Source organism: Kitasatospora sp. NPDC051853, assembly GCF_044452665.1.
Lineage (GTDB): Bacteria > Actinomycetota > Actinomycetes > Streptomycetales > Streptomycetaceae > Kitasatospora.
Window position 1 is genome coordinate 51253 of sequence record NZ_JBITBY010000003.1, and the last position, 57671, is coordinate 108923.

41 protein-coding genes (1 of these 41 running past the window's edge) are annotated in these 57671 nt (G+C 73.1%); 20 read left to right on the forward strand and 21 right to left on the reverse strand.

Annotation, left to right across the window (positions count from 1 at the left end; all coding sequences use genetic code 11):
• The first annotated feature begins 238 nt into the window (after positions 1 to 238).
• The gene (locus ACIA8O_RS09290; protein WP_396293010.1) at positions 239 to 1510 is read left to right on the forward strand and encodes an MFS transporter; all 1272 of its coding nucleotides are present in this window, start codon (positions 239 to 241) and stop codon (positions 1508 to 1510) included.
• Between the two features lie 76 nt (positions 1511 to 1586).
• Here ACIA8O_RS09290 and asnB read toward each other — a convergent pair whose 3' ends face one another.
• The 4 genes from asnB to ACIA8O_RS09310 form a co-directional block, all read right to left on the reverse strand.
• Positions 1587 to 3446 (reverse strand): asparagine synthase (glutamine-hydrolyzing), encoded by a 1860-nt coding sequence (gene asnB, locus ACIA8O_RS09295; protein WP_396293011.1) that lies wholly within the window; start codon positions 3444 to 3446, stop codon positions 1587 to 1589.
• 50 nt (positions 3447 to 3496) lie between these two features.
• The gene (locus ACIA8O_RS09300) at positions 3497 to 3754 is read right to left on the reverse strand and encodes a response regulator transcription factor (protein WP_396293012.1); all 258 of its coding nucleotides are present in this window, start codon (positions 3752 to 3754) and stop codon (positions 3497 to 3499) included.
• 204 nt (positions 3755 to 3958) lie between these two features.
• Positions 3959 to 4720: an SDR family NAD(P)-dependent oxidoreductase gene (locus ACIA8O_RS09305; RefSeq protein WP_396293013.1), complete on the reverse strand. Its 762-nt coding sequence runs from the start codon at positions 4718 to 4720 to the stop codon at positions 3959 to 3961.
• Positions 4721 to 4844: 124 nt separating this feature from the next.
• A complete protein-coding gene (locus ACIA8O_RS09310) occupies positions 4845 to 6263 on the reverse strand; it encodes an MFS transporter (RefSeq protein WP_396293015.1) in 1419 nt (472 codons plus the stop codon).
• Between the two features lie 220 nt (positions 6264 to 6483).
• Here ACIA8O_RS09310 and ACIA8O_RS09315 point away from each other — a divergent pair, with 220 nt between their 5' ends.
• The 4 genes from ACIA8O_RS09315 to ACIA8O_RS09330 are packed head-to-tail and all read left to right on the forward strand — an operon-like array spanning position 6484 to position 10863.
• Complete coding sequence (locus ACIA8O_RS09315; protein WP_396293016.1) at positions 6484 to 6924, forward strand: AtaL-like protein; 441 nt, start codon at positions 6484 to 6486, stop codon at positions 6922 to 6924.
• 38 nt (positions 6925 to 6962) lie between these two features.
• A complete protein-coding gene (locus ACIA8O_RS09320) occupies positions 6963 to 8579 on the forward strand; it encodes an FAD-binding oxidoreductase (RefSeq protein ID WP_396293017.1) in 1617 nt (538 codons plus the stop codon).
• A 3-nt stretch (positions 8580 to 8582) separates the two neighbouring features.
• Positions 8583 to 10235 (forward strand): FAD-binding protein, encoded by a 1653-nt coding sequence (locus tag ACIA8O_RS09325; RefSeq protein WP_396293018.1) that lies wholly within the window; start codon positions 8583 to 8585, stop codon positions 10233 to 10235.
• Between the two features lie 49 nt (positions 10236 to 10284).
• Positions 10285 to 10863, forward strand: a complete 579-nt coding sequence (locus ACIA8O_RS09330; RefSeq protein WP_396293019.1) for a TetR/AcrR family transcriptional regulator — start codon at positions 10285 to 10287, stop codon at positions 10861 to 10863.
• Positions 10864 to 10870: 7 nt separating this feature from the next.
• Here ACIA8O_RS09330 and ACIA8O_RS09335 read toward each other — a convergent pair whose 3' ends face one another.
• A complete protein-coding gene (locus ACIA8O_RS09335; protein WP_396293020.1) occupies positions 10871 to 12340 on the reverse strand; it encodes an FAD-dependent monooxygenase in 1470 nt (489 codons plus the stop codon).
• Positions 12341 to 12575: 235 nt separating this feature from the next.
• On the opposite strand from ACIA8O_RS09335, the gene ACIA8O_RS09340 reads away from it, so the two are divergent.
• A complete protein-coding gene (locus tag ACIA8O_RS09340) occupies positions 12576 to 13787 on the forward strand; it encodes a transaldolase family protein (protein WP_396293021.1) in 1212 nt (403 codons plus the stop codon).
• A gap of 5 nt (positions 13788 to 13792) precedes the next feature.
• Here ACIA8O_RS09340 and pabB read toward each other — a convergent pair whose 3' ends face one another.
• Positions 13793 to 15952 (reverse strand): aminodeoxychorismate synthase component I, encoded by a 2160-nt coding sequence (gene pabB / locus ACIA8O_RS09345; protein ID WP_396293022.1) that lies wholly within the window; start codon positions 15950 to 15952, stop codon positions 13793 to 13795.
• 7 nt (positions 15953 to 15959) lie between these two features.
• Entirely contained in the window at positions 15960 to 16658 is a 699-nt protein-coding gene (locus tag ACIA8O_RS09350; protein ID WP_396293023.1) for a methyltransferase domain-containing protein, read from the reverse strand.
• A 258-nt stretch (positions 16659 to 16916) separates the two neighbouring features.
• On the opposite strand from ACIA8O_RS09350, the gene ACIA8O_RS09355 reads away from it, so the two are divergent.
• Positions 16917 to 18851: a helix-turn-helix domain-containing protein gene (locus ACIA8O_RS09355; protein WP_396293024.1), complete on the forward strand. Its 1935-nt coding sequence runs from the start codon at positions 16917 to 16919 to the stop codon at positions 18849 to 18851.
• A 169-nt stretch (positions 18852 to 19020) separates the two neighbouring features.
• Here ACIA8O_RS09355 and ACIA8O_RS09360 read toward each other — a convergent pair whose 3' ends face one another.
• The 4 genes from ACIA8O_RS09360 to tsaD form a co-directional block, all read right to left on the reverse strand.
• Positions 19021 to 20226 (reverse strand): IS701 family transposase, encoded by a 1206-nt coding sequence (locus ACIA8O_RS09360; RefSeq protein ID WP_396293025.1) that lies wholly within the window; start codon positions 20224 to 20226, stop codon positions 19021 to 19023.
• Between the two features lie 153 nt (positions 20227 to 20379).
• Positions 20380 to 21264, reverse strand: a complete 885-nt coding sequence (locus tag ACIA8O_RS09365) for an arginase family protein (RefSeq protein ID WP_396293026.1) — start codon at positions 21262 to 21264, stop codon at positions 20380 to 20382.
• A gap of 114 nt (positions 21265 to 21378) precedes the next feature.
• Positions 21379 to 22479, reverse strand: a complete 1101-nt coding sequence (locus ACIA8O_RS09370) for a winged helix DNA-binding domain-containing protein (protein ID WP_396293027.1) — start codon at positions 22477 to 22479, stop codon at positions 21379 to 21381.
• Between the two features lie 38 nt (positions 22480 to 22517).
• Positions 22518 to 23579 (reverse strand): tRNA (adenosine(37)-N6)-threonylcarbamoyltransferase complex transferase subunit TsaD, encoded by a 1062-nt coding sequence (gene tsaD, locus ACIA8O_RS09375; protein ID WP_396293028.1) that lies wholly within the window; start codon positions 23577 to 23579, stop codon positions 22518 to 22520.
• Positions 23580 to 23760: 181 nt separating this feature from the next.
• Here tsaD and ACIA8O_RS09380 point away from each other — a divergent pair, with 181 nt between their 5' ends.
• The 11 genes from ACIA8O_RS09380 (at position 23761) to ACIA8O_RS09430 (ending at position 37691) form a co-directional block, all read left to right on the forward strand.
• Positions 23761 to 24363 (forward strand): superoxide dismutase, encoded by a 603-nt coding sequence (locus tag ACIA8O_RS09380; RefSeq protein WP_396293029.1) that lies wholly within the window; start codon positions 23761 to 23763, stop codon positions 24361 to 24363.
• 74 nt (positions 24364 to 24437) lie between these two features.
• Positions 24438 to 24962 (forward strand): PadR family transcriptional regulator, encoded by a 525-nt coding sequence (locus ACIA8O_RS09385; RefSeq protein ID WP_396293030.1) that lies wholly within the window; start codon positions 24438 to 24440, stop codon positions 24960 to 24962.
• Positions 24959 to 25657 (forward strand): ABC transporter ATP-binding protein, encoded by a 699-nt coding sequence (locus ACIA8O_RS09390; protein ID WP_396293032.1) that lies wholly within the window; start codon positions 24959 to 24961, stop codon positions 25655 to 25657. The genes ACIA8O_RS09385 and ACIA8O_RS09390 overlap by 4 nt, the downstream gene beginning before the upstream one ends.
• A 147-nt stretch (positions 25658 to 25804) precedes the next feature.
• Positions 25805 to 27640 (forward strand): APC family permease, encoded by a 1836-nt coding sequence (locus ACIA8O_RS09395; protein ID WP_396293033.1) that lies wholly within the window; start codon positions 25805 to 25807, stop codon positions 27638 to 27640.
• A 220-nt stretch (positions 27641 to 27860) separates the two neighbouring features.
• Positions 27861 to 29846, forward strand: a complete 1986-nt coding sequence (locus ACIA8O_RS09400) for an APC family permease (RefSeq protein ID WP_396293588.1) — start codon at positions 27861 to 27863, stop codon at positions 29844 to 29846.
• Between the two features lie 219 nt (positions 29847 to 30065).
• Entirely contained in the window at positions 30066 to 30155 is a 90-nt protein-coding gene (kdpF, locus tag ACIA8O_RS09405) for a K(+)-transporting ATPase subunit F (RefSeq protein ID WP_141633550.1), read from the forward strand.
• A 1-nt stretch (position 30156) separates the two neighbouring features.
• Positions 30157 to 31806: a potassium-transporting ATPase subunit KdpA gene (gene kdpA / locus ACIA8O_RS09410; RefSeq protein ID WP_396293034.1), complete on the forward strand. Its 1650-nt coding sequence runs from the start codon at positions 30157 to 30159 to the stop codon at positions 31804 to 31806.
• A complete protein-coding gene (gene kdpB, locus ACIA8O_RS09415; RefSeq protein ID WP_396293035.1) occupies positions 31806 to 33890 on the forward strand; it encodes a potassium-transporting ATPase subunit KdpB in 2085 nt (694 codons plus the stop codon). The genes kdpA and kdpB overlap by 1 nt, the downstream gene beginning before the upstream one ends.
• Before the next feature lie 14 nt (positions 33891 to 33904).
• Positions 33905 to 34528 carry a K(+)-transporting ATPase subunit C gene (gene kdpC, locus ACIA8O_RS09420; protein WP_396293036.1) on the forward strand — a complete coding sequence of 208 codons (624 nt, stop codon included), beginning with the start codon at positions 33905 to 33907 and terminating at the stop codon, positions 34526 to 34528.
• A 2-nt stretch (positions 34529 to 34530) separates the two neighbouring features.
• Positions 34531 to 37020, forward strand: a complete 2490-nt coding sequence (locus tag ACIA8O_RS09425; protein ID WP_396293589.1) for an ATP-binding protein — start codon at positions 34531 to 34533, stop codon at positions 37018 to 37020.
• Positions 37017 to 37691 (forward strand): response regulator, encoded by a 675-nt coding sequence (locus ACIA8O_RS09430; protein WP_396293037.1) that lies wholly within the window; start codon positions 37017 to 37019, stop codon positions 37689 to 37691. Before ACIA8O_RS09425 ends, ACIA8O_RS09430 begins: the two co-directional genes overlap by 4 nt.
• Positions 37692 to 37751: 60 nt before the next feature.
• On the opposite strand, the gene nagB is transcribed toward ACIA8O_RS09430, so the two are convergent.
• The 4 genes from nagB to ACIA8O_RS09450 all read right to left on the reverse strand — a co-directional run bounded on the left by nagB (position 37752) and on the right by ACIA8O_RS09450 (position 45518).
• Complete coding sequence (gene nagB / locus ACIA8O_RS09435; protein ID WP_396293038.1) at positions 37752 to 38534, reverse strand: glucosamine-6-phosphate deaminase; 783 nt, start codon at positions 38532 to 38534, stop codon at positions 37752 to 37754.
• An 82-nt stretch (positions 38535 to 38616) separates the two neighbouring features.
• Complete coding sequence (locus ACIA8O_RS09440) at positions 38617 to 39594, reverse strand: glycosyltransferase family 2 protein (protein ID WP_396293039.1); 978 nt, start codon at positions 39592 to 39594, stop codon at positions 38617 to 38619.
• Between the two features lie 101 nt (positions 39595 to 39695).
• Positions 39696 to 42533, reverse strand: a complete 2838-nt coding sequence (locus tag ACIA8O_RS09445) for a PQQ-binding-like beta-propeller repeat protein (protein WP_396293040.1) — start codon at positions 42531 to 42533, stop codon at positions 39696 to 39698.
• 186 nt (positions 42534 to 42719) lie between these two features.
• On the reverse strand, positions 42720 to 45518 hold the full coding sequence (locus tag ACIA8O_RS09450; protein ID WP_396293041.1) for a hypothetical protein: 2799 nt from the start codon (positions 45516 to 45518) through the stop codon (positions 42720 to 42722).
• A 183-nt stretch (positions 45519 to 45701) separates the two neighbouring features.
• On the opposite strand from ACIA8O_RS09450, the gene ACIA8O_RS09455 reads away from it, so the two are divergent.
• Positions 45702 to 46067, forward strand: coding sequence for a PH domain-containing protein (locus ACIA8O_RS09455; RefSeq protein WP_396293042.1), 366 nt, complete (start codon positions 45702 to 45704; stop codon positions 46065 to 46067).
• A 79-nt stretch (positions 46068 to 46146) separates the two neighbouring features.
• On the opposite strand, the gene ACIA8O_RS09460 is transcribed toward ACIA8O_RS09455, so the two are convergent.
• The 6 genes from ACIA8O_RS09460 to ACIA8O_RS09485 all read right to left on the reverse strand — a co-directional run bounded on the left by ACIA8O_RS09460 (position 46147) and on the right by ACIA8O_RS09485 (position 56796).
• The gene (locus ACIA8O_RS09460) at positions 46147 to 48960 is read right to left on the reverse strand and encodes a hypothetical protein (protein ID WP_396293043.1); all 2814 of its coding nucleotides are present in this window, start codon (positions 48958 to 48960) and stop codon (positions 46147 to 46149) included.
• Positions 48961 to 49144: 184 nt separating this feature from the next.
• A complete protein-coding gene (locus tag ACIA8O_RS09465) occupies positions 49145 to 51868 on the reverse strand; it encodes a ricin-type beta-trefoil lectin domain protein (protein ID WP_396293044.1) in 2724 nt (907 codons plus the stop codon).
• A 92-nt stretch (positions 51869 to 51960) separates the two neighbouring features.
• Positions 51961 to 52920 carry a hypothetical protein gene (locus ACIA8O_RS09470; RefSeq protein ID WP_396293045.1) on the reverse strand — a complete coding sequence of 320 codons (960 nt, stop codon included), beginning with the start codon at positions 52918 to 52920 and terminating at the stop codon, positions 51961 to 51963.
• A gap of 155 nt (positions 52921 to 53075) precedes the next feature.
• A complete protein-coding gene (locus ACIA8O_RS09475) occupies positions 53076 to 54341 on the reverse strand; it encodes an MFS transporter (protein WP_396293047.1) in 1266 nt (421 codons plus the stop codon).
• The gene (locus tag ACIA8O_RS09480; protein WP_396293048.1) at positions 54313 to 55545 is read right to left on the reverse strand and encodes an ATP-grasp domain-containing protein; all 1233 of its coding nucleotides are present in this window, start codon (positions 55543 to 55545) and stop codon (positions 54313 to 54315) included. Before ACIA8O_RS09480 ends, ACIA8O_RS09475 begins: the two co-directional genes overlap by 29 nt.
• Positions 55546 to 55584: 39 nt before the next feature.
• Positions 55585 to 56796, reverse strand: a complete 1212-nt coding sequence (locus ACIA8O_RS09485; protein ID WP_396293049.1) for an ATP-grasp domain-containing protein — start codon at positions 56794 to 56796, stop codon at positions 55585 to 55587.
• A 439-nt stretch (positions 56797 to 57235) separates the two neighbouring features.
• Here ACIA8O_RS09485 and ACIA8O_RS09490 point away from each other — a divergent pair, with 439 nt between their 5' ends.
• A protein-coding gene (locus ACIA8O_RS09490) for an aspartate aminotransferase family protein (protein ID WP_396293050.1) crosses the window boundary here: on the forward strand, positions 57236 to 57671 show its start. 902 nt of this gene lie beyond the right edge of the window; the window shows 436 of its 1338 coding nt (coding positions 1-436); it begins with the start codon at positions 57236 to 57238; its stop codon lies beyond the right edge, outside the window.

A 57671-nucleotide genomic window follows, 5' to 3' on the forward strand; every position in this document is an offset into this window, starting at 1 on the left:
AGGAGGTAACCCCCATGGCCGAGATCCTCAAGCTCCAGAACCTGTCCGTCGCCGACGTCGAGGACGTCCGCGATGACTGGAGCACCATCTCCAACTACTGCGCCGTCCCGCAGGGCGAGTCCGAGACCGTCTGATCCTGGGTCCCCAGGGACCAGACCGTTGAAGCGGCCGGCACTCCCCTGTGCCGGCCGCTTCGGCCTTTCCCCGCCCGTCCGCCAGAGAGGACCCCCGGGCCGCCATGGACACCCCACCGCCACCGCCACTCCACCGCAACCGGGACTACCAACGCCTGTGGCTGGCCCACGCGTTCTCCTCCTTCGGCTCGCAGGCCACCCACGTCGCGCTGCCGCTGGTGCTGCTGGCCGCCACCCACTCGGTGACCGCCTTCGGCATCGTCACCTTCGTCGAGATCGCCACCCCGCTGGTGGCCGGACTGCCCGCCGGGGTCCTGGTGGACCGGCTCTCCCGGCGGGCGGTGATGCTGGTCTGCGACCTGGGCCGGGCGGTGGTCTTCACGCTCTTCGCGCTGGCCGTGCTGACCGACCGGGTCAGCCTCCCGCTGGCCGTCGTGGTGGCGGTGGTGAACAGTGTGCTGAGCTCCCCGTTCGGCCCGGCCGCCGCCGCCTCGATGCGGCACGTGGTTCCCAAGTCCCAGCTCACCACGGCCGTTTCGCTCTCCCAGGCGCGCTCGGCCTCGGTCATGCTGGCCGGTCCGATGGTCGGCGCCGCGCTCTACACCGTCACCCCCGTGCTGCCCTTCGTGGTGGACGCCCTCTCCTACCTGGCCTCGGCCTGCTGCGTCGCGCTGGTCCGGCTGCCCCGCCGGGCCCCGGAGGCCAAGACCCGGACGGCCTTCCTGCCGGACCTGACCACCGGTCTGCGCGAGGTACGGCGCAGCCCGTTCCTGCGCTACACCCTGGTCAACGCCGCGCTGGTGAACTTCGCCTTCGCCGGGATCGTGCTGGTGCTGATCTCCCGGGGTGCCGGGCAGCCCGGCGGCGGCTTCCACAACGGCCTGGTGATCGCCGCCTCCGGCGCGGGGAACCTGCTGGGCTCGCTGGTCAGCGGCTGGGCCGGGCGCACCTTCTCCCCGCGCTCCCTGGTACTCACCATCTGCTGGTCCACCGCCCTGGTCACCCCGCTGCTCGCGGTCTTCGCCGACCCGGCCGGCACCGCCGTGCTGATCTTCCTCTGCAGCCTGGCCACCCCCGCCGCCAACGCGGTGATCTCCGCCGCCCGCCTGCACACCGTCCCCGACCACCTGCTCGGCCGGGTCCAGACCGCCTGCGGCCTGGTCCCCTCCCTGGTCATCCCGTTCGGGCCGCTGCTCGCTGCCGCCCTCCTGGAGCGCCTCTCCTCGTCCGCCGTGCTGCTGCTCTGCTCCGCCGTGCTGGCCGCGCTGGCCGTCTACTCCAGTGCCACCGGGGGCCTGCGGCAGATCCCGGACCTCCGCGAGCCCCGCACCCCCGCCCCGGTCCTGCCGCGCCAGGAGGCACCGGCGCGGCCGTGACGTCCGTCGCGAACGGGTCCGGGCCACCACCCACGGGGGTGGTGGCCCGGACCCGTTGCCGCTCTCCGACGGAGCGTCAGAGCTCGACGGTCACCCCGTAGTCGGTGACCCAGGTGTTGAACTCGATCAGCCGCTCCAGCACCGCGCGGGCGCTCCACGGCCCGCCCATCGCGTACGAGCCGACCGGCCGGTCCAGCAGCTTGCGGACGTCCTGCTCGTCGACGATCCGGAAGACCGGGGCGCCCGGCACCAGGATCTCCGACACCCTTGCACGCAGGGCGAGTTCGTAGCCCTGGTCCTGGGTGGACGGGTAGGGGTTCTTCTTCCGGTCCAGCACCTCGTCGGGGAGCAGGCCGCGCATGGCGGCGCGCAGCAGGCTCTTCTCCCGGCCGTCGAAGCTCTTGAAGGCCCACGGGGTGTTGTAGACGTACTCGACCAGCCGGTGGTCGGTGAACGGCACCCGCACCTCCAGGCTGACCGCCATGCTCATCCGGTCCTTCCGGTCGAGCAGGAAGTTCTCCCAGCGGGTGAGGTTGAGGTAGGTCAACTCCCGCATCCGGGCCTCGAGTCCGGTCTCCCCGGGGAGTCGCGGCACCTCGTCGAGGGCGTCCTGGTAGCGCTGCTTGACGTAGTCGGTCAGGCCCAGCCGGTCCCAGAGGCCGACCTCGCGCAGGGCGCCGATGCCGCCGGCCTGCTCGAAGGGGTGGTGCCAGGGGAAGGTGTCGCCCTGGACGGCGCCGGTGTCGTGGAACCAGGTGTAGCCGCCGAAGAGTTCGTCCGCCGCCTCGCCGGAGAGGGCGACCGTCATCCGCTCCTTGAGGGCGCGGCAGAGCAGCAGCAGCGAGTACTCCATGTCGCCGGTGGAGACCGGCAGGTCCTGGGCGCGGAGCACCTCGGCGCGGACGCCCTGGTCCAGCACGTCCGCGCTGTCCAGCTCGACGACGATGTGCTCGGCACCGACGTGCTCGGCCACCTGGACCGCGAACGGGGTGTCCGGGTCGGCCCACTGGACGTTCTTGGTGAAGCGCTGCTCGTGGCCGGTGAAGTCCACCGAGAAGGCCCGGATCGGCTCGGTGACGCCCTGCTTGGCCAGCGCCCTGGCCGCGAGGGCGGTGACGGCACTGGAGTCCAGGCCGCCGGAGAGCAGGGTGCCGACGGTGACGTCGGCGACCAACTGCCGCTCCACGATGTCCTCCAGGAGACCGCGCACGGTGGCGACGGTGGTCTCCAGGTCGTCGGTGTGCGGGGTGGCCGTCAGCTCCCAGTAGGCTGACTCGGTGCGGCCGGTGCGGGAGAACTTCAGCACGGTGGCGGGCAGCACCTCGTACATGCCCTTGAAGACCGCGTGGCCGGGCGTCTTGACGATGGAGAAGACCTCCCGCAGGCCGTCCGCGTCCACTACGGCCGCGGCCTCGGGGTGGGCCAGGATCGCCTTGGGCTCGGAGCCGAACAGCACGCCGTCGGGGGTCGGGTAGTAGTAGAGCGGCTTGACGCCCATCCGGTCCCGGACCAGCAGCAGCTCCTCGGTGCGGGCGTCCCAGATGACGAAGGCGTAGATCCCGTTCAGCCGCTCGGCGAAGGCCTCGCCCCACTCCAGGTACGCGTGCAGCACCACCTCGGTGTCGCTGGTGGTGCGGAACTCGTGCCCCAGGCCGGCCAGTTCGTCCCGCAGCTCGCGGAAGTTGTAGACCTCGCCGGTGTAGCTCAGCACCACCTGCTCGCCGGGCGCCGCGGCCTCCCCGACCGTCATCGGCTGACGGCCGCCCTCCAGGTCGATGATGGCCAGCCGGCGGTGGCCGATCTGGGCGTGCGGCGCGCTCCACAGCCCGCCCGCGTCCGGCCCCCGGCACACCATGGTCTCGGTCATCGCCTCCGCGATTCCCGTCTCGGCGGAAATGTCACGACCGAAGCACACCCAACCGGCCAGACCGCACATGGGCAGTCCTCCTCATTCTCGGAATTGGTCCCGCGTCAGCAATTTCCATTTCAGGGGACGGACACCGCGTCATTGAGCAACACGTGGCGGGTGAGCTGCACCCGGGAAGCCACGCCGAGTTTCGCGAACGCGTGCCGCAGGTGTGAATCGACCGTGTGCGGCGAGACCACCAACTCCCGGGCCACGGCCCGGTTGGACAGGCCCAGGGCCACCAGCCTGGCCACCCTGAGCTCGGCCGGGGTCAGGGACGGCCAGCCGTGCCGCGCGCGGGCCGGGCGGGCCCGGCGTCCGTTGTCCTTGGTCTTCACGATCGCTCTTCCCCCGTTTTCCCGGCGGTATCCGACTCCTGAATCCTGCCGGTCGGGGGAATTCCGGACAAGGCGCCCCGGGTCATACCGTTAGGTGCTCGGAATATGGTCAGGTGGGGACGAACTACGTCAAGTCTGGGAGGAAATACGAATGCGGAGGGAGCACGGGCTCCCTCCGCATTCGCGCATGCGCGTGACGTGGCGTCAGGCGGTGGCACCGCCGTCGATCACGTGGTCGTGGCCGACCACGAAGCTGGACTCGTCGGAGGCCAGCCAGAGGACCGCCTTGGCGATCTCCGACGGGTCGGCGACCCGGCCCAGCGGGACGGTCGGGCCGAGGCGGGCGTCACGCTGCTCGCGGGTCTCGCCCGGCAGGTAGGACATCGGGGTGTCGATCGGGCCGGGGCTGATCGAGTTGATCCGGACGCCGTGCTGGATCGCCTCCAGCGCGGCGGTCTTGGTCAGGAAGGAGACGCCGGCCTTGGAGGTGGAGTACGCCGCCATGTTGGCCAGCCGCCAGTGGGCGCCCAGGTTGGAGGCGGTGTTGACGATGGCGCCGCCGCCGTTGGCGCTCATGTGGGCGATCTGGTGCTTGAGGGCGAAGAACACGCCGGTCAGGTTGACCGCGATGGAGTCATGCCAGGCCTGCTCGTCGTGCTCGGCGATGGGGGTGCCGCCGCGGAGGATGCCGGCGTTGTTGAAGGCCACGTGCAGGCCGCCGTGGGTCTCGACGGCGTGCCGCACCGCGTTGGCCAGCGAGGCGGAGTCGGCGACGTCGACCAGCACGCCGCTGGCCTTGCCGCCCTCCTCCTCGATCAGCCTCACGGTCTCGTTGACGCCGTCCTCGTTGCGGTCGGCGACCACCACGGTGGCGCCCTCCTTGGCGAAGGCCAGGGCGGCGGTGCGGCCGACGACTCCGGCGGCGCCGGTGACCATGACGACCTTGTCGGTGAAACGAGCGGACATGACGACTCCTTTTGGTGAACGGGTGAGCCCAGGGGGCGTGAGGGACGTATGTGGTGATGCCGGGGGCGCGGGGAACTGCGCGCGGGGGAACGGCAGCACGTGCAACTGGCTGACGTGCCCCGATCTAGCGGTGGGCCGCCTTCCGGACTCGCGCAGTTCCTCGCGCCCCCAGAGAACCCGGCTTGGTGCGCATCAGCAGGGCGAGGACGGAGGCCACCGCGAGGGCGGCTGCGGCGAGGAGGAAGGCGAAGGCGTAGCCGGAGGAGACCGCGGCCGGGGAGGGGGCGGTGCCGGCGTGGGCGGCGGCGAGGGGGACCAGGACGGCGAGGCCGACCGGGGGGCCGATCTCCATCGCGGTGTTCATCACGCCGCCGGCCAGGCCGGCCTGGTGGGCCGGGGCGTCGCTGACCGCCCAGACGGTGGCGCCGGAGAAGGTGAAGCCTGCGCCGACCGGGAAGAGGACCACCCCGATCAGCAGCGGGCCGAAGTAGGAACTGTCGGCGGAGATCCCGCCGAGCACCGCGAGGCCGACGGCGGAGACCGCGAGCCCGGCGGAGGTGACCGCGGCGGGGGCGTACCGGGCGAGTGCCCGGCCGGCCAGCGCACCGGCCAGCATGACCGCGAGGGCCGGCGGGACGAAGGCCGCCGAGGTGGCCAGGGTCGAGTAGCCGAGCACCTGTTGGAAGTACAGGGCGAGGACGAAGAAGTAGGTGGCCATGCAGGCGGCGGTCAGCGCGATCGCCACCAGGGCGGCCAGCCTCCGGGGGGAGGCGAGGAAGGAGGGCGGCACCAGCGGGCTGGAGCCGCGGAGCTGGGTGAGCCCGAAGGCGGCCAGCAGGACGATCCCCAGCACGATCCACAGGCTGTGGACTTCGGTCAGGCCGAAGATCAGGGCGGCCAGGCCGGCCGTGGCGAGCACCGCGCCGGGGAGGTCGAGGCGCTCGCGGCGGGGGTCCGGCCCGGGTGGCAGCACCTTGGGGGCGGCGAGCACCACCACGGCGGCCACCAGGGCGGGGGCCACGAAGGTCCACCGCCAGGAGACCCAGTGCAGCACCACGCCGGAGACGATGTTCCCCGCGCTGGCCCCGATGGAGGCCAGTACCCCCCAGACCGCGAGGGCCCGTCCGCGCCGCTCGGCGGCCGGGAAGACCGAGCCGAGCAGGGCCATCGCGGCCGGTGCGGCGGCGGCGGCGCCGACGCCCTGGCCGAAGCGGGCCGCCACCAGCAGCGCCAGGTTCGGCGCGGCGGCGGCCAGGGCCGAGGCCAGTCCGAAGACCAGGACCCCGGCGGTGAAGACCCGGCGGTGGCCGAGCAGGTCGGCGAGCCGTCCGCCGAGGAGCAGCAGCCCGCCGAAGGAGAGGCTGTACGCCGAGATGGCGAGCACCAAGTCCGTTTCGGTGAGCCTGAGTTCGGTCTGGATCGCGGGCAGTGCGACCGTGATCACGGTGATGGTGGCGATCAGCACCACCTGCACCGTGCCCAGCAGCGCGAACGCGGCCCGCTGCCGTAAGACCGGTGGCCCGACGGCCAGATCCGCAGCCATGACACTCCTTCAGTCCTTCTAGACCGATCGTTCCAGATAGAGTCCAGTTACCTGGATCCCGGCTGTTCCTGAACCGTAGCAGTTCCAGAACGCTTGGTCCAGATAGAACAATTATCGCCCCTCGGAGGGGCTTAAGGGATCACGTGAACGGGTGATGACCTCGCCCCGCCCGGCGCCGCAGACTCGGCAACGCAGAGCCGGACGAGAGAGGCGGAACGCCGTGAACCAGTTCAGCTGGACCCTCCAAGTCGACCTCACCGACCAGCAGTTGTGGGACGGCCTGGTGCACAAGGCCGAGCACCCGAGCCCCTACGTCCCGGCCGTCACCGGCTGCCGGGTGCTGGAGCGGTTCGAGGGCGGCTTCCTGCGCGAGATCACCGTCCGGGACGAGGTGACGGTGCGGGAGCGGGTCACGTTCCACCCCGGCGAGCGGGTGGTCTTCCGCCCGGTGGACGACCCGGCGATCGAGGAGATCGTCAACGAGCAGGGCCACGGCCCGGACGGGAAGCCCACCCTGACGCTCCGGGTGACGCTCTCGCCCGAGGGCGTCGCCAAGGCCGAGACCACCCGCTACTTCCGGCACGAGACCGAGCGGTACTTCTCCGACACCCTGGCCTTCATGGTCGAGGGCCTGGAGAGCCGCTACCGAGTCGACTCCTGACTCCCCCAGACCATTTCGGAACAAGAGGTGTGACAGCAATGGCCGGCTACTCCCGCCGCAGATTCATCAGAGACACCGCGCTGGTCACCGGCGCCGCGGCAACCCTGCCCGCGCTCCTGCCCGAGGTGGCCGCCGCCACCGAGGAGGGCGAGACCGGGCTCGGCTCGGTGGTGACGGTCCGTCCGGGCGACCGGCGGTACGCCGACCTCAGCTGGGGCGCCAACCGCCGCTGGGTGGGCACCCCCGACTACGTCCACCTGGTCAGCTCGGACGCCCAGGTGGTGGCCGCCGTGCAGAGCGCGGTGGACACCAACCGCGGCATCGCGGTGCGCAGCGGCGGCCACTGCTACGAGGACTTCGTCACCAACGCGAACGTCCGCGTGGTGATCGACATGTCCAACCTCACCAAGGTCTCCTACGACGCCGTCCGCCGGGTCTTCGCGGTCGAGGCGGGCGCCCGGCTGGGCGAGGTCTACCGGGGCCTGTACAAGGGCTGGGGCGTCACCCTGCCCGGCGGCAGCTGCCCGGGCGTCGGGGCCGGCGGCCACATAGCCGGCGGCGGCTACGGCCCGCTCTCCCGGCTGCACGGCCTGACGGTCGATCACCTCTGGGGCGTGGAGGTCGTGGTGGTGGACGCCACCGGCACCGCCCGCAAGGTGGTGGCCACCCGGGAGCCGAACGACCCCAACCGGGAGCTCTGGTGGGCCCACACCGGCGGAGGCGGGGGTTCCTTCGGCGTGGTGCTGCGCTACCTGCTGCGCTCTCCCGACCCGGTCTCCACGCTGCCGGCCGACCAGCTGCCCAAGCCGCCGTCCGAGGTGATCGTGGCGGACGTCAGCTGGAGCTGGGCCACCATGACCCAGGCCGGCTTCACCCGCATCCTGCGCAACTTCGGGCTCTGGCACGAGCAGAACAGCTCGGCCACCTCGCCGTACGCCTCGCTGTTCTCCCAGCTCAAGCCGCAGCACAAGTCGGCCGGTTCGTTCTCGCTGACCGCGCAGATCGACGCCTCGGTGCCGAACGCGGCCGCGCTGATGGACTCCTTCCTGGCGGCGGTGAACGAGGGCTCCGGCCAGACCTACCGGGTGAACGACCGGCGCACCATCTCCTGGCTGCACGCGGTGACCCAGTGGCCCGGCTTCACCGGCACCGACACCACCACCCGGTTCAAGGCGAAGTCCTCGTACATGAAGAAGGGCTTCACCGACGCCAACCTGGCCGCCTTCTGGCAGCACATGACCCGCACCGACCACTCCCACCCGGTCTCGCTGGTGATGATCACCTCCTTCGGCGGCAGGACCAACACCGTCGACCCGGCCGCCACCGCGACCCCGCAGCGGGACTCGGTGCTCAAGCTGCACTTCGTCAGCTTCTGGACCGACCCGGCCCAGGACGCGGCCAACACCGCCTGGGTGCGCGGCCTCTACCAGGACGTCTACGCGGCCAGCGGCGGGGTGCCGGCGCTGAACGCGTACACCGACGGCTGCTTCATCAACTACGCCGACGCCGACCTGGCCGACCCGGCGCTGAACACCTCCGGGATCGCCTGGTCCGAGCTGTACTTCAAGTCCGGCTACCGGCGGCTCCAGCTGGCCAAGGCGCAGTACGACCCCAAGAACGTCTTCAAGCACTCCCTCTCGATCAAGGCGGTGTGACGGATGAGCCGAATCTCCCGGCGCGGTGTGCTGGCCGGCGGCGGAGCGGCGGTGGCGGTGGGCCTGACGGGCCTGCCCGCGGGCGCGGCCGAGACGGGCGAACAGGGCCGCGGCTTCGGCGCGGTGACGGTCCGCCCGGGCGACCCGCGCTACCCGGACCTGGTCCGCGGGATGAACCAGCGCTGGTCCGCCCGCCCCGAGGCGGTGCACCTGATCGACTCCACCGAGCGCGCGGTGCAGGCCGTGCAGCAGGCCGTCCGGGCCGGCAAGCGGATCTCGGTGCGCAGCGGAGGCCACTGCTACGAGGACTTCGTCTACCACTCCGACGCCCAGGTGATCCTGGACCTCTCGGAGTTCACCGAGGTCTCCTGGGACCCGCAGCGCTCGGCCTTCGCCGTGCAGGCGGGCGCCACCCTGCTGGACGTCTACGAGCGGATGTACAAGGCCTACGGGGTGATCGTGCCGGCCGGGGTCTGCTACTCGGTCGGCGCCGGCGGCCACGTGGCGGGCGGCGGCTGGGGCCTGCTGGCCCGTCAGCACGGGCTGGCGGCGGACCACCTGTACGCGGTGGAGGTGGTGGTGGTCGACGCGGCCGGCACCGCCCGCGCGGTGGTGGCCACCCGGGAGCCGAACGACCCCCACCGGGAGCTCTGGTGGGCCCACACCGGCGGTGGCGGCGGCTCCTTCGGGATCGTCACCCGGTACTGGTTCCGCTCCCCCGGGGCCACCGGGAGCGACCCGTCCGGGGTGCTGCCGAAGCCGCCGTCCGAGGTCTTCCTGAGCGCGGTCTCCTGGGACTGGTCGCGGCTGACCGAGGCCTCGTTCTCCCGGCTGGTGCAGAACTACGCCGACTGGCACCTGGCGCACGCCGCCTCGGGCACCCCGTACGACGCGCTGTTCACCAACCTCAACCTGCACCACCGCTCCAACGGGCAGATCAGCCTGCTCACCCAGGTCGACGCCACCCGGCCGGACGCCCGGCAGCTGCTGGACGCCTTCCTGGCCGACCTGACCCGGGGCGTGGACGTGCCCACCGGGGCCGTCACGGCGCCGGCCGGGGAGCAGGGGCCGATGCCCCAGTTCGCCGCGCCGACCAGGCTGCCCTGGCTCCAGGCCACCCGCTTCCTGGGCACCACCAACACCATGCTGGTGGACCCGACGCTGCGCGGGGAGCAGAAGTCCGCCTACATGCGGGCCCGCTTCCCCGACCAGCAACTGCGGGCACTCTGGCGGCAGTTGAACCGGACCGACTTCTCCAACCCGTACGGCATGGTGCTGCTCAGCTCCTACGGCGCCAAGGTCAACGACCCGGCCCCGTCGGCCAGTGCCAGCGTGCACCGGGACTCGGTCTTCAAGCTGCTGTTCCAGAGCTACTGGGGCTCACCCGACGGGGACGCGGCCAACATCGGCTGGGTGCGGGACTTCTACCGGGACGTCTACGCCGAGACCGGCGGGGTGCCGGTGCCCAACCGGGTCACCGACGGCTGCTACGTCGGGTATCCGGACATCGACCTCTCGGACCCGGCGCAGAACACCTCCGGGGTGCCGTGGACCACGCTCTACTGGGGCGACAACTACGGCCGGCTGCAGCGGGTGAAGGCGGCCTACGACCCGCGGGACGTGTTCCGGCACGGGCAGTCGGTGCGCCTTCCCTGAGCCTCCCGCTACTGGACCGAACGGTCTCGAATGACTTACCGTCTCAGTCATGGCGAGGACCAAGGAGTTCGATCCGGACAGCGTGCTGGTGCAGGCGATGGACCTGTTCTGGGAGCGCGGCTACGAGGCCACGTCGATGGCCGACCTGGTCGAGCACCTGGGCATCGCCCGCGCCAGCCTGTACGGGACCTTCGGCAGCAAGCACGAGCTGTACCTGAGCGCCCTCAAGCGCTACCTGGAGAGCCGGGAGACCGGGTTCGTCGGGGCACTGTCCCAGCCGGGCCCGGCCCTCCCGGCCGTCCGGGCACTGGTGGAGAGCTGGGTGGACGAGGCCCTGCACGACCCCGAGCAGCGCGGCTGCCTGGTGGTCAACGCGGCGGTCGAACTCTCCTCCCGCGACCCGGTGGTGGCCGCCCAGGTGGAGCGGAGCTGGACGGTCCTGGAGACCGCCCTCACCTCCGCCCTGGTCCGCGCCCACGCCCAGGGCGAGCTGGACGAGGCCAAGGACCCCTACGCGCTGGCCCGCTTCCTGCTGGTGCTGCTCCAGGGCATCCGGGTGATCGCCCGGGCCGCCCCCGACCGCGTCCGCATCCGGGCCGCCGCCGACCAGGCGCTCTCGCTGCTCTGAACCCCCGTCAGCCGCCGGCCGGCGCGCCGAACCAGCGGGCCAGGGCGGTGGTGAGCGGAACGGGCGAGGCGGAGCTCCAGGCGGCGTAGCCGTCGGGGCGGACCAGCAGGGCGGTCAGCTCGGTGTCCAGGGCGGCGGTCACGGTGGTGAGGCGGTCGGCCCAGGGCTCGGCCGCGGCGCGCAGTGACGGGTCGTCGGCCAGGTCCAGCAGGACCGGGCGGGCCGGGTGGAGCAGGGCGGCGAGCTCCGCGGTGGAGCCGTCGGCGAGCTTCAGCGGGAGGTCCGGGACGAACCGGCCGGCCAGCGGGTCCCCCGGGTCGGCCGGGTAGGTGGCGGCGGTGCCGGAGACCAGGCCGGAGAGGTAGTGGTTGACCTCCTCGGCCCGCATCAGCCGGCCGAAGAGCTCGCGCAGCGGGTCCACCTTGGGGTCCGGGTCCATCAGGGCGACCTGGGCCCGGACGTTCCAGAGCACCTCGGCCGCCACCGGGTGGCGCTCGGCGTGGTAGCTGTCCAGCAGGCCCTCGGGGGCCCAGCCCGCCACCGTCCCGGCCAGCTTCCAGGCGAGGTTCACCGCGTCCTGGAGGCCGGTGTTCAGGCCCTGGCCGCCGGCCGGGAAGTGCACGTGGGCGGCGTCCCCGGCGAGCAGCACCCGCCCGGCCCGGTACCGCTCGGCCTGGAGCGCGGCGTCGGAGAAGCGGCTGAGCCAGCGCGGCGAGTCCATCTCCACCGTCTGCCCGGTGATCCGCTCGGCCTCGCCGCGCAGCTCCTCCAGGGTGACCGGTGCCTGCCGGTCGGCGGCCGGGCCGCGGAAGTCGTAGGTGCCGATCCGGCTGTGACCGTTCGGGTCGACCCAGAAGATGGTCCAGCCGCGCTCGGTCCGCTGCCAGCCCGCCGGGGCCAGTTCGGGGCGGCGCAGCCGGACCTCGCCCATCAGGCAGGACATGGTGGCGGGGGTGCCGGTGAAGGCGATCCCGGCCGCCCTGCGGACCGTGCTGCGGGCCCCGTCGCAGCCCACCACCCAGGCGGCGTCCAGGAGTTCACCACCGTCCAGGGTCAGGGTGACCCGGTCCCCGTGGTCGGTCAGACCGGTCACCCGGGCCCCGCGCCGGATCACCGCGCCGAGGCGCTCGGCCCGGTCGGCGAAGACCTGCTCGGCGTGCGCCTGCGGGCTGCCGACCAGTGCCGGGCCCTCGTCCACCACCGCCGCGAGGTCCAGCCCGAAGATCCCGCCGAAGTGGAACGGGGCGCGGGCCTGACGACGGTAGCCGCCGCCGTACCGGCCGGGCTGGACGGCCTCCAGCAGACCGCGCCGGTGCAGGGTCTGGGCGGTCCGGGCGTGCAGCGTCCCCGCCTTGGACTCTCCGGTGGGGCTGGGCAGTTGCTCCAGCACCAGGACCCGCACCCCGTGCAGGGCGAGCTCCCCGGCGAGCAGCATGCCGACCGGGCCACCGCCCACGATCGCGACGTCAACGGCCATGGTCGGTGCTCCACGGGGTCACTCGGTACGGATACGACGGACTTCCCCGATCCTCCGGCGGGCGGCCGGAGGGCGACAAGCGCGGACGGTTCTTCCGGTCACCTCCGCCCGACCTTGTCAGGTCGTTCGTAGCATCCCACCGGATTGCCGGCGCCCGGCTGACCTGATGGAGTCACGGGGCTATCGTTCTCACCCTGCGAGTCGCCACCGGGCTTGCCAGGGAGGGAAGTTGACGATGTACAGCGCACTGCGGCAGCTGGCCGACGAGGGCGTCTCGCTCTGGCTGGACGGGCTCTGCCGGGACGTCCTGGCCGACGGCGTCCTGTCCCGCCTGGTCGAGGAGGCCGGGCTCGGCGGCGCCACCTCCAACCCCCGCACCCTGGCCCGCAGCGCCGCCCTGCGGGAACGGCTGACCGCGCTGGCCGGCCGGCCCGGCGGCTCGGCCGCCGGGGCCGTCCGGGAGCTGACCCGCCAGGACGCCCGCGCCGCCTGCGAGGTGCTGCTGCCGCTGTACGGGCGGAGCGACGGCTTCCGGGGGTTGGTCTCGGTGGACGTGGACGTGGACGCGGACACAGACGCGGACGCGGACAGAGATGCGGAGGCGTACGCGGACGCGAGACCGGCGGCGAGGGCCCGGGAGGCGCTGGTGGCCGCCGCCCGCGAGCTGCACCGGGGCGTCGGACTGCCGAACGTGCTGGTCAAGCTGCCCGCCACCGGGCCGGGCCTGGGCGCGGTGGCCGACTGCCTGGCCGAGGGCATCGGGGTGCACGTCACCGCCGTCCGCTCGATCCCGCACTACGGCCTGGTGGTGGACGCCTACTTCGCCGGCCTGGAACGGGCCCGGGCCGCCGGGCGGGAGCTCTCCGGGATCTCCTCGCTGGCCGCACTCCCGGTCGGCCCGCTGGACCGGGCGGTGGACCGGCGGCTGGACCGGCTGGGCGTGCCGCGCTCGGCCGGACTGCACGGCGCGGCCGGCACCGCGGTGGCCCGCCTCGCCTACCACCACTACGAGCAGCGGCTGGACGGCCCGCGCTGGTGCGCGCTGGTGGAGGCCGGCGCCCGGCCGCAGCGGCTGCTCTGGGAGTCCGGCGCCCCCGGCCCCGGCCGCCTGGAGGGCCTGGTGGCCTGGGGCACCGTCACCTCCGCGCCGCAGGAGGTGCTGGACACCGCCTGCCGCGGCTTCCGGCCGCAGGGCGACACCATCACCGGCGAACACCGCTCCGCCGCCGAGGTGGTGGACCGGCTGGCCGGGCTCGGCATCCACCACGTGGCGGAGCTGGAGCTGCTGGCCGACCGCTCCCTCGCCGAACTGGCCGACTCCTGGGCCGAGTTGCGTGCCCTGGCGGCCGGCTCACCACGCGCGTCGGCTCTGCCACAGGCGGCTCCGCCGCGGGCGGCCGGGGCGTCCGCCGTGTGCGGTAGGCGTGCGGCCGGGGCGGCCTCGTAGCGGAGCTACCGGGGCCCCGCGGCGGAGCCGCACGTGTCGCTCCGGCCGTGCGGCGGGCGTGCGTGCCGAGGGGGCGCCTCCGCCCGGCCCGTCCGCACCGTGCTCCGGGGGAAACCGGCCTCCCGCCCCGGGAACTCCGCGCCGCCCGCCAGCGCCAGCAGCGGAGCGGCCTTCACCGCCGTCTCCTCGTACTCGGCCGCCGGGTCGGAGAGGGCGATCACCGCCCCGCCGACGCCGTACCGGAGCAGGCCCGGGGTGTGCACGGCGGTGCGGATCACGATCGAGGTGTCCATCGCCCCGTTCAGCGAGAAGTAGCCGATCGCGCCGGAGTAGACCCCGCGCGGGCCGCCCTCCAGCCGGTCGATCAGCTCCATGGTGCGGCGCTTGGGCGCCCCGGTCATCGAGCCGCCGGGGAAGGCCGCCCGGACCGCGTCCACCGCCCCGAGCCCGGGCCGCAGCCGGGCCCGCACGGTGCTGACCAGTTGGTGCGCGGAGGCGTAGCTCTCCACCCGGAGGATGTCCCGGGCGTCCACGCTGCCGGTCTCGGCCACCCGGCCGAGGTCGTTGCGGACCAGGTCGACGATCATCAGGTTCTCCGCCCGGTCCTTCGGGTTCCCCCGCAGGTCGGCGGCGAGTTCGGCGTCCTGCCGCCCGGTGGCGCCGCGCGGCCGGGTGCCCTTGATCGGCCGGGACTCCACGGTGCCGTCCCGGCCGACGGTGAGGAAGCGCTCGGGCGAGGTGGAGAGCACCGTCGTCCCGCCCAGGGCCAGGTACGCCCCGTACGGCGCGGGGCTGGCCCGGCGCAGGAAGCGGTACGCCTGCCAGGGGTCCGACTCCCCGGTCAGCTCCGCCTGGTTGGTCAGGCAGACCTCGTACGTCTCCCCCGCCGCGATCTGCTCCTGGCACTCCTCGACCAGCGCCAGGTAGGCCGCCCGGTCGTGCCGCAGCAGGACCGGGCCGAGCTTCCCGCCCGGTGCGGCGGCCAGCGGGCCGCGCCCGCCCGCCGACGCGGCCGGCCCGGCCAGCGCGGCGGCGGTGTCCGCCAGCCACTCCTCGGCGCCCGGGCCCTCCAGGGCCAGCAGGTGGGTGGTCCGCTCGTGGTGGTCCAGCACCACCGCGCGTTCGGCGAAGGCCAGGGCGGCGTCCGGGAGTTCGGAGCGGTGGGCGCGCTCGCCGCCGGTCTCGGCCTTGAGCTCGTAGCCGAGGTAGCCGACCCAGCCCAGCGCGAAGTCGAACGGCAGCCCGGCCGGGGCCTCGGCCCGCTGCCCGGCCAGCTCGGCCTCCAGCCAGTCCAGGAAGCCGCTGCGGACGGTCCGCCGCCCCTCGGGGCCGGTGACCGTGACGGTGCCCTCCCAGACGTCGGCGGTGGCCAGCCGGCTGCCCGCGCCCAGCACCGAGAAGCGGCCGAGCCGCTCGCCCGGACGGCTGCTGTCCAGCCAGAAGGCGTACTGCTCGGGCCGGAACAGCCGGTCGAAGACGGCCTCGTCGTCCCAGACGGTCGCCACCTGCCGGGCCAGCACCCGCCGCACCGGCGTCCGGGGCCCCGGCCGGGGCTCCGGACGCCGGGGCCGGGCCCGGAGGCGGGCCCGGCGGCCGCCCGCCAGGTCACGGAAGTTGGCGAGCAGCCGGTGGCCGCCCTCGGTGCCGACCGACTCGGGGTGGAACTGCACGCCCCAGAGCGGGCGGTGACGGTGCCGCAGGCCCATCAGCACGCCGTCCTCCGTCCAGGCGGTCGGCTCCAGCTCCGGCGGCAGCGCGGTGACCGCCAGGGAGTGGTAGCGGATCACCTCCAGCGGGTCGGGCAGCCCGGCGAACAGGCCGGTGCCGTCGTGCCGGACCAGGGCGGCGCGCCCGTGCACCGGCTCGGGGGCCCGCTCGACCCGGCCGCCGTGCGCCCAGGCGATGCCCTGGTGGCCGAGGCAGACCCCGAGCACCGGGAGCCGGCCCCGCGCCAGGACGTCCGCGCAGTGCCCGAAGTCCCCCGGGCGGTCCGGCCGTCCGGGGCCGGGCGAGAGCACCACGGCGTCGTAGCCGTCGAGCAGCCCGGGGTGCCAGCCGGGATCGTCGTTGCGGATCAGGTCCGGCTCGCGGCCGTTCACCTCGGCCAGCAGGTGGGCGAGGTTGTGGGTGAAGGAGTCGTAGTTGTCGACCAGCAGGGTGCGCATCTCCGTCCTACCCGATCTCCAGCAGCTGGTGTCCGACCGGGAGCCCGCCCTCGGACACCTCCCGGTGGGCCACCACCCGGACGGTGCGGCCCAGTTCGGCGGCGATCCGGTGCAGGCCGGCCAGGTCGCCGCGGTCGCTGAAGTGCAGCAGCGCCCGGCCGCCGGGCGCCAGCCGGGCCGGGGCCTGCGCCAGGTACCGGCGGTGCGCGGCGTACCCCGGGTCCACGTAGGCCCGCTCGTGCACCGAGGCGTAGCGGTAACCCTCGGGCGCCAGCACGTAGTTGGAGCTCCAGAAGACGGTGTCGAAGCGCTCCGCCGGGCCGAGCGCGTCGAACAGGTCGCTGTGCACCGCGCGGACCGTCCCGGCCACGCCGTGCCGGGCGGCGTTCAGCTCCGCGTTCTGCACCGCCCGGGCGTTGATGTCGGCGGCCACCACCGGCCGGTGGCCGGCCAGCGCGGCCGCGACCGCGATCACCCCGGTGCCGCAGCCGATCTCCAGGAAGGACCCCTCCCCGGATCCGGCCGCCCCGCCGAGCCCGAGCAGTTCCAGGGCCGTCGCGGTGGACGGCGAGTAGACCGGGGCGAAGACCTCCGGCAGCAGGTCCCACTCCCGACCTGACAGAGTGAAGGTCTTCGGCCGGTCCTTCCGGGTGAGCGCCTCCCGACTGCGCAGCAGTGACCTTTCATAGCTCCGTACCTCGGACACCGGCGCCCTCCCGTACCTCCGTGCGGCGCCGCCGGACACGGCGCTCCCAAGTGGCACTGTGCATTCCGGCCCGTCCGGACGACCAGGTGATCCGGCCACACCGGTGACCACTCCGACCGGTGGTCCGGACACCACGCGCCTTACTGGACAGCAGAACTGACCGTCCGTCACTTTACGTAATCTTGACCTCACTGGTTTCGGTACCTACCGTCGCTGGTGGGAGCGGAACGTGGCCCTCGACCCCTCCGGAGGGATGGTGTGTTACCTGGCCAGGTGCCGGACGGCGCCTTCACCGTGCTGGAACTGCTCGCCCAGGAGGCCCCGCCCGAGCACCTGGACGAGGTGGTCCGGGCCGCCCGGCGGGCCGGGGTGCCGACCGACGAGCTGGAGCGCCTGGAGCAGGCCCGCCAACTCGCCCTGAGGGTGCACTCGATGGTCGGCCGGCGACGGCAGCGCGAGGCCGGTCTCTCCACCCTGGTGGACACCGCCCGCGACCTGACCATGCCGTACGACCTGGACGAGCTGCTCAAGGTGATCACCCGCCGGGCCCGGCTGCTGCTCAACCTCGACATGTCGTACATCAGCCTGCACGACCCGGCCGGCGGCTTCTCCTACGTCCGGACCGCCGACGGGCACGCCACCACCCGGACAGTGGGCTTCAAGGTCTACTGGGACTCCGGCGTGGGAGCGCTCGCACACGCCAACTCGGCGCCGTTCTGGACCCCGGACTACCTGCCCGACGAGCGCTTCGACCACGCCGACCCGATCGACGAGGTGGTCCGGGCCGAGGGCCTGCGGGCCATGATGACGGTGCCGCTGCGGCACGGCTCCACCAGCCTGGGCACCCTCTACGTGGCCGCCCGGACCATCCGGTACTTCAGCCCGGACGAGGTCGCCCTGATGAGCTCGCTGGCCGACCTGGCCGCCATCGCGATCGAGAAGGCCCGGCAGCTCGACCGCACCCAGGCCGAGGTGCTGGAACTGGAGCTGGACACCTCGCGGGCCCGCTCCCACCTGACCGAGGTGCGCGAACTGGGCAACGTGCAGAGCCGGCTGATCGAGCAGGTGCTGGCCGGAGGGGACCTCACCGCACTGCTCGGCGAGGTGGCCGGGGCGTTCGGCGGCGAGCTGTCGGTGCACGGCGAGGGCGGCGAGCAACTCGCCTCGGTGGGAGCCGACTTCGGCGGCCTCGGTGCCGGGGCCCCGGCCGGGCTGGCCCCGGGCGAACTGGTTGCCGCCTACCTGGACGCGCACGCCGCCCCCGGGCCGGTCGCGCTGCCCGGCGGGGTCTGGGCCACCGCCGTCACCGCCGGGACGGAGCGGCTCGGACTGCTGCTGGTCCGCCCCTCCGGCGGACGGCTGGACGAACGCCACCGGCGGCTGCTCTGCCTCACCGCGCAGTCGGTGGCCCTGCTGCTGGTGCTGCTGCGCAGCGCGGCCGTCGCCGAAGGGCCGCTGCGCGACGAGCTGCTGGACGACCTGCTCGCCGACCCATCCCGGCCCGAGGCCCAACTCCGGGAGCGGGCCCGGCGGTTGTCGGTGGACCCGGACGCCCCGCACGTCCTGGTGGTGGCCCGCCCGGAGGGCGGCGCACCGGGCCGGGCGATCATCTGGGCCTCCTCGTACGCACACCGGACCGGGGGCCTGAAGTGCGTCCGGGACGGGCGCCTGGTGCTGCTGCTGCCCGGGCGGGACCCGAGCGCGGCGGCCCGGGCCGTCCGGGAGGAGCTCACCCCGCTGCTCGGACACCCCGTCACGGTCGGGGCGGCGGGGCCCGGCCAGGGGCCGGCCGGGTTCGCCCGGCTGTTCCAGGAGGCCCGGCGCACCCTGGAGGCGCTCGGCGCCCTCGGCGGCACCGGCACCAGCGCGGCCGTCGCCGACCTGGGCTTCCTCGGCCTCCTGCTGGCCGAACACCGGGACGTGGACGGCTTCGTGGCCGCCACCGTGGGGCCGGTGCTCGACTACGACCGCCAGCGCTTCACCGAACTCACCCGCACCCTGCTCGCCTACTTCGAGTCCGGCGGCAGCCCCACCTACGCCGCCGAGTCCCTCCACGTCCACCCCAACACCGTCTCGCGCCGGCTGGAACGCATCACCGAACTCCTCGGCCCCGACTGGCAGAAGCCCGCCCAGGCCCTGGAGCTCCAGCTCGCCCTCCGCCTCCACCGCACCCGCGGCGCCCTGGGCACCTGAGGTGGAAAGTGGTCACCCCGGGGGCGCGAGGAACTGCGCGAGTCGGAAGGCGGCTCACCTGCAACTGAGGGCACATCAGCCAGTTGCACGTGCTGCCGTTCCCCCGCGCGCAGTTCCTCGCGCCCCTGAGGTCGCTGCAACTGGACGTCGCGTCACCGGGCTCAGGCCGTCAGGCCGTCAGGCGGGCGGGCAGCGGGCCGAAGTGGCGGCGGGCCGCGCCCAGGGTCCCGGCGGCCAGGGCCACCGAGGCGAGGGTCATGTGGCGGTGCCAGCCGGGGAAGGAGCGGCCCTCGAAGTCGCGCAGGCCGACCCGGCTGCCCTCCTCGGCCGTGTCGCGGGCCACCCGGCGGCTCAGCTTGGAGAGGCGGACCAGCTCCTCGCCCGGGGTGTCCGCCAGGGTGGAGACCCAGAGCTGCACCGGCGGCCGGTGCGGGTCGCGCCACTCCCCGAGCAGCACCGCCTCCCCGCCCTGCGGGAACCGCACCCGGACCTGGACGTACAGCGAGGTGCGGGTGCCCCAGCCGCCCGCCGGGTCGGTCCAGGCCACCGGCCGCCGCAGGCCCCGGACCGCCTCGACGATCCGCTGCGCGGCCACCGGCCCGGCCCCGTACCCCGGCACCGCCGGGTCGGCCACCTCGAAGCGGGCGGAGCCCGTGGTGCGGGCCAGCACCGGCATGTGCTCCGCCCGCAACCGCCCGAGCACCGGCCGCAGTTCGGGCAGCCGGGCGTCCAGCAGCACCGGACGGGTGCCCAGGCCCCAGCCCCGGAGCCCGGTCACCGCCGCCACCGCGCACGCCTCCGGGTGCTCCTCGGCCACCTCCTCCGGTATCTCCGTCCGGCTCCGCCGCACCGGGTCCCCGACCCAGGACGGCGGCAGGTAGAGCCGCCAGTTGACCGGGGTGGAGCCCTCCCGGTCGGCGAACCAGACGCCGAAGGCCTGCTGACCGCTCATCACCTGCCCGTACTCGGGCACGTACCGGGTCTCCACTCCGGCCGACTGGTTGCCCGCCTTCGGGATGTGCAGCGGCTGCACCACCCAGGCCTCGGGCGGGCTCACCCGGTCCAGGTGGCGGGCCAGCCGGGCCCGGACCAGCTGCCAGTCCCAGGTCGAGTTGGAGATGAAGTGCTGGAGGCCCTGCTCGGCGGCGGGCCCGGCCAGCGTCGCCGCGATGTTGCGCATCGACTTGCGCCCCCGGGCGTGCAGCAGCCCGTGCAGGTACTGCTCGGCCTTGAGGCGCTGGTCGCGCCGGCGCAGCGGGCTGAAGACGTCCGCGGCCAGTTCGGTCAGCACGTCGTCGGCCGGCTCCGAGTACCCGGTCACCGGCATCCGCTTCGGCCGCCGGGCCTTCCCCCATGTCAGCACGGACTCGTTCACAGCACCCTCGTCCCTCGGCGAACGGCAGCCGGGGTGGCTGCGCCCTTCCACCGTGACTCCGGGGAGCCGTCCGGGGCGAGGTGAACCGGCCACACAGCGACGGGACCTGACGGTTGCCGGCCCACCACGGCGGCCGCCGGGCGGGGCGTCCGCTCAGGTCAGCCAGTCGTGGCAGGCCCGGACGACCAGCTGCACCAGCCGCATCGCATCCAGCCGCCCGGCCGGGCCCTCCGCGCCCTCGGGGGCGAACTCGGTCACCGTGAGCTGCCGCACCGGCACCCCCGCCGAGCCCACCGCCCGCAGCGCGCCGCCCAGCTGCGCGGTGGTCAGCCCGTCCGGCAGTGGCATCGCCACGCTCCGGAGCACCCCGGGGTCGAGCACCGACACGTCCAGCGAGACCGCACAGGAGGCCGAACCGGAGCCCGCCACCAGCGACTTGAGCTCGGCCACGTCCCGGGCCAGGTCCCGGCTGCCGCCGGGCGGCTCGGGGCGGCCCTGCACCAGGCCGCGCTGCCCGTACTGGACGATCCGCAGTCCGTCGAGCCGCTCCAGGTGGCGGACGAAGTCGCTCCTGGTCGGTCCGGAGGGGCAGCGCGGCTGCCGGGCGTCCTCCTCGGCGTCCAGGTGCACCAGCACGCCGGTGAAGCCCTCGTGCACCCAGTAGCCGAGCGAGTCGTCGCCGCCCAGCACCACCAGCAGCCGGCAGGTGCCGCGCAGCCGCTCCAGCACCTCGGGCACCAGGTCGAGGTCCTGCCCGGCGTTGAGCGGGTCCATCCGCAGGTCCCCGGCGTCGGCGAAGGTCAGCCCGGCGCAGAGCAGCTCCTGCTCCGCCCGGTCCCACCAGCCCGGCGCCGGCCCGCGCAGCGGGCCCGGGCCGAGGGCGCGGGAGACGCTGCGCAGCATCCCCGGCCCGAGGTCGGCCCGCCCGGCCGCGCTGCTCCCGCTGTACGGGAGCCCGACCACCACCACGTCCCAGTGCCCGTCCGCCCGCCACGGCTCGGCCCCGAGGAAACCCTCCGCCGTGCTCACCCTGCGCACCGACCATCACCTCTTCCGGTCAACGTGCTCGTGGCGCCCCGTCGTCGAGGGTCCGGCGCGTCACCGAGTATGTGGACGGGCGGTGAAGGTCGCCATGGTCCGGGCGGGACAGTGTCAGGTACCCGTGACCCGGACCTGGTGGCGGGCGGCCCCCGGCTCCAGGAAGCGCGCCAGTGCGGCGCCCTCCTCCTCCAGGTCGTGCTCCTCCCCGGCGGTCAGCCGGCGGAACGGACGGACCGTCAGCACCGCCCCCTCCTGGCCGGCCTCGATCCGCCAGGTGGCCGCCACCGTCCCGTCCACCAGCACCGCGCCGGGGATGTCGTTCACCCCGGTGAAGCCCTGGTCGGCGAAGTCCACCGTCAGCACCCGGCTGCGGTCGGCGTGCCCGCGCAGCAGGTTCTCGAACTCGTAGAGGTAGCGCACCGGGGCCGGGGTGTCCCCGTCCGGCCGGGGCGCCTCCGGCAGGTCGTACAGCTCCCGGCCCTGCTCGTCCCGGAACACCACCAGCCCGGGACGCAGCCGCTGCACCACCTCCGCCAGCCTGGTCAGCCCCGACCAGGCCTGGACGTCCTTCACGGTGGCCGGTCCGAACGCGGCCAGGTAGCGCCGCACCAGGTCCTCGACCGGCGCCTCCCGCGGGCCGTGCCCGGTCCACTGCTCCAGCGGCAGGTGGGCGACCGGGCCGCTGCGCCCCCACAGCCCGCGCGGCGGCACCTGGGCCAGCGGCACCGCCGCCCGCACCCACTGCGCCATCGCCGGCCCGTCGTTCCCGGGCCACCGCTCGGCCAGCAGCTTGCCCAACTCGGCGAAGGTGAGCGGCCCTTCGCCGAACGCGGCCCGCCCGGCCGCCGTCACCTCGGCCAGGTCGAGCCCGGCCAGCTTGCGGCGGAAGGCGGAGAGCGTGCCGCGCTCGATCACCGGGTCGACCAGCGGCCGCAGCCAGCGGGCGTCCTCGGTGGTCAGCAGGTGGATCGTCCCGCGCATCGCCGCGATCCGCACCGCCGTGCCGTCCGCCAGCAGCTCCGAGGCCTCCGCCGCCGGGTCGGCGGCCATCCGGCTCCACAGCCCGACGTACCAGGTGTGCGCGGTCTGGGCCTGGAGCCCGACCAGCCGCTCCAGCACCCGCGGCACCGTCAGATCGGTCCGCTCCAGCAGCAACTGCCGCGCCAGCGTGGCCCGGTTGAGCGCCCTGGCGTCCAGCACCGTGGTGGTCATGCCCCTCCTCCGCTACGTCCTCGGGGCCGACCGTACCGTCAGGCGGCGGCGCGGCGCCGGTGGGCGAGCGGGACCAGCGCGGCGTACTCCAGCGGGGCGGAGGGGTCGACCGAGACGTCGGCCGGGGCGGGCTCGGCGCCGGAGCGGACCAGCAGGTCACCGATGGCGGCGATCATCGCGCCGTTGTCGGTGCACAGGCCCATCGGCGGGACCCGCAGGGTGATGCCGGCCGAGGCGCAACGGCGCTCGGCCAGTTCGCGCACCCGGGAGTTGGCGGCCACCCCGCCGACCACCACCAAGGTCCCGATCCCGTGGTCGGTGCAGGCCCGGACCGCCTTGCGGGTGAGCACGTCGGCCACCGCCTCCTGGAGCGCGGCCGCGGCGTCCGGGACGTGCGGGTGCTCCTGGGCCTCCACCCAGCGGGCGGCGGCGGTCTTCAGGCCGGAGAACGAGAAGGCGTACGGGGCGTCCTGAGCACCCGTCAGCGGGCGCGGGAAGCGCACCGCCTTCCGGTCGCCCTCCCGGGCCGCCCGGTCGATGGCGGGGCCCCCGGGGTAGGGGAGGCCGAGGATCCGGGCCACCTTGTCGAAGCACTCGCCTGCCGCGTCGTCCAGGGTGTCCCCGAGGTGGACGATCGGGTCCCGGGCCAGGTCGCGCACCAGCAGCAGCGAGGTGTGGCCGCCGGAGACGATCAGCACCACGCACGGGTCCGGCAGCGGCCCGCCGTCCAGGGTGGCGGCGGCCACGTGCCCGGCCAGGTGGTGCACGCCGTAGAGCGGCACGCCGAGCGAGAAGGCGTAGGACTTGGCGGCGGCCACCCCGACCTGGAGCGCTCCCGACAGGCCCGGCCCGGTGGTGACGGCGACCGCGCCGACGTCGGCCAGGGTCAGCCCGGCCCGGTCCAGCGCCTCGCGGACCACGGGGGCGACGGCGTGCACGTGCGCCCGCGCGGCGATCTCCGGCACGACCCCGCCGAAGCGCGCGTGCTCGTCCATGCTGGAGGCCACCGCCTGACCGAGCAGCACCCCGTCCCGGACCAGTCCGGCGCCGGTCTCGTCGCAGGACGACTCGATGCCCAGCACCACGGGTGAATCCGACATGGCTCCGCCTTGTTCCGTCGTTCATGTACTTGCATTGATTGTGCAACAAGGGCGCTAGGTCCACGGACCTAGCCTGGATCGGACCTTGGTCGGAACCGGCCCGTGACTCCTTGCCCCTTGTGGCACACGGATGTTGGGGTCGTAGACGACAGATCAGCGCTTCGAAAAGGTGGTGGGCCCGATGGGCACCTACACGCTCCCCGATCTTCCGTACGACTACTCGGCCCTCGAGAAGGCGATGTCCGCCGAGATCCTCGAGCTCCACCACTCCAAGCACCACGCCGCCTACGTGGCCGGCGCCAACACCACCCTCGAACAGCTCGCCGAAGCCCGCGAGAAGGAGAACTACGGCGGCCTGGTCGGCCTGCAGAAGACCCTCGGCTTCCACCTCTCCGGCCACGTCCTGCACTCCCTCTTCTGGGAGAACCTCTCCCCCGAAGGCGGCGGCGAACCCGAAGGCGACCTCGCCGACGCCATCGGCGAACACTTCGGCTCCTTCACCGCCTTCAAGAAGCAGCTCACCGCCGCCACCGTCGGCGTCCAGGGCTCCGGCTGGGGCATCCTCTCCTGGGAACCCCTCGGCCAGCGCCTCATCATCGAACAGGTCTACGACCACCACGGCAACGTCGGCCAGGGCACCACCCCCCTGCTCGCCTTCGACGCCTGGGAACACGCCTACTACCTCCAGTACCGCAACGTCCGCCCCGACTACGTCACCCGCCTCTGGGACGTCGTCAACTGGACCGACGTCACCAACCGCTTCACCACCGCCAAGAACGCCTGACCCGCCCCGGGCCCCGCGTCCCGTCGCGGGACGCGGGGCCCGCCCGCCTATACACCGTGTGTACAGTGCGAACCATGTCACTCGGTCAGATCCTCCTCGGGCTCCTGGAGTCGCAGCCCCGCCACGGGTACGACCTCAAGCGGGCGTACGACGAGCAGTTCGGGCGGACCAGGTCGCTGCACTACGGGCAGGTCTACTCGACCCTGTCGCGGCTGCTGAAGAGCGGGCTGGTCGAGGTCGAGGGCGTGGAGCCGGGGGACGGGCCGGAGCGGAAGCGGTACGCGATCACCGAGGCCGGGGTCACGGACGTCGGGGAGTGGCTGGGGCGGGCGGAGAGCCCGGAGCCGTACCTGCAGAACACGCTGTACGCGAAGGTGGTGCTGGCGCTGCTGACGGGGCGTCCGGCCGCGGAGGTGCTGGACACCCAGCGGACCGAGCACCTGCGGCAGATGCGGGCGCTCACCCGGCGCAAGGAGAGCGGGGACCTGGCGGACCAGCTGATCTGCGACCACGCGCTGTTCCACCTGGACGCGGACCTGCGCTGGCTGGAGCTGACCGCCGCCCGGCTGGACGAGCTGAGCGGGCAGGTGCTCCGGTGACCGCCCCGGCCGAGGCGGCCACGGAACCGGCGGTGGCCGCGCCGCTGCTGTGCGCCACCGCGCTGGCCAAGCACTACGGGCCGACCACCGCGCTGCACGACGCCTCGGTGCGCCTGGCCCCCGGCGAACTGGTCGCGGTGATGGGGCCGTCCGGCTCCGGCAAGTCCACCCTGCTGCACTGCCTGGCCGGGATCGTCCGGCCGGACGCGGGCACCGTGGAGTACGACGGCCGGCGCCTGGACCTGCTCTCCGACGGCGAGCGCAGCGCGCTGCGCCGCACCGACTTCGGCTTCCTCTTCCAGTTCGGCCAGCTGGTACCGGAGTTGACCTGCCTGGAGAACGTGGCGCTGCCGCTGCGGCTGTCCGGCCTGCGCCGCCGCCCCGCCGAGGCGAAGGCCCGGGAGTGGCTGGAACGGCTGGACGCCGAGGGCACCGCCAAGCAGCGCCCGGGCGAGCTCTCCGGCGGCCAGGCCCACCGGGTCGCCACCGCACGGGCCTTGGTGACCGGGCCGCGGGTGCTCTTCGCCGACGAGCCGACCGGCGCCCTGGACTCCCTCAGCGGCGAACGCGTCCTCCAGCTGATCCGCGCCACCGCCCGGGAGACCGGCGCCGCCGTCCTCCTGGTCACCCACGACTCCCGGGTGGCCGCCTACGCCGACCGCGAGATCGTGGTCCGCGACGGCCGCACCCGCTGAGCCGACGCCCCGGGGACGTCGACGGGGGCGTCAACGAGGCGTCAACGGGGCCTGGCGGGCCGTCAGGATCCCGTCAGGGGAAGGGGCGGGGCGGGGTCGCGGGCCCAGGATCGGGGCGGAAGCATTCCGCACCACCGGAGGACCAGGATGTCCGTCACCGTCGCCACCCCGGCCGAGGCCGGGGCCGAGGAGCCCCCTGATCAGCAGCGCCACCGGCTGACCGCGCTGGGCGGGCTGTCCGCGCTGTCGCTGGACGCGATGGCCTCGGTGGCCTACGGGCCCGAGGCGGTGGTGCTGGTGCTGGCGGCGGCCGGGTCGTACGGGCTGGGGTTCACCCTGCCGGTGACGGTCGCCATCGCGGTGCTGCTGGCGGTGCTGGTGGCCTCGTACCGGCAGGTGATCGCGGCGTTCCCGGACGGCGGCGGCTCGTACGCGGTGGCCAAGGCGCACCTGGGGCGGCGCACCGCGCTGACCGCGGCGGCCTCGCTGGTGATCGACTACATCCTGAACGTCGCGGTCTCGGTGACGGCGGGGGTGGCGGCGCTGACCTCGGCGTTCCCGTCCCTCTACGGGGACCGGGTGTGGCTGTGCCTGGGCGTGCTGGCGCTGGTGACGGCGGTGAACCTGCGCGGGATCGCGGAGTCGGCACGCTGGTTCATGGTGCCGACGGCGGTGTTCGTGCTGTCGGTCCTGGCGGTCGTGGTGGCCGGCCTGTTCCGCGACGCGCCCGCCTCGACCGCGGCGGCCGCCGGGCACGCCTCGGCCCTGGGGGACAACGCCACCGCGGTCGGCGCGCTGCTGCTGCTCAAGGCCTTCGCGGCCGGCTGCTCGGCGCTGACCGGCGTGGAGGCGGTGGCCAACGCCGTCCCCTCCTTCCGCGCCCCGGCCGCCCGCCGGGCCCAGCGCACCGAGGTCGCGCTCGGCGCCCTGCTGGGCGTGATGCTGATCGGGCTGGCGGTGCTGATCGGCAAGTTCCACCTCCAGCCGGTGGAGGGCGTCACCGTGCTGGCCCAGCTGGCGGACGCCTCGCTCGGCCACGGCTTCGGCTTCTACCTGGTGCAGTTCGCCACCGTCGTCCTGCTCGGCCTGGCCGCGAACACCTCCTTCGGCGGGCTCCCGGTGCTGCTGCACCTGCTGGCCCGGGACAACCACCTGCCGCACGTCTTCGCACTGCGCGCCGACCGCCAGGTGCACCGGCACGGCGTGCTCTTCCTGGCCCTGGTCTCCGCGGTGCTGCTGGTCGGCTCCGGTGGTGACGTCAACTCGCTGGTGCCGCTCTTCGCGATCGGGGTGTTCGTCGGCTTCACCATCTGTCAGGTCGGCATGGTGCGGCACTGGCTGATCGCCCGTCAGCGGGCCCGCGCCCTGCTGAACGGCTTCGGCGCGCTGCTCACCGGTGTGGCCGCCCTGGTGGTCACCGGGACCAAGTTCACCGAGGGCGCCTGGGGCATCTGCCTCGCCCTGCCGCTGCTGGTGCTGCTCTTCGAGGCGGTGCACCGCAGCTACGCCCGGATCGGCGCGCGGCTCGAACTCGGCCGGGTGCCGGCGCCGGTGGCCACCAGCGGGCCGTCCCTGGTGCTGGTGCCGGTCACCACCATCACCCGGCTCACCCGGGAGGCGCTCTGCGCGGCCGCCTCGCTGGGCCAGGAGGTGCGGGCCCTCACCGTGGTGCCGGCCTCCCCCGACCAGGAGGACCGGGAGGCCGCCGAGGCCCTGCGGCGGGACTGGGAGCTCTGGCGGCCGGGCGTCGAGCTGGTCGAGATCACCGACCCGCACCGGCGGCTCGGGCAGCCGATCGCCGACTACGTGACCGGCCTCGGCGAGGGCCGCCGGGTGACCGTGCTGATCCCCGAGGTCGAGCCGGCCCGGTTCTGGCAGCGCGCCCTGCAGAACCAGCGCGGCGCGGTGATCGACCGGGCGCTGCGCCGCCACACCAACGCCGTGGTCTGCCGCCTCCGGCTCCGGATGGAGGCGGAGAAATAGCCCGGTACGTACCGTATGACCGGAATCCGCACACAGACCTTGACGGACCCTTAACACCCCTCTTGACGGGCCGTTAGCGCCACCAGAGCCTCTCCGACCTGCGAAAACAAGGGTTCGGAGGGGTTCTGGGCACGGTTTCGGGGAATCCCCCCCGCGTCCTACTCTCGCCCCTGTGTTCAATCTGCCCCAGGCGCTGAAGCGCCTCGTGATCGGCAAGGCCATGCGCAGCGAGGAGCTGGGCGAGACGCTGCTGCCCAAGCGGCTGGCGCTGCCGATCTTCGCCTCGGACCCGCTCTCCTCGGTCGCCTACGCGACCCAGGAGATCCTGCTGGTGCTGACCGTCGGCGGCACCGCCTTCCTCTACCTCACCCCGTGGATCGCGGCGGCCGTGGTCGGGCTGATGGTGGTCGTGGTGCTGTCGTACCGTCAGGTCGTCCATGCCTACCCCAGCGGCGGTGGCTCCTACGAGGTGGCCTCGCGCAACCTCGGCCCCAACGCCGGCCTGGTGGTCGCCGCGTCCCTGCTGGTCGACTACGTGATGACCGTGGCCGTCTCGGTCGCCTCGGGCGTGGACAACATCATCTCGGCCTTCCCCGGCCTGGACGACCACCGGGTGCTCCTGGCGGTCGGCTTCGTCGCGCTGCTCACCGCGATGAACCTGCGCGGCGTGCGCGAGTCCGGCAAGGCCTTCGCCACCCCCACCTACCTCTTCATCGGCGCCATGCTGCTGATGATCGCCACCGGCCTGGTCCGGCTGGCCTTCGGGGACGCGCCGGTGGCGGCCAGCGCCGGGTACGGGGTCGAGCCCGAGCACGGCAAGGACGCGCTGGCCGGGATAGCCCTGCTGCTGCTCGGCCTGCGGGCCTTCGCCTCCGGCTGCACCGCGCTGACCGGTGTGGAGGCGATCTCCAACGGCGTGCCCGCCTTCCGCGGCCCCAAGTCCAGGAACGCCGCCACCACGATGGCCGCCATGGGCATCATCGCCGTGGTGATGTTCAGCGGCGTGACGGCGCTGGCGCTGATCGCCAAGGTCCACATCGCCGAGGACGCCTGCCAGTTGACCGGCTTCGCGGACTGCGCGACCGCGCCCCAGCAGACCGTGATCGCCCAGCTCGCGGCAGCCACCTTCGGCGGCAGCGACAGCGTGATGTTCTACGTCATCCAGGCCGTCACCGCGCTGGTGCTGATCCTGGCCGCGAACACCGCCTTCAACGGCTTCCCGCTGCTGGCCTCGATCCTGGCCGAACACCGCTACCTGCCCCGCCAGATGCACACCCGCGGCGACCGCCTGGCCTTCTCCAACGGCATCATCGCCCTCGCCCTGGTGGCCGGCGGCCTGCTCTGGCTCTACGACGCCGACGTCACCAGCCTGATCCACCTCTACATCCTCGGCGTCTTCACCTCCTTCACCCTCTCCCAGACCGGCATGGTCCGGCACTGGAACCGCGCCCTGGCCACCGAGACCGACCCGGCCGTGCGGGCCGGCGCCCAGCGGGCCCGGGTGATCAACGCGCTCGGCGCGCTGACCACCGCGCTGGTGCTGGTGATCGTGCTGGCCACCAAGTTCACCCAGGGCGCCTGGCTCGCGGTGCTCGCGGCCGCCGTGCTCTGGGTGATGATGCGCGGCATCCGCCGGCACTACGACCGGGTCGCCGCCGAGCTCTCGCTGACGGACCCTCAGGACGCGTCGGTCCGCCCGGCCCGGGTGCACGGGATCGTGCTGGTCTCCAAGCTGCACAAGCCCACCCTGCGCGCCCTCGGCTACGCCCAGGCCTTCCAGCCGGACGAGCTGGAGGCCGTCACGGTCGCGGTCGAGCCGGACTCCACCGCCGAGCTGCACGAGCAGTGGGACGCGGCCGGGCTGGGCGTCCCGCTGAAGGAACTCGCCTCGCCCTACCGGGAGATCACCAAGCCGGTGACCGCCTACGTCCGCTCGGTGCGGCAGGAGCACCCCGGGGACGCCGTGGCGGTGTTCATCCCCGAGTACGTGGTCGGCCACTGGTGGGAGAACCTGCTGCACAACCAGTCCGCGCTCTGGCTGAAGAGCCGTCTGCTCTTCACCCCCGGCGTGATGGTCATCTCCGTCCCCTGGCAGCTCAACTCCTCGGCCAGGGCGGACCGTCCGGCCCGCCGCGCCCCCGGCGCGGTCCGCCGCGGCGAGCCGCAGCCGCCCGCCCGGGCGCAGGACCCCGCTAAGACGCCGTAAGGAAAACCACCCCTGCCGTATGGACGGCGTCAGCAAACCCTGACGCCGTCCATACGGCTGTTTGAGTGGCTGCGCCGGCCCGCCGCCGGAGCCGTCCGAACCTTCGGCGGCCACACTCGCAACCACCTTGGTGGAGTCCATGTCCGATCTCATCTTCGTAGGCGTCACGGTCGCCGTGTTCGCCGTCATCGCCCTGATCGCGCGAGGGGTGGAGAAGCTGTGAGCGCCGAGAACCTCGCTGGTCTCATCGTCGCCGTCGCGCTCGTCGGCTACCTCGTCGTGGCGTTGATCTACCCGGAGAAGTTCTGACATGACTGGCTGGATCCAGGCGATCGCCCTGGTCGGTGCGCTGGCCCTGTGCTACCGCCCGCTCGGCGACCACATCGCCCACCTGCTCACCTCCGCCCGCCACCTGAGAGCCGAGCGGGTCCTCTACAAGGTGATCGGCGTCGACCCAGAGGCGGACCAGCGCTGGCCCGTCTACCTGCGCTCGGTGCTGGCCTTCTCGGCCGTCTCGGTGCTCTTCCTCTACGGCTTCCAGCGGGTGCAGAACCACCTGTTGCTGAACCTGGGCATGGACGCGGTGCCCTCGCACACCGCGTGGAACACCGCGATCTCCTTCGTCACCAACACCAACTGGCAGTCGTACTCGGGCGAGTCGACCATGGGCCACCTGGTGCAGATGGCCGGCCTGGCGGTGCAGAACTTCGTCTCCGCCGCCGTCGGCATCGCGGTGATGGCCACCCTGATCCGGGGCTTCGCCCGGAACAGGACCGACCGGGTCGGCAACTTCTGGGTGGACCTGGTCCGGATCTCGCTGCGCCTGCTGCTCCCGCTGGCGATCGTGTTCGCGCTGGTCCTGGTGGCCAACGGCGCGGTGCAGAACTTCCACGGCTTCCACGAGGTGGCCACGCTGGCCGGTGACCCGCAGTCGGTCCCGGGCGGTCCGGTGGCCTCGCAGGAGGTCATCAAGGAGCTGGGCACCAACGGCGGTGGCTTCTTCAACGCCAACTCGGCCCACCCGTTCGAGAACCCGAACGGTTTCAGCAACGTGCTGGAGATCTTCCTGCTGCTGGTGATCCCGTTCGCCCTGCCGCGCACCTTCGGCAAGATGGTCGGCGACAACCGCCAGGGCTACGCGATCGTCGCGGTGATGGGTCTGTTCTGGGTCGCCTCGGCCGCGCTGATCACCTTCTTCGAGTTCCAGCACAGCGGGGTGGCCTCGCAGGCCGCCGGTGCCGGGATGGAGGGCAAGGAGCAGCGCTTCGGCATCGCCGCGTCGAGCCTGTTCGCCGCCTCCACCACGCTGACCTCGACCGGAGCGGTGAACTCCTTCCACGACTCGTACTCGCCGTTCGGCGGCGGTCTGACGGTCTTCAACATGATGCTCGGTGAGATCGCGCCCGGCGGTACCGGTTCCGGTATGTACGGGATGCTGATCCTGGCCGTGGTCGCGGTCTTCGTGGCCGGACTGATGGTCGGCCGCACCCCCGAGTACCTGGGCAAGAAGCTGGGCGGGCGGGAGATGAAGTTCGCCTCCCTCTACATCCTCACCACCCCGACCATCGTGCTGGTCGGCACCGGTGTGGCGATGGCCCTGCCCGGCGAGCGCGCCGGGATGCTCAACACCGGTGCGCACGGCTTCTCCGAGGTCCTCTACGCCTTCACCTCGGCCTCGAACAACAACGGGTCCGCGTTCGGCGGCCTCACCGTCAACACCGAGTGGTACAACACCGCGCTCGGCCTGGCGATGGTCTTCGGCCGCTTCCTGCCGATGGTCTTCGTGCTGGCGCTGGCCGGTGCGCTGGCCCGGCAGCAGCCCGTCCCCGCCACCCCGGGCACCCTGCCCACCCACAAGCCGCTGTTCGTCGGCCTGCTGTCGGGAGTCATCCTGATCGTGGTCGGCCTCACCTACTTCCCGGCCCTGGCTCTCGGGCCGATCGCGGAAGGTCTGCACTGATGTCGTCCACCACCCCCACCACCGCCGAGCAGACCCCGCACAGAGTCGGGGGCGGCCTGCTCGACCCCAAGCTGATCGTCGCCTCACTGCCCGACGCGGTGAAGAAGCTCGACCCGCGCGTCATGGTCAAGAACCCGGTCATGTTCGTGGTCGAGGTCGGCTCGGTGGTCACCACCGTCGCCGCGATCGCCGACCCGTCCGTGTTCGCCTGGTCGATCACCGTCTGGCTCTGGCTGACCGTGGTCTTCGCCAACCTGGCCGAGGCCGTGGCCGAGGGCCGCGGCAAGGCCCAGGCCGACACCCTGCGCCGGGCCAAGACCGACGCCAAGGCCCGACGCCTCGTCAACTGGCCCGCCTCGCAGGACGAGGAGGAGGTCTCCGGGACCGCGCTGCGACTCGGCGACCACGTGGTGGTCGAGGCCGGGCAGGTGATCCCCGGCGACGGCGACGTGGTCGAGGGCGTCGCCTCGGTCGACGAGTCGGCCATCACCGGCGAGTCCGCCCCCGTGATCCGCGAGTCGGGCGGTGACCGCTCCGCCGTCACCGGCGGCACCAAGGTGCTCTCCGACCGGATCGTCGTGAAGATCACCTCGGAGCCCGGCAAGACCTTCATCGACCGGATGATCGCCCTGGTCGAGGGCGCCGCCCGGCAGAAGACGCCGAACGAGATCGCGCTCAACATCCTGCTGGCGTCCCTGACCATCGTCTTCCTGATCGCGGTGGTCACCCTCCAGCCGATGGCCACCTACGCGGGTGCCCCGCAGTCGATGATCGTGCTCTGCGCCCTGATCGTGGCGCTGATCCCGACCACCATCGGCGCGCTGCTCTCGGCGATCGGCATCGCCGGCATGGACCGCCTGGTCCAGCGCAACGTGCTGGCCATGTCCGGCCGCGCCGTCGAGGCCGCCGGTGACGTCAACACGCTGCTGCTCGACAAGACCGGCACCATCACCCTCGGCAACCGCCAGGCCGCCGAGTTCCTCTCCGCGGCCGGTGTCGGCACCGAGGAGTTGGCCGACGCGGCCCAGCTCTCCTCGCTCGCGGACGAGACCCCCGAGGGCCGCTCCATCGTGGTGCTCGCCAAGACCGCGTACGGCCTGCGGGCCCGCACCCAGGGCGAGTTGACGCACGCCACCTGGGTCCCGTTCACCGCCCAGACCCGGATGTCCGGCGTGGACGTGGACGGGCGCCAGGTCCGCAAGGGCGCGGCCGGCGCGGTGACCACCTGGGTCCGGGACAACGGCGGTTCGGTGGACGAGCAGGTCACCGCGCTGGTGGACGGGATCTCCGCCGCCGGCGGCACCCCGCTGGTGGTGGCCGAGAAGAACGGCTCCTCCCCGGCCCGGGTGCTGGGTGTCATCCACCTCAAGGACGTGGTCAAGGAGGGCATGCGGGAGCGCTTCGACGAGCTGCGCCGGATGGGCATCAAGACCATCATGATCACCGGTGACAACCCGCTGACCGCCAAGGCGATCGCGGAGGAGGCGGGCGTGGACGACTTCCTCGCCGAGGCCACCCCCGAGGACAAGATGGCGCTCATCAAGAAGGAGCAGGCCGGCGGCAAGCTGGTCGCGATGACCGGCGACGGCACCAACGACGCCCCCGCCCTCGCCCAGGCCGATGTCGGCGTGGCGATGAACACCGGCACCATGGCGGCCAAGGAGGCCGGCAACATGGTGGACCTGGACTCCAACCCCACCAAGCTGATCGAGATCGTCGAGATCGGCAAGCAGCTCCTGATCACCCGCGGCTCGCTGACCACCTTCTCCATCGCCAACGACGTGGCCAAGTACTTCGCGATCATCCCCGCGATGTTCGCCACCGTCTACCCCGGCCTGGACAAGCTGAACATCATGCAGCTGCACAGCCCGCAGTCCGCCATCACCTCGGCCATCGTCTTCAACGCCCTGGTCATCATCGGCCTCATCCCGCTGGCCCTGCGCGGCGTCAAGTACCGCCCGTCCGACGCCAGTTCGCTGCTCCGACGGAACATCGGGGTCTACGGCCTCGGCGGTCTGGTGGTGCCGTTCGTCGGCATCAAGCTGATCGACCTCGTCGTCCAGTTCATCCCCGGCCTGAGCTGAAAGGAGCTCCTGAGATGCCCACCACCGTGCGCAACCACCTCACCGCGCTGCGGGCCCTGCTGGTGCTGACCGTGATCCTCGGGATCGGGTACCCGCTACTGGTCACCGGCGTCGGCCAGCTGGCCTTCGCCGACAAGGCCAACGGATCCATCGTCAAGTCCGAAGGGAAGGAGGTCGGTTCCAGCCTCATCGGCCAGAACTTCAACCTCCCGAAGAAGAACCCCGACGACCCGGACGAGGCCGCCCAGCCGGACCCGAAGTGGTTCCAGCCCCGGCCCTCCGCAGCCGGCACCGGCTACGACCCGCAGTCCTCCGGCGCCTCCAACCTCGGCCCCAACAGCGACGTGCTGCTGAAGTCCGTCGAGGAGCGCCGGGCCGCGGTCGCCGCCTTCGACGGGGTCGACCCGGCGAGCGTCCCGGCGGACGCGCTGACCGCCTCCGGCTCCGGCCTCGACCCGCACATCTCCAAGGCCTACGCCGAGCAGCAGGTCGCCCGGGTCGCGAAGGCCCGTAACATCCCTGCCGAGCAGCTGAACAAGCTGATCGACAAGTCCACCGAGGGCCCCGCCCTCGGCTTCCTCGGCCAGGCCGGGGTGAACGTGGTCCTCCTCAACAAGGCGCTGGCAGAGACGAAGTGACGATCCCGCAGGGACGACGTGGGCGGCTCCGGGTGTACCTCGGGGCCGCTCCCGGCGTTGGCAAGACGTACCGGATGCTGGACGAGGCCCGCAGGCGCCAGGAGCGTGGCGCGGACGTGGTGGTGGGGTACATCGAGTGCCACGGCCGCCGGCACACCGAGAACATGCTGCAGGGCCTGGAGGTCGTCCCCCGGGCCCAACGGGTGTACCGGGGGACCGAGTTCACCGAGATGGACCTGGCGGCGGTGCTGGCGCGCGGGCCACAGGTGGTGCTGGTGGACGAGCTCGCCCACACCAACATCCCCGGCGGCGCCCACGCCAAGCGCTGGGAGGACGTCGAGGAGCTGCTGGCGGCCGGGATCGACGTCATCACCACGGTGAACGTCCAGCACCTGGAGTCGCTCAACGACGTGGTGCAGAAGATCACCGGCGTCCCGCAGCGCGAGACCGTCCCGGACGAGGTGGTGCGCACCGCCGACCAGATCGAGCTGGTCGACATGGCCCCGCAGGCGCTGCGCCGCCGGATGGCCCACGGCAACGTCTACAAGGCCGAGAAGGTGGACGCCGCGCTCTCCAACTACTTCCGGGTCGGCAACCTGACCGCCCTGCGCGAGCTCGCCCTGCTCTGGGTGGCCGGACGGGTGGACGAGGGCCTGCGCGACTACCGCGCCACCCACAACATCGACCGGGTCTGGGAGACCCGCGAACGCGTCGTGGTGGCGCTGACCGGCGGCCCGGAGGGCGAGACCCTGATCCGCCGCGCCGCCCGGATCGCCGACCGCACCGCCGGCGGTGAACTGCTCGCCGTCCACATCACCCGCAGCGACGGCCTGGCCGGCGCCTCCCCCGGCCAACTCGCCCAGCAGCGGCGCCTGGTGGAGACCCTCGGCGGCAGCTACCACGTGGTGGTCGGCGACGACATCCCCACCGCCCTGCTCTCCTTCGCCCGCGCCCACGACGCCACCCAACTGGTGCTCGGCACCAGCCGCCGCGGCCGGGTCAACCGCTTCCTCACCGGCCCCGGCATCGGCGAGACCACCGTGGACGCCTCCGAGGACATCGACGTCCACATGGTCACCCACGAGTTCACCGGCCGCGGCCGCCTGCCCGCCCTCGGCCGCCGCCACTCACCCCGGCGGACCTTCGCCGGCTACCTGGCCGGGCTGGTCCTGCCCGTCCTGCTCACCCTGCTGCTCTCGCACACCAGCCTCAACCTCACCACCGACGCCCTCATCTTCCAACTCGGCGTCGTGGCGGTCGCGTTGCTCGGCGGAGCCACCTCCGCACTGCTCGCCTCGGTGGTCGCCTCGCTGCTGCTGAACTACTACTTCATCCCGCCCGTCCACACCTTCACCATCACCGAGCCCAACAACATCATCGCCCTCTCCGTCTTCGCCGCCGTCGCCCTGACCGTCTCCACGGTGGTCGACCGCGCCGCCCGCCTCACCACCCGCGCTGCCCGCGCCACCGCCGAGGCCGAGACCCTCTCCACCCTGGCCGGCAGCGTGCTGCGCGGCGCGGAGGCGCTGCCCGCGCTGCTGGAGAAGTGCCGCACCGCCTTCGGCATGGACGCCGTCGCCCTGCTCGACCACACCGGCGGCACCGTCCTGGCCTCCTCCGGTACGGGGACGGGCGAGGTGACCGAGGTGGGCGTCGGCGGCGGCGCCGTCCTGGTCCTGACGGGTCGTCGGCTGCCCGCCGCCGACCAGCGGGTGCTGACCGCCTTCGCCGCCCACGTCGGCGCCGCCCTGGAGCGCGACCGCCTGGCCACCGCGGCCGCCGAGGTCGAGCCCATCAAGGCCGCCGACAAGATGCGCACCGCCCTGCTCGCCGCCGTCAGCCACGACCTGCGCACCCCGCTGGCCGCCGCCCTCGCCTCCGTCGGCTCGCTGCGCAGCCCCGACGTCGAGTTCTCCGACGAGGACCGGGCCGAACTCCTCGCCACCGCCGACGAGTCGCTGCTCAAGCTCACCCGGCTGGTCGACAACCTGCTCGACATGAGCCGCCTCCAGGCCGGCGCCCTCACCCTCCACCTCGCCCCCACCCACCTCGACGAGGCCCTCCCCCGCGCCGTCGACTCCCTCGCCGACCCCGACGCCCCCGTGCAGCCGCTCGGCCTGGACACCGTCCCACCGGTGCTGGCCGACCCGCCGCTGCTGGAGCGCGTGCTGGCCAACGTCATCACCAACGCCCTGCGCCACAACGCCCCCGGCGCCCCCGTCCTGGTCTCCGCCAGCGCCCACGCCGGCCGGGTCGAGATCCGCGTCATCGACCGCGGCCCCGGCATCCCGCCCGAGGACCGCGACCGGGTCTTCCTCCCCTTCCAGCGCCTCGGCGACACCGACAACACCACCGGCACCGGCCTGGGCCTGGCCCTCTCCCGCGGCCTCGCCGAGGCCATGGACGGCACCCTGGAGGTCGAGGACACCCCGGGCGGCGGCACCACCATGCTGCTCACCCTGCCCGCGGCCGGACCTGACGGGTCCTCATGACCAGTGTGCTGGTGGTGGACGACGAGCCGCAGCTGTTACGGGCCCTGGGCATCAACCTGCGGGCCCGCCGGTACGCCGCGCTGACCGCCGCCACCGGGCAGCAGGCCCTGGACCTCGCGGCCCGCACCCCGCCCGACGCGGTCCTGCTCGACCTCGGGCTGCCCGACCTGGACGGCCTGGACGTGCTGCGCGGGCTGCGCGGCTGGAGCGGCGTCCCGGTCATCGTGCTCTCCGGCCGGGCCGACACCACCGAGAAGATCCGCGCGCTGGACGCGGGCGCCGACGACTACGTCACCAAGCCGTTCGTGATGGACGAACTCTTCGCCCGGCTGCGCGCGGTGCTGCGACGCCCGCCGCCCGGCCCGCCGGCCGCCCCGGTACGGCTCGGCGACCACACCGTGGACCTGACCGCCGCCCTGGTGACCGGCCCCGGGGGGCCCGTCCGGCTCACCCCGACCGAGTGGCGGCTGCTCACCGTGGTGCTGGAGGAGCCGGGGCGGCTGATCCCTCAGGCGGAGCTGCTCACCCGGGTCTGGGGCCCCGGCGCCGAGACCCACTCCAACTACCTGCGGGTCTACTTCGCCGCCCTGCGCCGCAAGCTGGAACGGGACCCGTCCCGCCCCCGCCACCTGGTGACCGAGCCGGGCATCGGCTACCGCTATGTCCCCTGAAACGGCGGAGGGCCGTGGACCCCGGGGTCCACGGCCCTCCGCCCGCCGTTCGGCGGTGCGTCAGATCGACTGCCAGGACGGCTTGGCGGCGTAGGTGGCGCGGAAGTAGTCGGCCAGCTTGAGGCCGGCCGCGGCGGCCTCGTCGACGACCACGGTGGCGTGCGGGTGGAGCTGCAGGGCCGAGGCCGGGACCAGCGCGGAGAGCGGCCCCTCGACGGTGGCGGCGACCGCGTCGGCCTTGTTGGCGCCGGTGGCCAGCAGGACCACGTGGCGGGCCTCCAGGATGGTGCCGATGCCCTGGGTGATGACGTGGTGCGGCACCTGCTCGATGTCGTCCTCGAAGAAGCGCGCGTTGTCGACCCGGGTCTGCTCGGTCAGGGTCTTGATCCGGGTGCGCGAGGCGAGCGAGGAGCACGGCTCGTTGAAGCCGATGTGCCCGTCGGTGCCGATCCCGAGGATCTGGAAGTCCACGCCGCCGGCCTCGGCCAGCGCGCGGTCGTAGTGGATCGCCTCGGCCGCGACGTCCTCGGCGGTGCCGTCCGGGCCGATGAAGGAGGCCTCGCTCAGACCGAGCGGCTCCACCACCTGGCGGATCACGGTGGAGCGGTACGACTCCGGGTGCCCGGCGGGCAGGCCCACGTACTCGTCCAGCTGGCAGATCCGGACCCGGGAGACGTCCAGGCCGCCGGCCACCTTGGCGGTGAGCGCGGTGTAGATCGGCAGCGGCGTGGAGCCGGTGGCCACCCCGACCAGCGCGTCGGGCTTGCGCGTCACCAGCTCGGCGATGGCCGAGGCGATGAGCTCGCCGCCCGCCGCGGCGTCAGGGACGATCACGATTTCCATGGCTCCACCGTTCTGATTCGTACGCGTAGATGTGGTCTAGACCAGACTCCCAGATTCTACCGAGCCCCGTCCAGGACCGTCGTCACGGTCCAGCCTCCGGTACACCGTCCTCCCGTGCCGAGTCGGAGGCCACGAAGTAGGTGGGCCGGCGCTGGACGGCGGTGTAGATCCTCCCCACGTACTCGCCCAGCAGACCGACGCAGATCAGCTGCACACTGCCCAGGAAGAGCACCGCCACGAACAGCGAGGTCCACCCCGGCACGGTCGAACCGGCCAGGTGCACCCCGATGCTCCACACCACCATCAGCAGACAGAGCACGAAGCTCGCCACGCCCAGCCAGGTGGCCAGCCGCAGCGGGGCCGCCGAGAAGGTGGTGACGCTCTCCACCGCGAGCCGGACCATCTTGCCGAGCGAGTACTTGCTGCTCCCGGCGACCCGCTCCTCCCGCTGGTACGTCACCTGCCCGCTGGGGAAGCCCAGCCACGGCACCAACAGCCGGTACACCTGCTGCTGGTCGGTCGGCAGCGCCTTGAGCGCCTCCACCGCGACCCGGCTCAACAGCCGGAAATCACCCGCCTGGGCCGTCACCCGCTTGCCGACCAGACGGCGCATCAGCCAGTAGTACGCCCCCGCCGTCCGCCGCTTGAAGCCGGTGTCGGTGGAGCGGTCCGACCGCACCCCGTAGACGATGTCCAGGCCCTCGGCCCGGGCCAGCTCCAGCATCTCCGGGATCTTCTCCGGCGGGTCCTGCAGATCGGCGTCGATGCTCGCCACGTACCCGCCCACCGCCGCGTGCAGCCCCGCCGTCAGCGCCGCCTGGTGCCCGGCGTTCGACCGCAGCCGCACCACCCGCAGCTCCGGCCAGCCGGTCCGCTCCTTCTCCAGCAGCTCCGCCGTCCGGTCCGCACTCCCGTCGTCCACCGCGACGACCTCGTACGACACCCCCGCCCCGTCCAGCGCCGGCCGCAGCCTCGCCACCAGGGCCGGCAGCGCGGCCTCCTCGTCGTACATCGGGACGACGACCGAGAGGGTCGTCCTCCCCTCGGGTGCTACCGGCATGATTCCCACCTGCGGTCCAGACCATGGGGACGGCCCGGACAGTAGCACGGGGGCGGCGCCCGGGGTGTCCGGGTGCCGCCCCCATGCGGGGTGAGGCCTCGTCAGCGCCGCTGGAGCGCCTGCCAGTAGGTCCCGGTGGACCAGAGCGGCACGACTCCGTCGGCGTCGTAGAGCACCAGGTTCGCGTCGTTCTGGAGCACCAGGTACGCGCCCGGGTGGCCCCAGGTCCCGGTCGACGACAGGGCACGGCCGTCGGCCGCGTAGATCACCGCGTTGCCGTCGTCCTGCACGACGAACCGGGCCCCCGGGTTGCCCCAGGTACGGGAGTCCCAGACCGGACCGTAGGCGTTGAAGAAGAGCACCAGGTTGCCGTCCGCCTGCATGTTCAGGTGGATCGGCGAGACGGCCGGGGTGTTCAGCACCTCACCGCTGCGCAGGCCGCCGCCGGCGAACACCGCGGTGCCCAGTCGGGCCGCCGCCCGGTTGTCCGTGCCGGAGGCCCAGCGGGCGAGGATCTCCCCGCGCCGGCCCGGGGACACGGCGTAGAGCACCAGGTTGAGGTCGTCCTGCACCACGAGGCGCGCGTTGCGGAAGTCCCAGCTGCCGGTGGACCACAGGGCCCGGCCGTCGACCGCCCTCACCACCAGGTTGCCGTCGCCCTGCATGGTGACCGTGGCGCCCTCGTTGCCCCAGGTCCCGCTGTGCCAACGAGAGTTGCCGGTGGCCTTGGAGTACAGCACCAGGTTCCCGTCCGGCTGCATCACCAGCCGCCCGGCCTTCGACTCCACCGTCTCGCCCGACCGCAGCGTCCGGCCGGACGGGAGCGTGGCACCGAGGTCGTCGACGCCGCCGTACCAGGTGTGGGTGGCCCAGAGCGGCTTGCTGTCCGGGTCGTACATCACCAGGTTGCCGTCCCGCTGGACCACGTACCGGGAACCGGCGAAGGCCCAGTACCCGACCGACCACACCGGGGCCCCGGCCTGGTCCCGGACCACCAGGTTGCCGTCCGCCTGCACGGCGGCCGTGGCGCCCGGGTGCCCCTCGGTGCCCGAGGTCCACAGCACCCGGGAGGTCTGACGGTCACTCAGCACCAGGTTGCCGTCCGCCTGCATGGCCAGCTGGGTCCGGTCCGCCACCACCTGCTCGCCCGACCCGAGCGTCCGGCCCGCCATCAGCGGGACGCCGGAGGTGTCGTGCTCGGGGGAGTACGTGCGGGTGGACCACAGCTCGACGCCGGAGGGGTCGCGCAGCACCACGTTGCAGTCGTCCTGGACGGACAGCTTCACCTCGGCGTAGCGCTCACCGCGCTGCTCCGGATTGGAGGACCAGTAGCTCTGGCCGGCGTCCACCAGGGCCAGCTCGCCGTACTGGACGACCAGGCGCCCCGCCGGGTGGGCGGGCAGCCGGGTGGACCACAACTCCCGGCCGGTCGCCAGCTCGGTCAGCACCAGGTTGCCGTCACCGCGCACCTTCAGGCTCGCGCACGCCGAGTAGAAGACGTCCGAACGCCCGATGGGGGTGTTCCAGGTCATCGAGTTCCTGGGGTTCTCCAGGATGCCGAGCGAGTACGGCTCGCCGAAGCGGGCCGATCCGCCGACCGGGGCGGCGCCGGGCCGGACCACGGTCACCACACTGCTCTCGTACGGGTTCACCGTCCCGATGACCATCTCGGGGTTGCCGTCCCCGTCGAGGTCGCCCGGGGACCGGAGGGAGCCGACGTACTGGTGGACGTCGTCGAAGCCGGCGAGCGGGATCACCACGACGTCGAAGGGCGCGGGCAGTGCCGCGGGCACCGCGGCGCCCTGCTCCCAGCGGCCCCAGCCCTGCCGGGGCGAACCGTCGCACGGCTCCAGCACCGGCACGATCCCCTCGGCCGGCGCCGCCAGGCACCGGCCGTCGTTCGCGACCAGCGCCGCTCCGGGTCCGACCCGCCACTGCTGGGTCGCCGACACCGAGCAGAACCCACCGACCGACTGCGGGCCAGGCGCGGCGTCCAGGCAGTACCCGCGGTCACGGAACGTCCCGTCCGCACGGAGCTGCCAGCCCGCCACGACCTTCCCGCAGGGGGCCAGCCGGTTGCCCGGCAGGGTGTAGCACTGCTCCGACCCGTCGGCCGCGGGCACCGCGCTCTTCAGCCGGAAGACGGTGACCGGCGAGCGCAACGGCTGGACCGGAAGGCCGTCCGGCCCGAACTCCAGGCGGTAGCCGTACATCTCGTTCCCGACCCCGGTGGTCGAGCGGGCCCAGAGGGTCGGCACGCCGCCGACCTTGCCCGGCGTCAGCAGGACCGTCGTGGTCCAGTCGCCGGTGCCCAGTTGGACCGGGGCGCCTATCACCGAGCCGGCCTTGCCCGGGTAGTACCAGAGCCGGCCCTTCTCCACCGTCACCAGGTCCGGCACCCCGTCCTGGTTGGCGATCCCGTCGGTGGCCAGCACCTGGGTCGCCGAGGTCCAGGTCGGGTCGTAACCGGTGCAGTCGCTGCCCGCGGCGCAGCTCTGCGGCTTCGCCACCTTCCGGACCTGCTCGGTCTTCGTGAAGTACCCGGGCCGGCCACCGGAGCTGCCGTCGTTCGGGTACAGGTACAGCTCGTGCGAGGCCTTGTCGAAGACGTACAGGTCCTCGGTCCGCCCACCGGTGGCACTGCCCCGGGAGCTGACCTGGAAGGTACGCCACTCACTGCCGTTCGGGCTCTGCGCGGCGGTCGACGCCACGTACGGCGCCCCGCCGGCCGGCAGGACCGCCAGGCCTGACCTGTCCGCCGAGAAGACGTCGGCCCTGCCGTCCCCGGTCAGGTCGTTGAGCACACCGGCGGTCGGCGCCGCCGGCCCTTCGGCGTGCGCCGGCACGGCGAGACCGCCGAGCAGGACCCCCGCCAGTGCGGCCGCCGCCGCGAAGAATCTGCCGCCTGCGCGGCGCGGGGCGCGAACGCGCTCCCCCATACCCCAACCTCCCCTGTGCACCCGGCCCGTGATCACGGGCCGAGGGGGGGCAGGCTATCGCCCGTCAGTTCGCATCCGCCACGCGGTATCCGGCTCCGCGGCCCGCTGACGCCGGCGGGGGCGGCCCCGGTCCTTCGAAGGACCGGGGCCGCCCCGTGCGGATGCGACGGTGCGTCAGGCCAGGGTCTAGTGGTAGGTACCGGTGGCCCAGAGCGGGACGGCGCCGTCGACGTCGTACAGCACCAGGTTGGCGTCGTTCTGCACCACCAGGTACGCGCCCGGGTGGCCCCAGGTCCGGCTCGACCACAAAGGTCGGCCGTCGGCCGCGTAGACCACCACGTTGCCGTCCGCCTGAACGGTCGCAGTGGCCCCCGGGTTGCCCCAGGTTCCGGTCGACCAGACCGGACCGCGGCTGTCGGTGCTGAGCACCAGGTTCCCGTCGGCCTGCATCCGCAGGCGGACCGACGCGTACGGGGGCGTCACCTCGTCATCGCTCCGCAGCACGGTCCCGGCCGACAGCGCCCGGCCTCGGCCGGCCCCCGCCAGATTGCCGGTTCCGGTGGCCCAGATCGAGCCGCCCTCCGGGGGGAAGAGCACGAAGTCGAGGTCGTCCTGTACCACGGCGCGGGCGTTGCGGTGGGTCCAGGTGCCGGAGGCCCACAGGGGTCGGCCGTCGGCGGCCTTCACCACCAGGTTGCCGTCCGACTGCATGGTGACCACCGCACCCGGGTTGCCCCAAGTAGCGGACGACCAGCGGGCGTTGCCGGTGGCCTTGGAGTACAGCACCAGGTTCCCGTCCGGCTGCATCACCAACCGGCCCGCCTTCGACTCCACCGTCTCACCCGACCGCACCGTCCGGCCCGACGGGATCACGGTGCCCCGGGTGTCCACGCCACCGAACCGCGTACCGGTGGACCACAGCAGCGTGTCGACGGCGTCGCGGATCGCCAGGTCGCCGTCGGCCCCGAGCACCATCCGGGCGTCCACGGCACCTTCGGTCCCGCTCGACCAGATCAGGGTTCCGGCCGCGTCCCGGATCGCCAGGCCGCCGTCCCGCCGCATGGCCGCCGACGCACCCGGGTTGCCCTCGGTGCCCGAGGTCCAGAGGACCCGCGCGTTCTGACGTTCGGTCAGCACCAGGTTGCCGTCCGCACCCATGGACAGCACGGTCCTGTCCGCCTCCAGCCGCTCGCCCGCCCCGAGCGAACGGCCCGGAGCGAGCGGCACGCCGAGGGCCTCGTGTGCCGGGTCGTACGTACCCGTCGACCAGACGGCCTTCCCGCCCTTGCCCCGGACGGCCACGTTGCAGTCGGGCCGCACCGACAGGACGGCGGTCCCGGACGGATCCGGCGCGAGCTCCGGAGCGGACCAGTAGACCTGGCCGTCGGGCGTGCGCAGGGTGAGCACGCCGTTCGGCTGGACCACGACGCGGCCGCCCTCGTGCCCCGGGGTACCGCTGGACCAGAGCACCTTGCCGGTGGCCAGCCCGGTGACCACCAGGCTGCCTTCGCGGTCCACCTTCAGGCTCGCACACGCCGAGTAGAGGACGTCCAGGGACCAGGACGGCCCGCTGGAGAAGATCGTGCTCCGCGGTGTCCGGAGGTCGCCGAGCGGCTCCGGTGCTCCGAGCCGGTGGAGGCCGGCCACCGGTGCCGTGCCCCGGCGGACGACCGTGAGCTCGTTCTGGACCGTCGTCACCTCCGAGAGCACGGTGGTCACCAGCTCCGGGTTGCCGTCACCGTCCAGGTCCCCGGGGGAGGAGTGGTGCTCCTCCTCGAAGTACGTGTTGCCCGGATCCCGCAGCGGCGGGACGGTGAGCAGGTCGAACGGTGCGGGCAACGGCCCCGGGCCGGCCGCCGGGTCGGCGGTCAGTGCTCCCCAGACCTGCCGTGACGAGCCGTCACACGGCGCCGTCCCGGCCGTCCGGTCGGCGAGCGCCGTCAGACAGCTGCCGTCAGCGGCGACCAGAGCACCCGTCCCGGTCGGCCGCCACCGCTGGGCGGGGTCGCCGGTGCAGTCCTCGGGTGCCGGCCTGCCGTCGCGCAGGGTCAGGCACCGGCCTGGCTCCCGGAGCGTCCCGTCCGTGCCGAGCCGCCAGCGGGCGGTACCGACGACACAGGTCTTCAGGACCCCGTTGACGTAGCACTGCGCTCCCCCGGCGGCGTCACGCTCGGCGCTCTGCAGCATGAAGAGGGACTTCGGCGAGCGCAGCGGCCCGGTCGGCAGACCGTTCGGTCCGAGCTCCAGCCGGTACTCCGCGATGGCCGCCCCGGGCTCGACCCCGCGCGCCCAGAGGGTCGGCACGCCGCCCACCTTCCCGGGCGCCGCCAGCGTGACCTTGCTCCAGTCACCGGCGCCGAGCTGCACCGGGGCGCCGATCACCGAGCCGGCCTTGCCCGGGTAGTACCAGAGCCGGCTCCCCTCGACCGTGACCAGGTCGGGCATGCCGTCCGCGTTCGCGATGCCGTCGGTGGCCAGCACCTGGGTCGCCGAGTTCCAGGTCGGGTCGTAACCGGTGCAGTCGCTGCCCGCGGCGCAGGTGGCCGGCTTCGCGACCGTGACGACCCGGTCCTGACGGGTGAAGTGCCCAGGAGTACCACCGGAGCCGGCGTCATTGGGGTACAGGTGGAGCTGGTGCGAGTACACGCCGAAGACGAACAGGTCGTCCACCCGGCCACCGGTGGCACTTCCCCGGTGGCTGACCTGGTACTCGAACCACATCCGGCCCTTCGGGCTCTCCGCCATCGAGGCCGCACGGTAGGGCGCTCCTCCAGTGGGGAGGACGTTCAGGTCGTACCCGTTCGCCGAGACGAGGTCGGGCCTGCCGTCGCCCGTCAGATCGTTGATCACGCCGGCCGCGGGTACGGCCGGGCCCTCGGCCTGCGCCGGAACGGCGAGACCACCGGCCAGTACCGCCGCCAGTGCGGCCGCGGCCGCGAATCGTCTGCCGCTCGCGCGGCGCGGGGCGCGAAGGCGCTCCCCCATGTCCCAACCTCCCCGTGTCACCGGGCCCGAGGCACCGGCGGACCGGCCCGTGGGCACGGGCCGAGGGGGGGCAGGTTATCGCCCGTCAGTTCGCACCCGCCACGCAGTATCCGTTCCCGGTTCCCGGGTCTGTGAGACTCGGACCATCCGTGCCCGGACGGGGCACCCGACGGAAGGAGCGGCATGGCGCTCTTCGGCAACGCACACAAGGTGGACCCGGCGGCGGCCGCCCAGGAGTTCGCGCGGCTGCTCGGCCAGGGCGAGCAGATCCACGCCGCCTACCAACTGGTCCGGGACACCTTCCTGTTCACCGACCGCCGGCTGATCCTGGTCGACAAGCAGGGGATAACGGGCAAGAAGACCGAGTACCACACCATCCCCTACAAGAGCATCACCCACTTCGCGGTCGAGACGGCCGGCACCTTCGACCTCGACGCCGAGCTGAAGATCTGGGTCTCGGGCAACCCGCTGCCGATCCAGAAGACCTTCACCAAGGGCGTGGACATCTACGAGGTGCAGGCCATCCTCACCGGCTACGTGGCCCGCTGACGCCGACGGGGGCGGCCCCGGTCCGTCGAAGGACCGGGGCCGCCCCCGCGCGGGTGTGACGGTGCGTCGGACTCGGGGCCTACTTGTGGGTGCCGGAGGCCCAGAGCCGGGCGACGCCGTCGGCGTCGTAGAGGACCAGGTTGCCGTCGTCCTGGATCACCAGGAACGCGTTCGGGTTGCCCCAGGTGCGGGTGGACCAGAGGGCCTGCCCGTCGTCGCCGTAGACCACCGCGTTGCCGTCGGACTGCACCGTCAGGAACGCGCCCGGGTGGCCCCAGGTACCGGAGGCCCAGAGCACCCGGCCGGCGCTGGTGAGGACCAGGTTGCCGTCGGTCTGCATGGTGAGGGCCGGCTGGTCCGCACCGTGGGCGGTCACCGATCCGCCGCTGCCGATCCCGGCACCGGACCAGACCGCGGTGCCGCGCCGGGCGGCCTCCCAGAGGTCGGTGCCCGAGGCCCAGACCGGCTTGGCGGCCGGGGAGTAGAGGACGAAGTCGAGGTTGTCCTGCACCACGGCGCGGGCGTTGCGGTGGGTCCAGGTGCCGGAGGCCCACAGGGCCCGGCCGTCGGCCGCCCGCACCACCAGGTTGCCGTCCGACTGCATGGTGGCCGAGGCGCCCTCGTTGCCCCAGGTCCCGCTGTGCCAACGAGAGTTGCCGGTGGACCTGGAGTACAGCACCAGGTTCCCGTCCGGCTGCATCACCAGCCGCGCCACCCTGGACTCCACGGTGTCGCCCGCACGCAGGGTGCGGCCGGAGGGGATCGTGGTGCCCTGGGCGTCGACACCGGTGTAGTGCGTCCCGGTGGACCAGAGGGCCTTGCTGTCGGTGTCGTACAGCGCCAGGTTGCCGTTCTCGTGGACCAGCAGGCGGGCGCCCTCGGTGCCCCAGGTGCCGCTGTCCCAGAGCGGCGCGCCGACCGTGTCCCGGATCACCAGGTTGCCGTCCGCCTCCAGCGCGACCACCGCACCCGGGTGACCCTCGGTCCCCGAGGTCCACAGCACCCGGGAGGAGCGGCGGTCCGTCAGCACCAGGTTCCCGTCCACGCCCATGGCCAGCGCGGTGGACGCGGTGACCAGCTGCTCGCCGCCCTTCAGCGAACGGCCCGTCAGCAGCAGCGCCCCGTCCGTCTCGTGCGCCGGATCGTACGTCCGGGTCGACCAGAGCGCGGTGCCGTCACCATCGCGGAGCACCACGTTGCAGTCGTCCTGCACCGAGAGCACGGGCAGGCCCGACCCCTCCGGAGCACGGCCCGCAGCGGACCAGTAGACACTGCCGTCCGAGACGCGGAGCGTGAGCGTGCCGTCCCGCCGGACCTCCATCCACCCGGCGGGCGTGTGCGGCGAGTTGCTGGACCAGAGCACCCGGCCGGTGGCCAGCTCGGTGACCACCAGGCTGCCGCCCGGCTCCACCTTCAGGCTGGCGCACGCCGAGTAGTACACGTCGAGCGAGCCGACCTTCTCGTCCGCCGCCAGGGTGGTACGGCGCTTGCCGAGGTCCCCGAGCGACTCGTACCCGCCGAGCGCCGCGAGGCCGCCGACCGGGGCACTGCCCCGGTGCACGACCGTGACCAGGGACTGGGCGCCGGTGGACAACATGGTGGCCAGCAGCTCCGGGTGCCCGTCCCCGTCCAGGTCACCCTGGGAGGAGTAGGAGCGCTCGGCGGAGTACCAGGGGTCGGCCTTGCTCTTCGACGGGAAGGTGAGCATGTCGAAGACCACCGGGAACGGCGCCGGCCCGGACGCCGGGTCCGAGGTGGTCCTGCCCCAGGTCTGCCGCGGCGAGCCGTCGCACGGGGCCGTCCCGGCCTTCCGTTCCGGAAGGACCGTCAGGCAGCTGCCGTCCGCGGTGGCGAGCGCACCGGCGGCGGTGGGCCTCCACTGCTGCCCGGGGAGCCCGGTGCAGTCCTCGGTGCCGAACTTGCCGTCGCGGAGGGTGAAGCAGAGGCCGCCGTCCCGCAGCGTCCCGTCCGTGGCCTCGCGCCACACCGTGCCGCCCTGCGAGCACGGTGCCACCCAGCCCGGGGCGCCGAGGCACTGCCGGTCCCCGTTCTCGGCCCGCTCACCGTTCTGCACCTGGAAGGCGGCCACGGGCGAGTACAGCTGCTTCACCGGCAGGCCGTCCGGGCCGAACTCCAGCCGGTAGGAGACGAGGGCGGTGGTGGTGCCGCGGGGGGCTGACGCCCAGAGCGTCGGCACGCCGCCGACCTTGCCCGGGGCGATCAGCGTGGCTGCGGTCCAGTTGTGGATCCCGAGCTTCACCGGGGCTCCGATGACCGCGCCACCGGCCTTGCCCGGGTAGTACCAGAGCGTGCCCTTCTCCAGCGTGACCAGGTCCGGCATGCCGTCGGAGTTCAGGACCCCGTCGGTGGCCAGCACCTGGCTCACCGCGCTCCAGGACGGCTCGTAGCCCGTGCAGTCCGATCCCGCCGCGCACGTGCCCGGCTTGGCCACCGCGACGGCCCGGTCCTTCTTGGTGAAGTACCCCGGCCGGCCTCCGGAGTTGGCGTCGTTCGGGTAGAGGTAGAGGGTCTTCGGAGTGCTGCTGAAGGCGAAGAGGTCGTCCCCCTTGCCACCGGTGGCGCTGCCCCGGCTGCTGACCTGGTAGGTCGACCAGTCGAAGCCGTCCGGGCTCTGCCCGGTCGCGGACGCCACGTAGGGCGCCCCGCCGGCCGGGAGCACCGTCAGCGATGCCGACGTCGAACCGCCCACCGAGAGCAGGTCCGCCCTGCCGTCACCGGTCAGGTCGCCGGCCACCTTCGCGGTCGGCGCCGACGGCCCCTCCGCGTGCGCCTGCGGCACGGCGAGACCGCCGCCCAGCACCGCCGCCAGTGCGGCCGCGGCCGCGAATCGTCTGCCGGCTGCGCGGCGCGGGGCGCTGATGCGCTCCCCCATGTTCCTGACCTCCCCCGTCTGGGCCGGGCCCTCGGCACCGGCCGTCCGTCCGTCCCGTGATCACGGGCCGAGGGGGGGCAGGTTATCGCCCGTCAGTTCGTATCCGCCACGCGGTATCCCGGAACGCCGACGGGGTGGTCCGGTCCCCTGCGGGACCGGGCCACCCCGTGCGGAGGCGTCGGGCCTACCGCTGCGTGCCGGAGGCCCACAGCGGTGCGCTGTCGACGTCGTACAGCACCAGGTTCCCGTCGCCCTGGACCACCAGGTGGGCACCCGGGTGGCCCCAGGTGCCGGTGGACCAGAGGACCCGGCCGCCGGCGTAAAGCACGACGTTGCCGTCGGACTGCACCGTCACCCACGCGCCCGGGTTGCCCCAGGTGCCGGAGGCCCAGAGCACCCGACCGGCACGCGTGAGGACGAGGTTGCCGTCCTCCTGCATGGTGAGGGCGGTCCCGCTCATGCCCTCCAAGGCCGCCTGGCCGCCGCTCAGCACGGTGGTCGCCCGGAGGACCACCCCACGGCCGGCGCCCGCGTCCTTGCCGGTCCCGGTGGCCCAGGGCCGACTGCCGTCCGTGGCCAGGACCAGCAGGTCGAGGTCGTCCCGCAGCACGAGGCGGGCATTGCGGTGGGTCCAGGTGCCGGTGGACCACAGGGCCCGGCCGTCGGCCGCCCGCACCACCAGGTTGCCGTCCGACTGCATGGTGACCGTGGCGCCCTCGTTGCCCCAGGTCCCGCTGTGCCAACGAGAGTTGCCGGTGGCCTTGGAGTACAGCACCAGGTTCCCGTCCGGCTGCATCACCAGCCGCCCGGCCTTCGACTCCACCGTCTCGCCCGACCGCAGCGTGCGGCCCGACGGGACCACCGTCCCTTCGAGGTCCTCCCCGAGCCGGGTCCCGGTGGACCACAGGGCCTTGCTGTCGGCGTCGTACAGCGTCAGACCGCCGTCCTTCCGCACCAGCAGGCGGGTGCCCTCGGTGCCCCAGGTGCCGCTGTCCCGGAGCGGCGCGCCGGCCGCGTCCCGGATCACCAGGTTGCCGTCCGCCTCCAGGGCGACCACCGCGCCCGGATGGCCCTCGGTCCCCGAGGTCCACAGCACCCGCGCGGACTGACGCTCGGTCAGCACCAGGTTCCCGTCCACGCCCATGGTCAGCGCGGTGGTCCCGGTGGTCAGCTGCTCGCCGCCCTTCAGCGAACGGCCCGTCAGCAGCAGCGCCCCGTCGGTCTCGTGCGCCGGGTCGTACGTCCGGGTCGACCAGAGCGCGGTGCCGCCACCGCCCCGGAGCACCACGTTGCAGTCGTCCTGCACCGTGAGGTGACTTCCGTTGACCGGCGCCGACCAGTAGGTGGTGCCGCGGACGTCGCGGAGCTGCAGCCCGCCCTCGAACGGCATGACGATGCGGCCGCCCACCCGGCCCGGGGTGTTGCTGGACCAGAGCACCCGGCCGCTCGCCAGCTCGGTGACCACCAGGCTGCCGCCCTGGTCCACCCGCAGGCTCGCGCACGCCGAGTAGAGCACGTCGGACGCGTCCACCGGGGACGACCAGCTCACGGTCGTCCGCTTCTGATCGGGCCGGCCGTAGGACACCTGCTCACCGAAGCCGGCGCGCCCGGCGATCGGGGCGGCGCCCCGGTACACGACGAGCGGGTCGCCCAGGGTGGCGAGTTCCGGGTTGCCGTCCCCGTCGAGGTCACCCGGCGACGTGAACTCGCGCGCGTACCCGGTGAAGTGGACGTCCCCCGGCAGCGTGACCACGTCCAGCGGTGCCGGGAGCGGCAGCGGATCGGCGGCCGGGTCCGTGTTCCGCACACCCCAGCGCTGACGGGCCGAGCCGTCACACGGCTCCAGCACGACGGTGCCCGAACGGAGCGTCAGGCAGGCCCCGTCGCCGTTCGCCAGCCCTCCCCCGTCCACCGGCTTCCAGACCCGCGCGTCCTGCTTCACACAGCTGACGTTGGCGAGCACCTCGCCCCCGGCCAGGCAGTTCTCACCCTGGCGCAGCGTCCCGTCCGCGTAGAACTGCCACCCACGCGTGGTCGGCGAACAGGGGGCCACACCACCGGCCTCCATGCTGAAGCACTGGCCGGCACCGGAGGCGTCCCGTTCGCCGTTCTGCAGGACGAAGGTGTCCGCAGGCGAACGGAGCAGGCCGTCGGTGCCGGGGGCCAGCCGGTAGGCTGCGAGGACGGGCTGGTAGAGACCCAGTCGCGCCCAGAGGACCGGCACCCCGCCGACCCGGCCCGGGGCCATGACCGTGACGTCGCGCCAGTCACCGCTGCCGAGCTTCACCGGGGCACCGATCACCGCGCCGCCGGCCCTGCCCGGGTAGTACCAGAGCGTGCCGTTCTCCACCGTGACCAGGTCCGGCACGCCCTCGGAGTTCAGGATCCCGTCGGTGGCCACCACCTGGGTCGTCGAACCCCAGGTCGCGTCGTACCCCGTGCAGTCGGTACCCGCCGCACAGCTCTGCGGCTTGGCCACCCGGACGGCCCGGTCCTTCTTGGTGAAGTACCCGGGCCTGCCACCGGAGTTGGCGTCGTTCGGGTACAGGTACAGCGTGTGCGAGGCCTGGCCGAAGACGTACAGGTCGTCCGTCCCGGTGCCGGTGGCACTCCCCCGCCGGGTGACCTGGTAGCCGTCCCACCGGACGCCCTCCGGGCTCTGCTCCGCCGTGGCCGCCGCGTACGGCGCCCCACCCGCCGGCACCACCCACAGCTCGTGGGTCACGGACACCACGTCCACCCGGCCGTCCCCGGTCAGGTCCCCGCCCGCCGCCACGGCCGGCCCCGAGGGCCCCTCCGCCTGCGCGGACGGTACGGCGAGACCGCCCACCAGCACCGCCGCCAACGCGGCCACCACCGCGAACCTTCCACCGCCGAAGCGGCGCGGGGCGCGTACGCGCTCCCCCATCTCCCAGCCTCCCCTTGCCACCGGGCCCTTGGCACGGGCCGAGGGGGGGCAGGTTATCGTCCGTCAGTTCGTACCCGCCACGGGAATCCGGGTCAGCCGTCCAGCCAGCCGTAGAGGTGGGCGCGGCTGCCGGCCTGGAAGCGGCTGGCGGCGCCGAACTCCTGGAGGATCTCGGCGATGTGGCGGCGGCAGACGCGGACCGAGATGCCGAGCTTGCGGGCGACCACGTCGTCCTTGAGGCCCTGGTCGAGGAGGCGGACGATGGCGCGCTTGACCTCCTGGTCGGCCTCCTCGTAGCTGGAGCGGTCCGGGGTCAGCTCGAAGGGGAGGGCGCCTTCCCAGACCGTCTCCCAACCGGCGTGCAGGTAGCCGAGCAGGGACTCCTCGCGGACCACCAGGGCGGAGGGTTCGTCACCGGTGGTCGGCAGCACGGCCACCGAGCGGTCGAACAGGATCAGCCGGGAGGCCACCCGGCTGACGGTGCGGAACTCGGCGCCGGCCTGGACCAGCTTCTCCAGGTGGCGCCGCATGTAGGGGCGGGTGAGCACGCTGTGCGGGTAGACGGTGCGCAGCCGCAGGCCGCGGGCCAGCGAGGCGGTGGTGCGTTCCAGTCCCTCGTCGAGGGCCTCGGGCGGCGGGAGCACCGGGTGGGCGGTGCGGATCTCCCGTTCGGCGCCGTCGGTCAGGTCGCCGAGGGTGGCCCGGATGACGTCCAGGGAGCGTAGTTGCTCCAGCTGCTCGTGCCGGCCGTGGCCGCCGCGGCGGCGCTGTTCCTGGTAGGCGGCCCGGAAGACCGCCAGCTGCTCCTCGGCCTCCCGGGCCTCCCGCTGGTGACGGCGGATCACGGCGTCGATCGGGCCGAGCAGGTGGGCGGCGGCGGTCTCGGGGGTGCAGGGGACGGTGGCGCCGGTGAGCGGTTCGATCCGGAGCAGACGGGCCGTCACCAGCTCGTCCACGGCGGCCTGTTCGGCGGGGGTGCGGTGGCCGGACGGGAGCCGCCCGTGCTCCAGCGCCTGCCGGTAGAGCTCCGTGTGCAGCGTCCCGAACTCCATGCCGTCCCCTGTCATCCCCGCCCCGCCAACCGCCGACCACCGCTCCGCGCACCCGTCCGTCAGTCCGTCGGATGGAAGAGGCAGGTGGTTCCGGTCGGACGCCACGTCCCGGGGAACGGGCGGGCGGACGCGGCCGTTCCGTCACCACCGTTCCCTCACACCGGCTCCAGCGCCCCGGCACCCCCGGCACCCCCGGCACTCCCGGCACCCCGGCGCCGCCGGACCAGGGCCGACCCGGCCGCCAGTGCCAGGCCCTGGACCGCGACCAGCAGCCAGAACCACGGCGTGCCGCCGCCGTCCCGGCTGGTCAGCGCGTACAGCTGGCCACCGACCACGCCGCTGGCCAGTGCGCCGAGGCCCTGGGCCATCCGGAGCGTGCCGACCGCGGCGGCCGGGCGGTCCGGCAGGGAGTCGAGCGCGGCCAGGTCGCAGCGGAGGAAGACCACCACCTCGCCGAGCGAGACCAGGACGGTGCCGGCCACGATGCCCAGCAGGCCGTGCACCCCGAGCAGGCCGAGGCCGAGCGCGAAGGCGCCGAAGGAGAGCAGCATCGCCCGCCGGAAGGGCAGTGCCCCGATCCAGCGCGAGGCGGGCGGCTGGACCACGATCACCAGCACCGTGTTGAGCAGCAGGAGCAGGCTGTAGACACCGGTGGAGTGGTGGTCGGCCAGGTACACCACCAGGTAGTTCTGGAAGAACATGTAGACGTAGGCGCCGGCCGCGGCGGCCAGCATCGGCGGCCGGAGCAGGGCCTTGAGCAGGACCTCGCGGCGCTGGCCGGGGTCGGCCGGCCCGGGGCGGTCGGCCGGCAGCAGCAGGGCGTGCGCCACCGCGATCCCGGCGAAGATCACCGCGGTGGCGGTGAAGACCGGCACCGGTGCGGTGAGGATCACCGTGCCGGAGATCAGCGGGCCGAGCGCCATGCCGGTGTTGAGCGCGGAGTTGGTGAGCGAGAGCACCAGCGGGCGCCGCTCGGGCCCGGCCTCCTCCACCAGGTAGGCCTTGTTGGCGGGGGTGTAGAAGGCGTCCCCGGCGGCGGTCAGCAGCAGGGCGGCCACTGCCAGCGGGGGCAGCAGGGGCGAGACGGCGAAGAGCGCGAAGCCGGAGGAGCGGACCGTCAGGCCGAGCAGCATGGTGCGGCGCAGCCCGAGCCGCTCGGCCACCAGCGCGCCCGCCATCCCGCCGGAGAACTGCACCAGCGAGGCGGTGCCGATCACCAGGCCGACCAGGCCGAGGCCCAGGCCCAGCCGCTGGTGCAGGTAGACCGACATGAACGGCAGCACCATGAAGCTGCCCAGCGGCAGCAGGAACGAGCTGACCAGGAAGAACCGCAGTCTCCCGGTCAGCGTCGGGGCCTTGCTCTTCACGAACTCCGGTGCGGTGTCGGTCTGTTCAGAAAGAGGGGTGCCAGAGCTGGCCATCGTCGAACTCCACCCAGTAGTTGTCACAGACGGCCCGCATCCCGGCGAAGAGCTGCTCGTGGGTGTCGGCGGTCAGCCAGACCAGCCCGTGCCGGCTGGAGTTGTCCACGGTCTCCGAGAGCTCGGCGCCCGCCTCGATGCGGATCTCGTGGTCCACCACCTCGGGGATGGCGTCCAGCACCTTGGGGTCGGCCACCGCGTGCACCCGGCCGCCCGGCACCACCAGCGAGAAGGCGACCGAGACCCGGCCCTCCGGTGCACCCAACTCGATCCACTGCCCGGTCAGTTCGGCCAGCACGGCGTCGATGTTCGGCAGGCCGGTGGACCACTCGATCATCCTGGAGATGCCCTGGCCACCGACCCGGGTCTGCGACTCGATCACCACGGCCCGGCCGTCCACGTCCACCTTGAGCTCGGTGTGGGCGCAGCCCCACTCCAGCCCGATCGCGTCCAGCAGCCGGTGCGCGGCGGCGGACAGCCGCTCGGCGTGCTGGTCGTACGGCGGGGGCGGCGGCAGCATCAGGTAGTTGTTCACCGTGCAGGGGTCGCCGATCAGCTTGGCCATGGTGACCGCGACCGTCCGGTGCTCGCCGCCCCTGGTCACGGTCTCCACGCTGTAGAGCCTGTCGCCGGGCACGAAGCGCTCGGTGAGGTAGGGCACCTCACCCTGCCAGTCCGGGTTCTCCTCCGCCTCGGCCAGGTCGCGGGCGTTCTTGATCTCGTACACGCCCTCGCTGCCGGCCCCGGCCAGCGGCTTGAGGATCAGCTCGGGGCCGTGCTGCTCCCAGAACTCCCGGAGCTCGGCCCCGGTGCCCACCTTCCGCCAGCGCAGCGCCAGTTCGGGGACGGTGTCGAGCACCGCGCGCATCCCGTCCTTGTACCGGGTGAGCGCCACCGGGCGCAGCGGCAGGCCCTTGACGCCCAGGGCGTCGGCGATCACCGCGGCGGTCTCCAGGCCGTACTCGGTGAAGGAGACCACCGCGTCCAGCGGGTGTTCCCGGTGCAGGGCGCGGGCGTGCACCAGACAGGTGCTGATCTGTTCGACCGAGGCGTGGTGCACGGACAGGCAGTTGTGCTCCAGCCAGCCGTCCCGCCACTGCGCGGCGGTGGTGTCGCCGACGAAGCTGACCCGGTGGCCGACGGCCAGCGCCTTCTCGATCAGTTCCTTCCAACCGCCGACCATCAGCAGGTGGGGCTTGGTCATGGGAGTCCTCCGTCTCCGGTGAGGGGTGCTGAGGCCGGGTCAGCTGACCCGGACGCGGACCAGCCGGGCGGCGGCCAGGGCGTTGTACATGGCCAGTTCGGCGGTCGGGCCCTCGGCGATCACCGAGCCGAAGCTGGCCCGCCAGTCGTGCAGGCTGTCCACCGGCTCGCCGACCACCCGGGCGGAGGCCATCCGGGGCGTGCCGGGGTGGCCGGCCAGCAGCTCGGCGCCGTCGAAGCCGTCGAAGACGCCGGTCCGCGGGGCGTTCAGGAAGACCTCGGCCATGCCGCGCACCGGCGTCAGCTCGGCGTCGATCAGCGCGGGGCGGGTGTCCAGCGCCATGTCGAGGAAGGCCTCGTAGATGTTGGTGTCCAGGGCCTGGCAGATCAGCTCGCCGAGCCGGCCACCACCCAGCCGCGGGTTGACCTCGACCACCTCGGGGCCGTCGGCGGTGAGGATGAACTCGGTGTGGCCGAAGCCCTGGTAGCCGATCCCGCCGAGCACCGAGGAGATCCAGGAGGCCAGTTCGCCCTCCAGGGCCGGCGGCAGCGCGACCGGGAAGGCCTCGCCGTCCTCGCGGAAGTGCGGCAGCGGGGAGAGCAGGCGGCTGGAGATGCCGAGCAGCCTGGTCCGGCCGCCCCAGGTGATGGTCTCCGCGCTGTACAGCGAGCCGGTGAAGTACGGCTCCGCGGTGAGCAGTCCGCCGCGCAGGTGCCCGGCCCGGGCGGCGGCCAGGATCTCCGGCAGGTCGGCCGGGGCGTGGGCGATCCAGACCGCCTGGCTGCCGGTGCCGGAGACGTCCTTGAGCACCGCCGGGTAGCTGAGGCCGGCCGCCGACTCCAGCGCCTCGGGGGCGTGCGGGTCGATCACCACGGGGGCTGCCTTGGAGAGCCCGGCGCCGTGCAGGTGGCGGCGCAACTCGGCCTTGTTCCTGGCCAGTTCGACGGCTGCGGCGGGCTGTGAGGGCAGGCCGAGCTCGGCCGCGACGCGCAGCGAGACCAGGCTGCCGACGTCGGTGGTGCTGATCAGCCCGGCCAGGCCGTCGATGCCGCGCAGCAGGGCGACGACGGCGGCCACGTCGGAGGTGTCGAGGTCGTGCACCACCAGGTGGGCGGGGTCGGAGCGGTCGATCTCGTAGGCGTACTCGGTCCGGTCGGCGGTCAGCAGGTGGAGGGTCCACCCGCGCTCCTTCGCGGCCCGGACCGCGTTGCCGAGCCCGAAGGTGAGCCATTCCAGGGCGGCGATCTGCACGCTGAATCTCCGATCAACGGGATGCGGGACTGCACGGCGGCGTGGGGAGTGAACGGCGGTGCGGGGCCGCACCGCGGTGTGGGGGATGCGGCGAGTATGGACCGCTCGGACCGCGGTTTCCCAGGCCTTCCCGGCCGCATCAACCTGCGTGCAACAAGTGACGTCCGTGCACGGTGCCGTTCTTGACGGACAGTCATCGAAGCAGGTTTTGACGCCTTGACATCAAACCACGTGGTCGGTTTGTATGGGTGAGCGCCGAGCCGTCGCCCGCCCCGTTCGGGCCGTCAACCATCGTTCTTTCCACGCGAGTTGACCAGGAGCCGGCCCTTTCCGCCCGGCGCACCCCAACCCGAGTCACGTCCCGTACGGCACCGCACGGGCAGAGGAGGAGACATGACCAGGACTACCCGCCGCGACGACGACATCATCTGGCACTGAGATGCGGATCCTGACGGCCCCACACGGCCAGGACGCCCCGAGGCAGCCCGGAGCGGACAGCGGCACCGAGGTCTTCGAGACCCTGGAGTCCGAGGTCCGCAGCTACTCGCGGAGGTTCCCCGCCGTCTTCGCCACCGCCCGGGGCGCGGTGCTCACCGACGAGACCGGCCGGGAGTACCTGGACTTCTTCTGCGGTTCCGGCGCCCTCAACCTCGGCCACAACCCGCCCGCCCTCAAGGCCCGGCTGCTGGAGTACCTGGCGGCCGACGGCCTGACCCACGGGCTGGACCTGTTCACCGTCGCCAAGCGGGACTTCCTCACCGCGCTGCGCAGCTCCGTGCTGGCCCCGCGCGGGCTCTCCCACAAGGTGCAGTTCTGCGGCCCGACCGGCACCAACGCGGTGGAGGCGGCGCTCAAGCTGGCCCGCAAGGCGACCG

Coding starts and splice junctions, on each gene's coding strand:
- ACIA8O_RS09290 (WP_396293010.1), top strand. CDS start 239: ATGGACACCCCACCGCCACCGCCACTCCACCGCAACCGGGACTACCAA.
- asnB (WP_396293011.1), bottom strand. CDS start 3,446: ATGTGCGGTCTGGCCGGTTGGGTGTGCTTCGGTCGTGACATTTCCGCC.
- ACIA8O_RS09305 (WP_396293013.1), bottom strand. CDS start 4,720: ATGTCCGCTCGTTTCACCGACAAGGTCGTCATGGTCACCGGCGCCGCC.
- ACIA8O_RS09310 (WP_396293015.1), bottom strand. CDS start 6,263: ATGGCTGCGGATCTGGCCGTCGGGCCACCGGTCTTACGGCAGCGGGCC.
- ACIA8O_RS09320 (WP_396293017.1), top strand. CDS start 6,963: ATGGCCGGCTACTCCCGCCGCAGATTCATCAGAGACACCGCGCTGGTC.
- ACIA8O_RS09325 (WP_396293018.1), top strand. CDS start 8,583: ATGAGCCGAATCTCCCGGCGCGGTGTGCTGGCCGGCGGCGGAGCGGCG.
- ACIA8O_RS09330 (WP_396293019.1), top strand. CDS start 10,285: ATGGCGAGGACCAAGGAGTTCGATCCGGACAGCGTGCTGGTGCAGGCG.
- ACIA8O_RS09335 (WP_396293020.1), bottom strand. CDS start 12,340: ATGGCCGTTGACGTCGCGATCGTGGGCGGTGGCCCGGTCGGCATGCTG.
- ACIA8O_RS09340 (WP_396293021.1), top strand. CDS start 12,576: ATGTACAGCGCACTGCGGCAGCTGGCCGACGAGGGCGTCTCGCTCTGG.
- pabB (WP_396293022.1), bottom strand. CDS start 15,952: ATGCGCACCCTGCTGGTCGACAACTACGACTCCTTCACCCACAACCTC.
- ACIA8O_RS09370 (WP_396293027.1), bottom strand. CDS start 22,479: ATGACCACCACGGTGCTGGACGCCAGGGCGCTCAACCGGGCCACGCTG.
- tsaD (WP_396293028.1), bottom strand. CDS start 23,579: ATGTCGGATTCACCCGTGGTGCTGGGCATCGAGTCGTCCTGCGACGAG.
- ACIA8O_RS09380 (WP_396293029.1), top strand. CDS start 23,761: ATGGGCACCTACACGCTCCCCGATCTTCCGTACGACTACTCGGCCCTC.
- ACIA8O_RS09385 (WP_396293030.1), top strand. CDS start 24,438: ATGTCACTCGGTCAGATCCTCCTCGGGCTCCTGGAGTCGCAGCCCCGC.
- ACIA8O_RS09395 (WP_396293033.1), top strand. CDS start 25,805: ATGTCCGTCACCGTCGCCACCCCGGCCGAGGCCGGGGCCGAGGAGCCC.
- ACIA8O_RS09400 (WP_396293588.1), top strand. CDS start 27,861: ATGCGCAGCGAGGAGCTGGGCGAGACGCTGCTGCCCAAGCGGCTGGCG.
- kdpA (WP_396293034.1), top strand. CDS start 30,157: ATGACTGGCTGGATCCAGGCGATCGCCCTGGTCGGTGCGCTGGCCCTG.
- kdpB (WP_396293035.1), top strand. CDS start 31,806: ATGTCGTCCACCACCCCCACCACCGCCGAGCAGACCCCGCACAGAGTC.
- kdpC (WP_396293036.1), top strand. CDS start 33,905: ATGCCCACCACCGTGCGCAACCACCTCACCGCGCTGCGGGCCCTGCTG.
- ACIA8O_RS09430 (WP_396293037.1), top strand. CDS start 37,017: ATGACCAGTGTGCTGGTGGTGGACGACGAGCCGCAGCTGTTACGGGCC.
- nagB (WP_396293038.1), bottom strand. CDS start 38,534: ATGGAAATCGTGATCGTCCCTGACGCCGCGGCGGGCGGCGAGCTCATC.
- ACIA8O_RS09440 (WP_396293039.1), bottom strand. CDS start 39,594: ATGCCGGTAGCACCCGAGGGGAGGACGACCCTCTCGGTCGTCGTCCCG.
- ACIA8O_RS09445 (WP_396293040.1), bottom strand. CDS start 42,533: ATGGGGGAGCGCGTTCGCGCCCCGCGCCGCGCAGGCGGCAGATTCTTC.
- ACIA8O_RS09450 (WP_396293041.1), bottom strand. CDS start 45,518: ATGGGGGAGCGCCTTCGCGCCCCGCGCCGCGCGAGCGGCAGACGATTC.
- ACIA8O_RS09455 (WP_396293042.1), top strand. CDS start 45,702: ATGGCGCTCTTCGGCAACGCACACAAGGTGGACCCGGCGGCGGCCGCC.
- ACIA8O_RS09460 (WP_396293043.1), bottom strand. CDS start 48,960: ATGGGGGAGCGCATCAGCGCCCCGCGCCGCGCAGCCGGCAGACGATTC.
- ACIA8O_RS09465 (WP_396293044.1), bottom strand. CDS start 51,868: ATGGGGGAGCGCGTACGCGCCCCGCGCCGCTTCGGCGGTGGAAGGTTC.
- ACIA8O_RS09470 (WP_396293045.1), bottom strand. CDS start 52,920: ATGGAGTTCGGGACGCTGCACACGGAGCTCTACCGGCAGGCGCTGGAG.
- ACIA8O_RS09475 (WP_396293047.1), bottom strand. CDS start 54,341: ATGGCCAGCTCTGGCACCCCTCTTTCTGAACAGACCGACACCGCACCG.
- ACIA8O_RS09480 (WP_396293048.1), bottom strand. CDS start 55,545: ATGACCAAGCCCCACCTGCTGATGGTCGGCGGTTGGAAGGAACTGATC.